Source organism: Natronorubrum marinum (genome assembly GCF_052040125.1).
GTDB lineage: Archaea > Halobacteriota > Halobacteria > Halobacteriales > Natrialbaceae > Natronorubrum.
On sequence record NZ_JBPPFV010000001.1, the window covers coordinates 109,295 to 165,027 of the forward strand.

Genomic DNA, 55,733 nt, shown 5'->3' on the forward strand with positions numbered 1-55,733 from the left:
CCGCGTCAGGATCCAGATCAAACAGACGAGTCCGACGACGCTCTCGAGGACCGACATCGCGATCCAGATCCGCCAGAGTCGATTCGCCCTGGCACGCTGTTCTGCGGTGTAGATCCGATAGCCGTTGGCGACGGCGAGCGGCCCGCCGACCAGAAAGACGACCGAGAGAACGATCGTCATCGTTTCGAACATACGGCTCTCTCGGACGGAAACATCAAAAACCCATCTATTCTTCTGGGGTGGACTACAGGCGGTCGGACAGTCGATCCGACCGACTCGAGCCCGTAGCGACCTCCAGTAGCGCTATCCGTGATACCGGCTGGCGGGTTCCAGCAACGGGCTCGAGACCATCAGGCGCGTTCGTGCTCGGATCGTTGCTCGTCGTCGGTCTCCGCGGCTCGCCGTGCGAGCGTTCCTCGTTTCGACACGTAGTAGGCGAAGACGAGAAAGCCGGCTGCTGGGAGGATAATTCCCAGGTCGTACTGTTCGGGGTTCTCGAGTCCGAGCCGTCTCGCGTCGATGTAGACGAGGATAGCCATCGGAATCTGAACGATGAAGAGGCCGGCCAGGAGAACGAGGACCAGATCGGACACAGCTGGTCGTTTGCTGTCAACCGAGGTAACTATGTCGGAGACGGTGAATATGAGACGGCGCGCGTCGTTGCGTCGTTCGACTGCTGGATGCCGAACGCGGGCGTTACTGATACGCTGGTAACCGGTCGGACGAGTCCGATCCCTCGAGGAAGGGCAACCCAGTCACGGTCGCGGGGACCTCCTCACCGCCGACCCGAACCGTCAACTCGTCGCTCTCGAGGCCGTAGTCGACGAATGCGAGGGCGATGACGGCCTCGAGCAGCGGACTCTCGCCCGCACGAGTGACCTCGCCGACGGAGGCGTCGCCGTCGAAGACGGCCGCGCCCGAATCCGGAACTGCCTCGCCCTCGAGCGTCAGCCCCACCAGCCGCCGACTCGGCTGGCCGCGGTTCTCGACGCGGGAGACGACCTCCTGGCCGACGTAACAGCCCTTCTCGAAGTCGAGGGCGTTTCGCAGGCCGAGCACGTTCGGGAGCGTGCCCTCGAGTTCGGTCTCGAACAGGGGTGAACCGGCCTCAAGCGCGAGACTCTCGAGCGTTCGGTAGCCGAAGGGCGCGGCGTTGAGCCCCTGCGTCTCGAGGGTGCTGTAGACGGCTTCGGCGTCGTCGACTCCGCAGATAACCTCGTAGCTTTCCTCGCCGGTGAGCGCGTCGGTGCGGATGACGGTCACGCCCTCGTCGCCCATCGTCCCGCGGACGAACGAGTAGCGCTCGTCGGGCGACGCCGCGCCGTTGAGGACGCTGGCGATCTTCTCGGTGGCGTGGGGTCCGTGGACGCCGAAGATCGCGTAGTCGTCGGTCGCGACGCGGATGTCGACGTCCTGGATAAACACCTTCTCGGACCAGTCCTCGGCCAGCGGTTCGGCCTCTGCGGGCGGCGTAAAGAGCAAGAGGCGCTCGCCCGCGTTGTAGACGTAGAGTTCGAGTTCGATGCCGCCCTGAGGATCGAGGACGAGCGCGTAACAGCCCTGCCCGTCCTCGGCCGGCACGCGATTCGAGACGACGTTGTCGACGTACTCGAGGCGGTCGTCGCCCTCGACGACGACGACGCCGTAGGCCAACTCGAGCAGGCCGACGCCGTTGCGGACCGCGCGGTGGGTTCGCTCGGGCCGGCCGAAGTGCTCGACGATCGTTCGGCCGTCCCGTTCGCCGAACGTCGCGCCGTGATCGGTATGAATAGACTCGATGACGCTCATGCCTACTCTCAGGAGCCTGTACCCCACAGGCGTTTCGATTCAGAAGGGGAGGCGGTCGCGAATCCAGTCGCCGATCGTCTGCGCCTCGTCTTCGTCGGCCGGCGTCTCCGGAACGACCCGGTCGGCGGGCTTGATGACGGTCTCGCTGGTCCCGGATTCGACGGTGATCAGGCCGTCCTCCTTGAGCGTCGACAGCGCGGTCTCGAGTTCGTCGATGTCGACCTCGACGGCGGCGCGGAGTTCGAAGACGGTCATGCCGTCGGCGGTACGATCGACGAGCGCGTCGAGTACCGCCACCTCCGTCGACTCCCGGTCCCGGTACTCCCGCTTTGCTCTCATCCGTCTCCGTCTTCGACGACCGGGGATTTGACGTTTGTCGTTCACCGGGCAGGCAGCGACCGATCGAGACGGCCGTCGGATAACTCGTGTCTCGAGAGGCAGTACGTTTTTTATGCCGTGACTGGGTACGGTGGGACAATGGTCCTGCGATGTTCGCTGCTCGGACACGACTACGGCGAGACCGACGTCGAACGCGAGCGCGAAGAACGGGGCAGTGAGGTCGTCGTAACCGTCCAGGAGTACGAGGAGTGTGAGCGCTGTGGCGATCGGAACGTCATTAGCGAGAACACCGAGGTAACGAGCCTCTCCGCCGAGACGGCCGCCGACGCGCTTCCCGACGAGTACGATATCGAGTCCGACACGACTGCACCGACCGACGGCCATACCGTCGAAACGCCACCCGACGCGGCCGGCGAGGCCGGCACCGAGGTCGAGTTCTCCGAAGGCGACGACGCGTCGTTCATCGACGCCGACGACGATGACGCCGATTCGGCCGCGCCAGCGGCCGGTGCACCCGAGACCGAGCCGACGGCCGACGACGAGGCGGACGAGTTCGACGTTCCGACCGACGAGAACGGCGACCCCATCACCGACGACGGCGAAATCCTCGAGGACGACGAGTCGACGGTCGACCGCGACCGCGAACACGGCGAGTGGCCCGATTCGGAGGACGTCGGGCCGCCCGTCGGCGCGGAAAACGAACCGACGGAGTGGCCTGACAGCGACGACGACGCGGAGGCGGGCGACGCCGACGCCACGCCAGCCGCCGAGGTCGACGACGACGCCGAACTCGTCGACGCGGACACCGAGGTCACCGACGACGCGATCGTCCTCGAGGACGATACCGGTGCGACCAACGGAGCCGAGTCGCCCGCGGCGGCCGACGCCCGCTCGGTGACCACGACGGGGCCGAACCCGTCGGACGGTCAGAACGCGGACGATACGACGGCGCAGGCCGACGCCGGCGGCAATTCGGGCTCCGGCATCGAGCGAGCTGCGACCGCGCCGACGCCCGGTCAGAGCGGCGGGACGGCTCGCGACGACGTCCCCTCCGAGTTCTACTGTCCGCGATGCGAGTACGTCGCGGGCAGCGACCGCAGCTCGCTTCGCGCCGGCGACATCTGTCCCGAGTGCCGGAAGGGCTACCTCAGCGAGCGCGAGCAGTAGCGCAGCCGACCCGCGCGACGAGTCGCCGAACGCTCGTTGGGACCGATCGACCGACGTTATTCGCCGCGACAGCAGAGCTGGGTCGTGACTCCCCGTTACCAGCCGCTGCACACGCCGTCTGTCGAAGCGATGAGAGATCGGCTATGAAAAGAGGTAAACAGTCCGCCGTGTATTTCCGATTCATGAAGGAGTACAAGATGCGTCGCGGTGAGTATCTCGAGGAGCGAATCCCCGATATGGAGTCGACGGTCGTGGACTACTTCGGCCCCATCACCGACACGGAAGAGTACAAAGGTAGCGACCTCTTCGTGATCGGCGAACCCGACAACCCAGTCTTCGAGAAGGTCGTCGCCGGGACGATCGAGTACTCCGGCAAGAAGGACAAACTCGGCGTCGAGTTCTACGAACGCGATCCGACCGAACTCGGTCCCGACGAACTCGAGGCCGCGGCCGACGCCGTCGACGCGAAAAACGACTTCCTGCTCGAGGCCACCGGCCGGGACGCCAAGTCCCGCCGCGACTCGATGAAGCGATCCGTCGAGGACGATCCGGACCACGACGTCGACGCCTGATCGGAGAATCGCTGTCGGGCTTTTCGGACGTAGCATCACGGATAGCTCGCCGTCCGCGCTACCGCGGACGTTGCGACGACGACCAATCGATCAGTCGCGCTGGTCCCGTCGCTCGTGGACGGAAACCAGTCCCCCGGAGCTACGAAAGACGAAATCGGCGACGTCGCCGACCTCGATCTCGTTGAAATCTTCGCGGACGACCGTCGTCCGTCGACAGTCGTCGCTCTCGTCCGTCTCGCAGGCGCGGATCCGATACTCGATGGTCTCGAACTCGCGCTCGAGTTCCGTGACGAGGGCGTCCGAAAGCTCGAGCGGATCGTCGGCCCCGATCTCGTCGGCGAGGGCGTCGTGGATCTCGCCATCGTAGGACGCCCCCTCGTCGGGATCGTATCGCCGCACGGCCGCGTCGATCGGATCGTCCGTCTCCGTCGGCTGGAGGCGGACGGATTTCCGGGTAATCTCGACGCGATCGGCGAGTCCGAGCCGCGTCAGACAGCCCGCGAGGGCGATGGATAGGACGAGGGCGACGAACGCGCGTCGGTTCACACGGCATCGTTCGTTGGCGGGCCTCGAGAACGTTTTGCTCGAGACTCCGAAACGGCTATTACCGGACCGTCAAATCACCCGAACGATGGATATCGCCGCGTTCCTATTCGCGACGCTGGTCGCTCACGTCGGCTTTGCGGTCTTTGTCGCCGGCCACGCCCACCTGACGGACACCGACGCCGGAAACTGGCCGTACATCACGCTCGCACTGGGGCTCGCGGGTCTCGCCGGCTACTTCTTCTACGACGAGTGAGCGGAATCGAACGGGCGGGCGGTCGATTCTAAAAGGGGCGACTGCGGGATCGGCCACACACCGTTGTTGATCTGTTTGACGCTATCAGCCCTCGAGGCACGATCACGAGCAGACGAATAGTAGAACACAGATCTAAATCAACACGCTATGCCAATCATTCATCTGGACAATCATCATATTCTTGGATAATTACTGAGATATCATCTTCCGAAGTGTGCCTGGCCCAAGCGCCAGCGTATACACATTCATAATCAGATAATACGGCCGATTCCCAAACGCCATCTATCCAAACCCGGATGGTTAGTTCTTCACTGATGTCTACCGGCAAATCCTCATCTATCACTAGCGTAGTTGACCTATCTGTATCGGTGCCTTCGAGCTCGTAAAAATCCCAGAACACGACCTCGCTTTCCGTCTCGAGATATACTTGAAATCGGGCTGTGCCAGAACGCTGATTTATCAATTCAATAATTCCTACGGAAGTAGGTTGTGCTGAAGTATGCCGAAACCGTTGACATCCCGCAATAATTGGTATCATTCCGGCGGATGCTGAGGCTAACACGTAGCGGCGATTCATTACAAAATCATTCAGAAATGTAACTAAATATCTTCTGACTACAGTTCTGTTGGTGAATGCTGTAGATAACTCGAACAGAACCGACCACAAGGGTTGGTGCGTCTTCTTGGTTCTCTCCCGTGACAACAGCCGAACCAATCAGGCCAGGAAGACGTGTCGCGGCCGGTCGGCGAGGATGTCGCGGCCGAACTCGACCGTCTCGCCGAACGCGTCGCTGCGGAAGAACGCCATGGCGTCCTCGCGGGAGTCCCAGCGGCTGGCGATGAACATATCGTTCTCGTCCTCGCGGTTGACCAGCAGGTCGGTCTTGCGGTGGCCGTCCATCTCCGCGAGCAGGCCGGCGACGTCACCGAAAGTGCCGACGAAGTCCTCGCGATGGTCGGGTTTGACGGTGTAGAACATCCCCATTGTCCCCCACGAATCGCTGTCGTCATCGCCGGCCTGCCGGACGATATCCGGCAGATCCGCGAGGAAACCGGCGGCCGTGTTCGCGGCGCGTTCGGTGTCCCAGAGGCTGACGATGGCGTTCTCGGCGTCGTCGCCTCGAGAACCCGCGTCGCTTGGCTCGTACACCGCCGTCTTCACGTGTGTATCGTAGTGGTCGAAGTTCGTCCGAAGCCCGTCGACCTCGTCGAACAACTCGTCGGCGTCGGCCTCGGAGTAGAGGACGACGGCGTGAACGTCCTCGCCGTGTGGCTGGCCCGCGTAGACGCCGATTTCCTCGAGTTCGCTGCGGACGTCCTCGCCGTCGGAGCCGGGTCGGCCGCCGCTCGAGTCGCCGTGCGAACCGCTGGAGTCCCCGTGGTGGCCACCCGAATCGCCGTGGTGACCTCCAGCGTCTCCATGATGACCGCCGGATTCCGACTCTCCGTCATGATGCCCGCTCGAGTCCGACTCTCCGTGATGGTGACCGCCGTGAGCGTCGCCACCCTCCTGTGGCACCCGGTCGCCCGCGAGGTACGCACCCAGGTTTTCGGGCGGGAACTGCCGGGCCGAGAGGAACCGACCGAATTCGGCGAAGCGTGAACTCGAGGGATCGAAGCGCATCTCGTAGAGCAGTTCCTTCACGTCGGTCGGATCGTCGCCGAACAGGGTGATGCCCCACTCGAAGTCGTCCAGCCCGATGCTGCCGGAGATGATCTGCGTGACCCGACCGGCGTACCCCTTGCCGATCTCGCCGTGGCTCGAGAGGTGGTCGGCCCGTTCCTCGAACGACAGGTCGTACCAGTTGTCTTCGGGGCCGCGGCGTTTGTCCATCGGGTAGAACGAACAGAACTCGGCGTCGGGAATCTCGGGTTTGAGCCGCGACTCGATGTAGCGTTCCATCCCGGTGTCGTCCATCTCCGCGTCGTCGTCGAAGTAGTCCTGGGACATGTAGCCCGAGACTTCCGTCACCGAGAGATAGGAGTCCGCTCGCTCGGTGAACTCGGCGAGCGCCGTGTGCTCGAACCGGCGCTCGAGGGCGTCGATATCGCCGAGCGTCGGTCGGAGGTGAAGCACGAGCAGGTCGGCCTTGTGGCCGAGGACGGCGAACGTCGCCGAGTCGCCCTCGTCGGCGTCGGCGACGTTCTCGGCGGCGGTGAGGTAGTCGATACCCTCATCGATCGCCCGCGAGCGACGTCGTTCCGGCGCGTCGCGCCAGGCGTCCCAGTCGATCGACCGGAAATCGTGCAGGACGTACCAGCCCTCTTCGGTCTGTGGCGGCTGCCGTCGTTCCATGGTCGCGGGTTGGGTCGGCGACGCTAAGAAGGACCGGGTTTCGCGACGAGGTCGATTCGCGCCGTTCGGCGTCGAGCCACCGAACGCCGAAACCGTCCGTCTCACCCGTCGCTCGGCAGCATTGGATGCGACCGAAACCCTTTACGTACGGCGGTTTAAATCACGGGCTACATGCGGAAAAGTGGGCCGCCGAAAGGACTCATCGCCTATCTCGTTCTCGAACTTCTCGAGGAGAAACCGCGCTACGGCTACGAGATCTTGAAGGAGATTCGCGAGATCAGCGGCGGCCACTGGGAGCCCTCCTACGGCTCCGTCTACCCGATCCTCTACAAGTTTGAGGAGAAAGGGTGGACCGAACGGATCGAGCGTGCGGACGAACCCGACCGGAAGTACTTCGAACTCACCGAGGACGGGTATGCTGAACTCGATTCCCGCCGCGAGAGCTGCACCGAGAAGGCGCGGGACTTCGCCGACGTCATCCTCGGCTTCTTCCACGTCTACGCGGCGTTCTCGACCGACGAGCGGTTCGAAATTCCCGAATCCGACGGCGAGTGGCGATTCGACGAGACGTTCAGCGAGTGGATCGTCGAACAGGTCGTCCGCCACCACGAACACTACTTCGACACCGAGTTCGAGCGGGTCGAGGCGACGCCCGAGGAGTTCTACGAGCGCCACGGCATCGACGAAGACGTCGAGGCGGCGACATCGGACGCGGACGACGACGCAGACACGGAGGATAACGACGAAGCCGACGACAACTAGCGTTCGACGAGGCTCAGTCGAACCGTCCTGCCGACAGTACAACACTGAGACGACCGATCGTCAGTTCGAATCTGCGCCGGCCCACTTTTCCCGCACCGCAATACGAGGAACGGAGTGACGAGTCTGCGGTGCAGGGAAATGCAGCCGCGGAAATTCGAAGGAGACCAGACGCGCGCAACGAAGTGAGCACGTCTGGGCGTGGTTCGGACCGAAGCAGGCCGACCGATTCTAGAGCAGGAAGGGGAGAAACAGCATCGTGAGGAAACTGACGAGCATCGTTAGCCCGACCGTCGTCGTCACCGTCCGCACGTGCCCACGAGTCGTCTCAACCGGGAGTCTCGAGACGATGGCCTCGGTGCTCGTCCGGAGAATGTGCCCGCCATCGAGGGGGAACGCCGGGATGCAGTTGAAGAAGCCGAGCTGGACGTTGATCCAGCCGGTCCAGAACAGGATGTTCGCGAGGATGAACACCGTGCTGTCGCCGAGCGCCGCGAGCGATCCCTGCACCTCATAGAAGTTCTCGACGCCGCCGGTGAAGCCGGCGAAGTTGAACGGCAGCAAGCCGACGACCCCGATGACAGGGAGCAACACCGAGAGCCCGATCTTTCCGAAGAAGGAGTCGGCCACCCCGCCGTAACTGCTGCCCTCGTCGCCGCCGAGAATCGAGAGATACTCCTCGGCGGGATAGAGCTGGACGCCGATATCGCTCACTTCGAAGCCGGACGTGCCGGGGTTGGGGCTGACGCCGAGGAATCCGGTGTCGTCGCGCGGATGCTCGCCGAGGGTCACGTCGACCGCCTCGCGCTCGCCGTCGAGGTAGCCGACGACGGTCGCCTCGTCGCCCGGTTCGGTCTCCGAGAGCAAGGCGTCGAGATCGTCGTAGGAGTGCGTTCGCTCCCCCTCAAAGGATGTGATGACGAACGTCTCGTCGGTCGGACCGAGCGCCTCCTCGAGCGGGCCGTCCTCGACGACGCCGACCGCGGCGCCGATCGGTACCTCGCGCTCGCTTCGGTCGCCGGCCTCGGTGACGATCGTCAGCGTCACGACCTCGTCGTCCCCGACGGCGTCGAGGAACTCGCGTTCGGTCACGACCGTCTCGCCGTTTACCTCGACGATCGCGTCGCCGGCGTTGACGCCGGCGGGGCCGTTCTCCATCGCGGCGGTCACGAGCAGCGACCGATCGACCGTGACGGTCCGCTCCCCGTCGAGTTCGAGTTCGACCTGCTGGCCGTCGCGTTCCTCGAGTCGGTCGGCGAGGTCGTCGTTCGTCTCGACGGGTTCGCCGTCGACAGCGGTGATCCGGTCGTTCGGTGCGACGCCGGCGTCGGCGGCGGGTGAGTTCGGTGCGACGCCGCCGACCGCGGCACCGGGAGCGACGGCGATGGCCCCGACGATCGGACCGAAGAGAAGCGCGAAGACGATGATCGTGACCGCGAAGTTGTTGGTGACGCCCGCCGCGAACATCCGCGTCTGGGCGCCTCTCGAGGCGTTCTTGCTGCTCTCCTGTTCGGGTTCGACGAACGCGCCGAAGGGGATGATCGCGAGCATGGCGACGCCCATCGACTCGATGCCGATGTCCTCGACGCGACAGAGCAGGCCGTGGCCGCCCTCGTGGACGACCAGTCCGACGAGGAGGCCGATGACGATGCCGGGGGTCGCTGAAAGCGGCAGGAAGTCGTTGACGCCGGGGAACGGCACGACGTTTCGGGGCTGTTGGACGCCGCCGGTCGGCTGGGGCGACGTGATCGCGGAGATAGCCGCGAGCAGGAGGAGGACGAACATCGCCACCATCACGACGATGGCGATGCCGACGCCGAGGTTGGCCCACGCCCGCCAGAACCGCTTCGGCTTCGACAGTCGGTCGAGGAACTCCCGACCGCGTTTGGTGTGGAACGTGAGAATCGGTCCCTGCGTCCCGACGTACTCGGGCAGCAGATCCGCTCGTCGGAGGGCGATGATCCCGAACCAGTAGACGAGCAGGCCGGCGACGACCCACGTGAGCGTCTCCGAGCCGTAGAGTTCGGGAACCGAGACGACAGCAGGGAAACCGTGATCCATTGGTCCTACTTCGGGGAGGGGTTCTCAAAGGGCTTTTGTCTGGTCTCGTCGCTTGCTCGAAACCGTCGCATACCTGTCTCGCTACCGCCCAATTCAGCAGCTAGCAAAAGATGTCGCGAAACGTGGACCGTTCATCGTGCTAGCCGACGATGAATCCACTCGCCAGTTCCAGAACCTCGGAGCGAGAGCGAGGTTGATCGAACGCCACCGGGAATCCGATCTCGCCGTTGAGTTCCCGGAGGAACGAGGCGTGTCGCGCTTCGACGCTGTGAATGCTGAGTGCCGGCGGAACGAGGTCGGCGTTCTCGATTGAGGGTGCTGCACCGGCGTACGCCGAAACGCCGACGTCCTCGAGCAACGCGCCCGTTGCGACGAACTCGTCAGGCTGCTCGACAGCCGTTCCGAAGTCGAATTCGGGGCTCGCGACCGGCTCGCCACCGAGCATTTCGACCGTCTGGCCGAGCACGTCCGCGTGCGTCACTTCGTGATCCCGAACGACTTGCAGTCGGTCGACGACTCGATCCTGAATCGGCCCTAGCTCCTCGAACTGCTGTTGCAGCGTCGCGTCGTCGATGTTCTGGAGCCCCTGCGTGTAGAACTCCGCCTCGAGCAACTCGAGCGTGCGCGCGTAATTGAGAATCTCGATATCGTTTTCGAACTCGTCGGGAACCGCCTCGGGCGGTTCGTCGCCCATCGGCGCGTCGTCTTTCGGCGCTTCGCCGTCGTTCTCGTAGTCGTCGTGATCGTGAGCCGAGACCATCGGTGCAACACCGGCTGCACCCGCACTGAGGACGGCCGACGCGGCGAGAACGCGACGCCGTGACGTGGAACGTTCACTGGTTGAATCGGTAGTCGGGTCTTGAATCGTCTTCTTATCAGTATTCTTCATTGTGATTGGTTAACTCTCTTTATAGGCACCGAAGTGGCGGATTCAGCTGGGATGTCTACTCCCTGGAATCCGACACATGTATAGACACACCGTGCGGGTTTATAGCCCTCTTACGACATGTTTTGAGTGTCTCATATCCGTGCGTGTAACTGAAATCAAAACAGCCACGTCCCATGGCCAGAACGGGGCATGAATCGAACGTGTTCGCCAACCTGCTACTATCCTGTACGATATCTGTCTGCGTTTCGTACACGTCGTCGACAGTCCCGTCGGACGACGGCTCGTCGAACGCTAGCGATTCGATAGAGATGAGAGACGACGGAGAGACCGCGATTCCGATACGCAGTTCCGTAGACCGCTCGTCGTTAGCGCTCCCGGCGCAACCGAGCGACGACGAACTCGCGGTCGACCTTCGCGAGGAACGAGCCGAGTTTCGGCCCCTGTTCGTCGTCGAAAAAGAGCCGGTAGCCCGCGGTGAAGAAGTCGCCGACGTCGACGTCGTGGCGTCGCGCCGTCTCGTAGATTTCGCCCTGGATCTCGTCGGGTTCGTGCCCCGCTTCGATGAAGTCGGCGAGTTCCTCGAGTGCCTCCTCCGTCGCCGCATCGAACTCGTGGTCCGGAATTTCGGAGCGCTTGAGTTCGTAATCGAACTCGTTTTCGGTGCGTCGCGCCCAGTTTCTGGCCTGTTCGACGCGCTCGAGTGCGCCCTCGACCGCCCACTCTGGTGCGTCGTCGGGAATGTGGCCCTCTCGGCGGGCGATTTCCTCGCGCAGGTCGGGGTCGTCCGTCATCCCGAGCACGGCGGCGAAGGTGTAGGGAAGCCGAATGCGCTCTGCTCTGGGTTCCTCAACGACGAACGGGTAGACGCGCTTCGCGAAGGCCGTCTCGTCCTCGTCCGCATCGATCTCGTCGAAGTATATCGCCTCGACGCGATCGAACTCGTCGACCAACTGGTCGAGCCGCTCGATGCTGAAATCCCGCGCCTTCGCTGGGTCCTTCGCGAAGAAGTACCGCAGCACTTCGGGCTCTAACAGTTCGAGTACGTCCGAGACGAGGATGACGTTCCCCTCCGAGGAGGAGAAGGGCTCGCCCTCGAGTGTGAACCACTCGTAGACCATCGGGACGGGCGGCTCGATCTCGAGGACGTTGCGCGCGATGTCCTGCCCGCTGGGCCAGGAGCCTTCGGCGTGGTCCTTCCCGAAGGGCTCGAAGTCGACGCCGAGGGTCTGCCACTGGGCTGGCCACTCGAAGCGCCAGGGCAGTTTGCCCTCGCGCAGCGTCGCGGTGCCCTCGTGACCGCAGCCCTCGATGGTGCGGTCGCCGGCGTCCATGTCGGTACAGGTGTAGTCGACGGTCCCCGCCTCGCCCGCGTCGAGGTCCACGCTCGTCACCGTCTCCGTAATCTTCCCGCACTCCGCACAGATCGGGTTGAACGGGACGTAGTCCGAATCGACCTTGTCTTGATACTCGGCGAGCACCTCGCGTGCGCGCTCGCGATTCTCGAGCACGAATCGGGTCACGTCCTCGAGGTCGCCGTTCTCGTACAGGTCGGTGTTCGAGAGCAGTTCGATCGGCACGTCGACGGCGTCGGCACTGTCCTGAATGATCGTCGCGAAGTGGTCGCCGTAGGAGTCACAGCAGCCGAATGGGTCAGGAATGTCCGTGTACGGCGCGCCGAGGTTGCGTCCGAGCGCGCCCGCGTCGACGTCGCCGAGGTCGACGAGGTCCCCGTCGAGATCACAGAGGGTGCGGGGGAGCTTTCGCAGCGGATCGCGGTCGTCGGCGGTAAAGACCTGCCTGACCTCGTGGCCGCGCTCGCGAAGCACTTCGGCGACGAAGTAGCCCCGCAGCAGTTCGTTGACGTTGCCGAGGTGAGGGACGCCCGACGGCGAGATGCCACCTTTGACGACGATCGGCTCCTCCGGATTCCGTTCTTCGACCCTATCTGCGACGGCATCCGCCCAGAAGGCGTGCCGTTCCGCGTCCTCGCGCTGGAGCGTGTACGGACTCTCCTCGCTCATCGTTCGTCCTGCGCCCAGTAGGTTGGTTCTTCGCCCGCACCCTCGGGGATGACGTCGGTGCCGTCGTGCTCGCCGTAGCGGACCGCACGCGAGATGCGGTCCGGGTCGGTGCCGTCGAGAACGATCGTTCGCATCCCCGAGCGCTGGATGATCTTCGCCGCCAGCAGGTCGACGGGCGCCGACGCGCCGGCGTTCATCTCGAGGCCGGCGATGACGTCGACGAGGTCCGCAGCGGAGAGGCGGTCGTACTTCGTCGCCTCGGCGTTCTCGTTGGGATCGTCGCTGTAGACGCCGGGGACGCTCGTCGCGTAGACGAGCAGGTCGGCGTCGACGTACTCCGCCAGTGCAGCGCCGACCGCGTCGGTCGTCTGGGCCGGTGCGACCCCGCCCATGACGGAGATACCGCCCCGCTGTAGCGCTTCGCCGGCGTCCTCGTAGTCTTTCGCCGGCGCCGTCACCGAGTCGCTGCCCAGCGCGGCGATGAGCAGACGTGCGTTGAGTCGGGTGACGTCGATTCCTAACTGATCGAGTTCGATCTCGTTTGCCCCCAGGTCGCGAGCGGCGCTGATGTACTCGCGTGCGACGCCGCCGCCCCCGACGACGGCACCGACGCGACAGCCGTCCGCGACGAGGTCTTCAACGACGGCGGCGTGTTCGGCCACCCGATCCGTCCCGAGTTCGGGCACGAGCACGCTTCCGCCGATAGAGACGACCACTTTCATGCTATCCCGGTGTAACCGGGTTGCTATCTTAAGGGTTGCCAACTGGGAGGCAGCGCGCGTGTCTCACACGAACACGGGAGCGAATCCCGAAGGAGACGTCCCAACGCGATCACGATCGGGTACACCTCCCAGCGACGTGAATCGGCGTCGACAGCTACAAAGTCCGAGGGCTCCTCCGTTCGACCATGTACGTACTCGGCGTTTGCGACCGCGGGGCTGGCGACGACGCGCTCGAGCGGGTCGTCGACCGGCTCGTCGATCGACTCGAGCGGGAGGGACGCGTCGGCGTCGTGAGGTACGACGCGACGATCGCCGACGGGATGCAGGCCCACGACTCGTTGACCGTCGGCGGCGACGTCAGCTACGACCTCGGCGCGGACGGGGACTGGACGGCCTCCGGAACCGGAATGACGATCGGCAGCGTCGTCGACCAGCTCGCGGTCGACTGCGACTACGCCGTCGTGGTTGGCGTCGACGGGCTCCGTCACCCCACCGTCGTCGTCGGCGCAGACGGCGAGACGGCGGGAGCCGCCGAAGTGGACGACGAAGACGACGACCGCGTGATCGCCGCCGTCGAGGCGCCCGGCGATCTCGACCCGGACGCCGTCCTGGCCGCGCTCGAGGACTGCGACCCCTACGAGACGCTCGAGTCGCTCGTCGACCGCGTCAAACGCTCGCCGAAGGCGGAGCGATCCGGCGCGATCGCCACCTTCACCGGTCGCGTCCGGGCGAAAGACGACGCGAACGACGCGCGCACCCAGTACCTCGAGTTCGAGAAGTACGAGGGGATCGCCGAGGAGCGCATGGCCGCCCTGGAGACCGATCTCGAGTCCCGCGACGGCGTTCTCGAGGTCGAACTTTACCATCGAACCGGCGTCGTCGAGGACGGCGAGGACATCGTCTTCGTCGTGGTGCTAGCCGGCCACCGCGGCGAGGCGTTTCGGACCGTCGAGGACGGAATCAACCGGCTGAAAGACGAAGTCCCGCTGTTCAAGAAGGAGGTAACGGTTGACGACGAGTTCTGGGTTCACGAGCGATCGTAAGACTATTGTTTTCGTGAGTGTTCCGTTCAAAATAGGTCACGCCTCCCGAAAAAGGATATTCTACTCTTCGTGAGTCTTTCGACGACGATAATAGATTAGCGGCGGTTTTAAAATGTCTCGAGCACTCTCGTCGTTCGAGGGAAGTTATCATTATCGAGAATAAAACGTCCATTACCCCCCAGACCGTTGAACACAAACGAAATGCCGCTAACCATCCTCTCTTTATAACATATTCCCTCCACAAGCGGTTGATGTCGATGAGCACGACAGCCCAACCCTCCACGGAAAGCAAAGAACGTCGCCTCACGAACTACCTGCGCAACCGTGCGGAAGACGGCGAGCTGTACTTCAAAGGCAAGTTCATTGCGGACGACGTCGGCATGTCCCCCAAAGAGATCGGCGCGTTGATGGTCAAACTCTCCGACTCGGTCAGCGACCTCGAGATCGAGAAGTGGTCCTACACGAGTGCGACCACCTGGCGCGTCGCCCCCGCCTGACGCAGTTCGTGTTGATCGGTCACTCCGACCCTCGACGCGACGGATCTCCCACGATCCCCGCTACACCCTCCCCACCCACACCCCGCGTGCCGACGCGGCTCCACCGCAACCGGTACGATCTCCGAAGTCCCCGCTACCAACCCTTTCGGGTCGGCTACGGTCCGTCCGGCCCGTTCTTTTCGAACCCATAGTGTACCCGACCAGTCGGCGTCGCCGACGACAGGCGATTTATACGAGGAGGCCCTGAACCATCGATGATGGACGACGTCGACTCGTCCGAGTTCGGATCGTCGCGGACGGACGGCTCGTCGCTCGACGCCGGGCCGCCGCTCGAGCGTATCGAGTCCGTGTTCACGATCTACGAGATCCGAACCGAGGGCGATCAGCTGATCTACTACGGCGATCCGCGGGTACATCCCGAGGAGGCGATGCGCGAGCTGTGGCCCGCGTTCCGGAAGGCGGGCTACGATCCGCAGCTGACCACCCGATACGGCGAGTACGTGCTCGTCGCCGAGCCGATCGACCTCGGGATCGACGGGATTCCCTGGACGAACCTGTTCTTGCTGCTGGCGACGGTCGTCTCGACGCTGTTCGTCGGCGCGCTGTGGTGGTATCCCCAGCTCGACCCGTTGTCGGATCCGACGGTAATGGTTCAGGCGTGGCCCTTCTCGCTCGCGATTCTCGGGGTACTCGGCGTGCACGAACTGGGTCACTACGTGATGAGTCGCTACCACGAGGTCGACGCCTCGCTCCCGTACTTCATCCCCATCCCGACGATCATCGGGACGATGGGAGCGGTGATCAGGCTCAAGGGGCAGATGCCCGACCGGAAGGCGCTGTTCGACATCGGCGTCGCCGGGCCGCTTGCCGGGCTGGTAGCGACGGTCGCCGTCGCGATTATCGGGTTGCACATGCCCCCCGTCACCGTTCCGGAGCCGCTCCTCGAGCAGGCCGACGGGAGCGGGTTCCGACTCGGGATCCCGCCGATGCTCGAGTTGCTCGCGTGGGCGGTCGATCAGCCGATGTACGCCGACGACCCGACGCGAAACGTCAACCCGGTTGTCATCGGCGCCTGGGTCGGCATGTTCGTCACCTTCCTCAATCTGATTCCGGTGGGCCAACTCGACGGCGGCCACATCCTCCGGGCGATGGCCGGGGAGTTCCACGCGGTCGTCAGCACAATCGTTCCGACCGCACTGCTCGCGCTCGCGGGCTACCTCTACTTCGTCGACGGCTACGGGTTCCAGTCGGTGTTCATCTGGATTCTGTGGGGGATCCTGACGGCCCTCTTCGCCTCGGCGGGGGCGGCCCGTCCGGTCACCGACGACCGACTGGACACCGGTCGATTCCTCGTGGGCGTGCTCACGTTCGGGCTCGGCGCGCTCTGTTTCATGCCCGTTCCCCTCGAGATAATCCCGTAGCGGATCGTGACTCCGCTATCAGTGCGTGTAGCCGCGATCCTCGAGCGCCTCGCCGTCCATCGTGATCCCCTCCTCACCCGCCGTCACTGAGCCGATCACCGACAGGCTCACCGCGAGCGACGACCGCACGGTCTCGAGCGCGTCCTCGGGTATCGTGACCACCAGCTCGAAGTCCTCGCCGAAGGTCGTTGCGCGCTCGAGCGCCTCGTCGTCGGTCGTGGCGACCTTGTATAGGGCGTCGTCGATCGGAACCGTCTCGGAATCGACGGCGAACCCGCAGCCGCTAGCGTCGGCGAGCTGGTGTAGCGAGCGGGCGAGTCCGTCGCTCGAGTCCATCATCGCGGTCGCGTAGGGCGCGAGCGTTCGGCCGGCCGCGACCCGCGGCTCGAACCGGAACAGCTCGTTCGCGCGCTCGAGCGCGTCCGAATCTTCGCGACGGGTCCCGCGGTCGAATAACTCGAGTGCGGCCGCACTGCGGCCCAGCGTCCCGGTCACGCAGACGACGTCGCCGGGGGTCGCACCGCTGCGAGGCACGGGATCGTCTGTTCGGCCGATCGCCGTCGTCGTCACGGTGAACTCGTCGTGGCCGTCGAGGTCGCCGCCGACGTACTCGCTCCCCACTCGTTCACAGACGTCGCTCGCGCCGCGTACGAACGCGAGCAGTTCCTCGGGGTCGAACTCGGGGGCCGCGTAGGCTGCGACGGCGGCGGTCGCCTCAGCGCCCATCGCGGCGACGTCCGAGAGCGAGGCCCCGACGGCCCGCCAGCCCGCCGTGTAGCGGGTCGTTCCGGCCGGAAAGTCCGTTCGCTCGTGGAGCATGTCCGTCGTGATCACGAGGCCGTCGACGACGGCGGCGTCGTCGCCCGCGGCCTCGAGTTCGCGTTCCAGCAGCGCCAGCGCGGCGCGTTCGTCCATACCGGGCGTTTCGAGTCCAGCACGAAAAACGGTCCGGGCTGCGGCCGCGAGAGCGAAACCGACCTCGATCCCGCGGAGCGAGTCTCGAGTCCGCCCCGGAACCCGTAAAACCCGTGTACACACTCCGCACGCACCGCGATACGCCGGCAGAATACGATGGCCTTAAATGCCGCGGACGGAAACCACACGCCAATGGCTACGATGTACGACGTTCCGGCGGACGACCTCATCGAGGCGCTCGCCGACGATCTCGAGGAACGGCTCGACGAACCCGACTGGGGTAAGTTCGTAAAGAGCGGTGTCGATCGCGAACTCCCACCGGAACAGGAACAGTTCTGGGCGACCCGCGCCGCGAGCCTCCTGCGTAAGGTCTCCGACCGCGGCCCCGTCGGCGTCGAGCGGCTCTCGACGGAGTACGGCGGCGGCAAGACCTCGAACCGCTACCAGGTCGCCCCCGACAAGCGCGCCGACGGCTCGAAGAACCTGATCCGCACCATCCTCCAGCAGTTAGAGGAAGAGGATCTCGTCGAGACCGCCGAGGGTGAGGGCCGACGCATCACGCCCGCGGGCCAGAGCCTGCTCGACGACACCGCCGGCAACGTCCTCGAAGAGCTCGACCGTCCGGAACTCGAGCGCTACGCGTAACGACGCGACGCGAGACCGGTTTTTCCCACCGAACGTCCCCTCGAGCACCGGCAGTCGCACGTCTCGTCCGTAATCATTTTCCACCGTGGAACACAACAGTACCCTATGAGTGGTTCACCCGACGAGGAGAAACTCGAGGAGCTCCGACAGAAGAAGATGGAGCAGCTACAGGAACAGGCCGAGGGCCAGCAAGGCCAAGGCGGCGCCTCGCAGGAAGCGGCCCAGCAGCAGGCCGAAGCCCAGAAGAAGGCCCTCCTGCGCCAGTACCTGACCGACGACGCCCGGAAACGGCTCAACACGGTCAAGATGAGCAAGCCCCAGTTCGGCGAGCAGGTCGAGCGACAGGTCGTCACGCTGGCCAAGAGCGGCCGCATCCAGGGCAAAATTGACGACGACAAGATGAAGAAGCTCCTCCAGGAGTTAAAGCCCGACTCGAAGAGCTTCGACATCACGCGCCGCTGATGGAGCTCGGGGTTCTCTACAGCGGCGGCAAGGACTCGACGCTCGCGGCGCTGCTCTTGGAGGAGTTCTACGACGTCACCCTCGTCACGGCCCACTTCGGCGTCAGTGACGACTGGACCCACGCCCGCGAGACGGCCGCAGCCCTCGAGTTCGAGTTCGAACGCCTCGAACTCGACCCCGACGTCGCCCGGGACGCCGCCGGGACGATCCGCGAGGACGGCTTCCCCCGCAACGGCATCCAGCAGGTCCACTTACACGCCTTAGAACGGCTGGCCGAACGGGAGTACGACGCCATCGCGGACGGCACTCGACGCGACGACCGCGTCCCCACGGTCTCCCGAGCGCAGGCCCAGAGCCTCGAGGACCGCCACGAGGTCGACTACATCGCCCCGCTGTCGGGCTTTGGCCGCACCGCCGTCGATCGGCTGGTCGAAACTGAACTCGAGGTCGTCGTCGGCCCGAGCGAGGAGATCGACCGAGCCGACTACGAGGCGGAGCTACGGGCGGTCATCGCCGACGAGGCCGGTTCCGGTGCCATCGCGGAGTGTTTCCCGGATCACACGCAGACGTACGTGACGGGCGTTCAGCGGGAGTAATGTGACGGTTCCGTGCTCCGTTCTGAGTCGCTCTTCTATCGAAATGGAGACGACCAACGACGACGCGAGAGGTGCCGAGCGCGTGGACATCTAGACCAATACGAAACTCCGAAATAATAACGTATTTAATACTACACGGCCCCTTCGAAATATGTGCACCGCGCGGGCGGAAACGAACGACAGCGAATTTCTAACCGGACGGGTCGCGACGACGGCACTCGCAGCCGGCTACCTGCTGGTTGGGATCGGGTTCTGGGTCGGTCTGGCAACGGGGTGGATTCGGCTGTTCGCCGCCGTTCTCGCCGGGACCGCTGTCCTCGTGCTCGTGTCGCTCTATATTGCCGTCAGGCGAGAGGGGCTGATAACTGCCGAGAACAAGCTTATCGGCGTCTTCGTTCTGATCGGAATGGGGCTCCTGTTCGCACTCAACGCGTTCACCGACCTCTCCGAGGGGATCATCTACCTACTCGTCCTCGGCGTCGGCGCGCTCGTTCCGTATCTCCTCTTGACGTACACCGACTACGGGACGTCGACGTAACCGACGGCGACTGCGCTACCGAATGAACTCGAACCGGGCTCCGCCCGACTCGCTCTCGGTGACCGTGATCGACCAGCCGTGGGCGTCGGCGATGGCGCGAACGATAGCCAGTCCCAGCCCCGAACCGTCCCTCGCGGTCGAGTACCCCTGCTCTAAAATCTTCTCGCGCTCGTCCTCGGGAATGCCGGGTCCGTCATCTTCGACGAAGAAGCCGCCGTCACAGGAACCGACGCGGACGTGAACGTCGTCTCGTCCGTGGTCCAGGGAATTACGAAAGCAATTCTCGAACAGCCGTTTCGCGCGCAGCGGATCGACTTGCAGCGTCCGAGAGTCGACGACCTCGTAGGTCGCTTCGTCGGTCGCGGTGGCCGACCAGGCGTCGCTGGCGAGTTCGACCAGCGGCACCTCGTACGTCTCGTCGACCTGCGTGCCGTTTTGGGCGACCGACAGCGAGGCCTCGATCAGCTCCTCCATCCGCTCTAGGGAGGCGTCGACCTCCTTCAGATGGTCGGCGCTGCCGGTCCGAAACGCCGCGTCGAGGCGCCCGCGCGCGACGCTGAGCGGATTCCGAAGGTCGTGGCTGACGACGCTCGCGAACTCCTCGAGTCGGTCGCTCTGGCGTCGCGCCTCGCGGGTGGCCGCCCGCTGTTTGATATCGAAGACGCCGGCGACGGTGCCGGCGCCGACGCCCATCGTCCCGCCCATCAGGAGCAAGTACAGCGGCGCGTGAGCGCCGGTTCCCTCGAGATAGGCGATGTAGAGGTGAAGCGCCGTTACGACGATGGCGGCGAGAAAGCCCCCGAGCGCGTAGGCGAAGACGGTGAGTCGGTCGCGTATCGGGACGTCCATCGCCACCAGAAACCGGTCGGCGAGGACGACCGCCGTCGCGGTCACGAGCGGGAAAACGCTCTCGAGGAGCGCCTGGCTTGAGGCGCTCTCGCCGGCGATTCGGACGCCGATCGTGGCCGCGAGGACGAATCCGAGGACCGACAGCGGTGAAACCGGAAGCCGGTCGCCGATCTCGGCGACCCAGTCGTCGTCCGCAGTGGGTTGCACAGGCCCACGAACCACCCAGAAAGATATCAACTTACGGGAGTGTCTCAGCGCGATCGAGCTGGAAATAACCATCGAGAACACCGTACGAAAAGGGTGGCTACCGCCATCGGCGCCCCAGCCGTTCGGGAATAACAGGATAGAAGTTCGCCGTGCCCGAACGGACGAACATGTACGACCGGATCAAGGGCTTTCGTGACTTCTATCCCGGCGAGATGGCCGCCAGAAGGGCGACTATCGACGTCATCGAGGGGACCGCTCGCGGCTACGGCTTCCGCGAGATCGGGACGCCGGCCTTAGAGCGCGCCGAGCTGTGGACCGACAAGAGCGGCGACGACATCGTCGACGAACTCTATTCGTTCGAAGACCAGGGTGGTCGCCACGTCACGCTCACGCCGGAGCTGACCCCGACCGTCGCGCGAATGGTCGTCGCGAAACAGCAGGCGCTCTCGAAGCCGATCAAGTGGTTCTCGACGCGGCCGTTCTGGCGCTACGAGCAGGTCCAGCAGGGCCGCCAGCGCGAGTTCTACCAGACCAACGTCGACATCTTCGGTTCCTCGGAGCCCGAAGCCGACGCCGAGATTCTGGCGTGGGCCGCCGACGCGCTGACCGGCCTCGGCCTGACGGGTGAGCAGTTCGAGTTCCGAATCTCGCACCGAGATATTCTGGGCGGCGTCCTCGAGAGCTACGAGACCGACGTCGACACCGAAGCCGCGATCCGCGCGGTCGACAAATCGGACAAGCTCTCGCAGGTCGAGTACCACGACCTGCTGATCGGAGCGGGCCTGACGGCCGATCAGGCCGCCGAGTTCGCCGACCTCATCGCGGGCGGCGAGCTCGAGGACGTCGAGTCGTTCGCCGACACCGAGCGCGTGACCGACGCCGTCGAGAACCTCCAAAACGTGCTCGCCGCCGCGGCGGACTTCGGGGCCCGGGAGTACTGTACGATCTCGCTCGAGACGGCTCGCGGACTCGACTACTACACCGGCGTCGTCTTCGAGTGTTTCGACTCGACCGGCGAGGTCTCGCGGTCGATCTTCGGCGGCGGCCGCTACGACGACCTGATCGAGAGCTTCGGCGGCCAGCCAACGCCCGCGGTCGGCGTCGCGCCGGGCCACGCCACGCTGGCGCTGTTGTGCCAGCGCGCGGGCGTCTGGCCCGAGGAGGAAGTGACCACGGACTACTACGTCCTTCAGATCGGCGATACGCGATCCGAGGCGGCTCGGATCTCCCGCGACCTGCGCGAGAAGGGCCACGTCGTCGAGACCGACGTCGCCGGCAGATCCTTCGGCGCGCAGTTGAACTACGCCGATTCGATCAACGCCGAGACGGTCGTCATCGTCGGCGAACAGGATCTCGAAAACGACGAGGTCACGATCAAAGATATGGAGTCGGGCGACCAGATGCAGGTTCCAGTGGATGGGTTCCCCGGCGACCTCGAGCGACCGACGTTCGACGGTCTCGAGTAGACCACCCTCGGCTGCCGGTCGACGATTTCGAGCCGGCTGGTCGGCTTGGGGGTCACGAGGTCGGAGCCGTCCGCGGCCGCTCCCTGTCTTTCAGCAGCGGTTACTCGCGTTCGTGACGGTCCCAGGAGTCGTGACGCGCCGATAGCGTCGAGAGCGAGTCCGCGAGGTCGAGCCGTTCGATCGGGCCGTGGCCGGTCTCGACGTAGTGGTCGATCATCGCCCGGTTGAGATCGGTGCTCGAGTCCCCGTCCGTTCGTCGCTCTCACTCACACGCCGCGCAGTACGCGATCGGCACTGTTCGGTACTTCGACGCCGATCGACTCAACGATCAGCCTTGACATAGACGGACGTTATCTGCGTGATTGAGTCGTGCGTGGGTGGCTGTCGACTCGAGTACAAGCCGCCACGGTCGCCGTGTTCGACTCGAAAACCGCCGACCGCATCCGCCGCAGCCCCCAGCGTTAACTACGATGTCGGCGTAGCACGCCCGATGGTCGACAGCCGACCGAACGTCCTCTTCGTCCTCACCGATCAGGAGCGATACGACTGTAGCGCGCCCGACGGGCCGCCGGTCGAGACGCCGACGATGGACCGGCTCTCGAGCGAAGGCATGCGCTTCTCGCGGGCGTTCACGCCGATCAGCATCTGTACGAGCGCCCGAGCCTCGCTCATGACAGGGCGGTTCCCCCACGGTCACGGGATGCTCAACAACAGCCACGAGGCCGACGCGATTCGGCCGAATCTGCCGTCCGAGGTGGAGACGTTCTCCGAACTACTGGCAGAGAGCGGCTACGACCTGAGTTACACGGGCAAGTGGCACGTCGGCCGCGATCAGACGCCCGAGGACTTCGGCTTCTCGTACCTCGGCGGCAGCGACACACACCACGACGACATCGACGACGCGTTCCGCGAGCACCGCGAGGAGCGCGGCGTGCCGGTCGACGAGGTCGATCTCGAGGAGGAACTCTACACCGGTAGTGATCCGCGGGACACCAGCGAGGGGACGTTCGTGGCCGCAAAAACCCCGGTCGACGTCGAGGAGACCCGCGCATACTTCCTCGCGGAGCGGACGATCGATGCGATCGAGGCCCACGCCGCGGGGGGTCGATCGGACGGCGAGGCCGACAGCGAGGGCGACGACGCCCCGTTCTTCCATCGCGCGGACTTCTACGGCCCGCACCACCCCTACGTCGTCCCCGAGCCCTACGCCTCGATGTACGATCCCGAGGCGATCGAACCGCCCGCGAGCTACGCCGAAACCTTCGAGGGCAAACCGCGGGTCCACGAGAACTACCTCCACTACCGCGGCGCCGACGGCTTCGACTGGGCGCACTGGGCCGAAGCCACTGCGAAGTACTGGGGGTTCGTGACGCTGATCGACGACCAACTCGAGCGGATTCTCGAGGCGCTCGAGGCAAACGGACTCGCCGACGAGACGGCCGTCGTCCACGCCTCGGATCACGGCGATTTCGTCGGCGCTCACCGCCAGTTCAACAAGGGACCGCTGATGTACGATGACACCTATCGGATCCCGTTACAGGTGCGCTGGCCCGGCGTCGTCGAGCCGGGATCGGTCTGTAACGCGCCCGTGCATTTGCACGATCTGGCGGCGACATTCCTCGAGATAGGCGACCTCTCGGTTCCGGAGTCGTTCGATTCGCGGAGTCTCGTGCCGTTGCTCGAGTCCGGCGGCGATCCCGAAGCCGCAACCGGATGGCCCGACTCCACGTTCGCGCAGTACCACGGCGACGAGTTCGGCCTCTACACCCAGCGGATGGTCCGGACGCGGCGGTTCAAGTACGTCTACAACGGACCGGATATTGACGAGTTGTACGACCTCGAGGGCGATCCGGCCGAGCTACAGAACCTGATCGACCACCCCGAGTACGACGAGGTGCGCCGCGAGATGCGAGAGCGGCTAATCGAGTGGATGGCGGAGACGGACGACCCGAATCAGGGCTGGGTGCCGGACGTGCTCAGAAACGCGTCGTGACGACACCCGGCCAACCGACCGTCCACGTCGATCACCGACTATCCACGTGCGGTGGCGCGCGCTGTCGACGGACCCGAACGCGGTGAGGGTCCGTCGACGACAGTGCGCGAGGGACGAGTGAGTGAACGAAGTGAACGAGCGAGTCGGTTGGGGAGGACGTGGAAATTCCCCGTTGCCACGGTAGCAGGACGCTTGTCGCGGTCGCCGGCGTTCACTCGAGAACCAGCCGCTCCTGTTCGAACCGACCTGCACCCTCGTCCTCCCGCCAGCGCCACGACCTGACCTCGAGGGGCTCGAGCGAGACGATCAGATACGACCGGTCGGGCCACGTCGCCTGCGCTTCGTCGGTCGCACTCGGCCGTGGCGGGCCGCGGGGATGGGAGTGATAGAAGCCGACAATCTCTTCGCCGCCGCTCTCAAGGCGTTCGAAAATCTCGAGTTGGGCCTCGGGATCGATCCGATACCGGGTGCGCGGCGTCTCGGCGACGTTTTCGGCGGGGTACTGCGACCGAACGCGGCTCCGGCCGTCGGGGGTGGGAACGTACTCGCCGCCGAAGATCCCGCAAATTTCCGCGGGAGATTCTTCACGAGCGCGCTCGAGGATCCGATCCCGAATCTCGGCGGGGACGACGAGTTCGGGTGATGAACTGGTCACGGTTTCGGCTCTGCATTCGCTCCGCGTCGGTCCGTCAGCGTCTCGAAGGGGACGGCAACCTCCTCGAGCGGGACTGGCGGTGTTCCCTCGTCGAACAACTCGGGCTTGACGATCGGGGCCAGCGACTCGAGGGTGTCCACCAGCCGCGGCCCCGGTCGATTCAGATAGTGGTGGCCGTCCATCGCCCAGACGCGGCCCTCCCGAACCGCTGTAAGGTCCTCCCAGCCCTCGCGCTCGGTCAGGTCCCTCGCGTTCTCGGCGGTCTGTGCGAGGCCGAAGCCACAGGGTGAGACAACGATCAGTTCGGGGTCGTACTCGCGGATTTGGTTCCACTCGCGGGGCCTCGAGCGTGCGCCGGAGTCGGCTAACCCATACTCGCCGCCGGCCCACTGCACGAGGTCGGCCGTCCAGTGGCCCGCGATCATCACGGGATCGGTCCAGTCGAAGATGGCAACTCGAGGTCGGGTGTCGGCCTCGAGGTCCGCGGTTCGGTTTCGAACGGCGTCGATCCGGGACTCGAGGTCGGCTCGGACCTCGCGGGCGCGGTCCTCGCGACCCGTCGCGCGGCCGATCCGCTCGAGATCCTCGAGGACGTCCGCGACGCTGTGAGGGTCGGTGGTGATAATTTCGGGGTCGGCGTCGATTTTGTTAACGGCGTTCGCGATGACGACTTCGTCGACCGCACAGACGTCGCACATTCCCTGGGTGACGATCAGGTCGGGCTCGAGGGCCTCGAGCAGTTCGGTGTCGACGCTGTAGACGCCCGCCTCGGAATTGTCGAGTACTTGCTGGTCGATCTCGCCGCTCGAGGCCTCGGCGTCGATCCTCGAGGCGGTGACCGACGGCAGGTCCTCGACGCCGGGCGGGTAGTCGCACTCGTGGGAGGTAGCGACCGGCTCTATGCCCAGGGCGGCCACGGTTTCGGTCGCCGAAGGGAGCGTCGTGACGATTCGCATTACGCGTCATTGGTCGTGTAGCACCAAAAACGACCGGCTCGAGGTCGATAGCGAATCGATTCGGTCGGATACACAACACTGGTAACGACTCACAGAAACTGCTTTCGCTGCCGACTAGGGTTGCCACACCCTCCCCAGCCGATTCGTTCAGTCACTGCGTTCCTTCACTCATCCCTCGCACGGGTTCTGCCCACGGCGAGTGAATCACTCGCCGTGGGACAGCGCGCGCCACCGCCCGTGGTCTGATCGGCTGCTGTAGAAACGAGGGGAATTCCCCTAGTGAAATTTGACGCCGACGTCGTGCAACTCCTCGTTGTACTTCGCGATGTTGATCACGAGGGGGGTGACGCTCTCGACTTCGGCGGCGTTGGCGAGCGGCCCGACGTCGAGCGCGCGCAGGCCTTCGATCTCGTTCGAGAGGTTGCGGACGGTTTCCTTCGCGTCGTCGTCGTTCGCGACGAGCAGCGTGTCCAGATCGAGGTCGTTGTCGAGATCCGAGAGCGCGTCGGCCGCGAGGTTGTGGAACGCGCCGACGACGGGCACCTCGTCGGGGGCGCGCTCGGCGACCAGTTCGGTGACGCTGCCGGTTCCCGGCGGGTGGTAGTGCAGGCCGTCCTCGTCGCCCTGCATACCGACCGCGGGGGTGACCAGAATCGTCTCCGAGTTGAGGACGTCTGCGACCGCCTCGACGGTGTCGCCGGCGTAGTACGGCGGCACGCTGAGGATAACGACGTCAGCGCGGTCGGCCGCCATCTCGTTTCCGAACCCCTTGACGTTCGATTCGACGCCGCGGTCCTCGAGTTCGTCCGCGTAGCTCTCGACCGCCTCACGGGCCTTTTCGGGATCGCGCGAGCCGATGAGGACCTCGTGGTCCGTATCGTGTGCAAAGCGCAGGGCCAGCCCCTGCCCGATGTCGCCGGTTCCGCCGAGTAGTGCGATTCGCATACGCGACTCTCAGGACGGCACGCGAATAAAAGGGTGGGAGGTCGGCCGATCTCGCCGGGTTCTCGGACGGCCTCGAGAAGCCGACTGCGGCGAGCGAGAGTCCGCACGCCGCGAAGGAAAGTCCACAGGCCGCGAGCGCGAGCCGTCCGGGCCCCTACGGCGCTTCGTCCTCGTCGGGATTCATCGACGCGCCCAGCCCGCTATCGTAGGCGTCGCGCTCTTGGACCTGTCGGATGCGCTGGTCGAGGCGATCCTCGAGCTCCCGCCGTCGCTCCTCGTCGACGTCCGCGGCGGTGTCGAGATCCGCGAGGTCCTGACGCGTCGTTCGCAGGACGGAGAGGGCCTCCTCTTCCTCGAGATCGGTCGCGCGGTCGAGGTTTCGTTCGACGTCCTCGAGCGTGGTGTCGGTCATGCCTGTGGGTTCGACGGGAAGCGTCGTGAAGGCTGGGCCGTCAGTCGTCGGGGATGGCCGGCAACGAGTCGAGATCGCGACGGTCAGCAACGAATTCCGAATGCGTAGACACTTCCGACGCTGCGCCCACCCTCCGATATGGATCTCTCGATCGTCGATCTCGCACCGATACCGGAAGACGGCAGCGCGACGGAGGCGTTCGACGGGACGGTCGAGCGCGCCCAGCAGGCCGAACGGCTCGGCTACTCGCGGTTCTGGGTCGCCGAGCACCACGACTTCGCGCAGTCGATCGCGAGCACGACCCCGGAGGCGCTCATTCCGCACGTCGCCGCGAAGACCGACGAGATCCGGGTCGGCTCCGGGACGGTGCTGCTCAACCACTACAGCCCGTACAAGGTCGCGGAGACGTTCAGCGTCCTCGACGCGCTCGCCCCGGGTCGCATCGATCTCGGGCTCGGTCGAGCGACGGGGAATCCGACGCGGGACTACGCTCTGCAGGTCGACCGCAGCGAGCAACGCCGCGGCGGGAGCGACCATCGGGAGAAAATCGACGAAGTCGCGAAACACCTGTTCGATGGCTTCGAACCCGACCATCCGTTCAGCGGGCTGGACCTTCCCCGCGCTCGAGACACCGTCCCGGAGGCGTGGGTGCTGGGCTCGAGCCCCTCCAGCGCGAAGGTCGCCGGCGAACTGGGGCTGCCGTACTGCTTCGCCGCGTTCATCAGGCCCGAACCCGCCGTGCGGGCGTTCGAGGTGTACCGGGAACACTTCCACCCGTCTCCCTACGGTGCCGGGCCGGACGACCCTCACGGGATGCTCGCCGTAAACGCCACCTGCGCCGAGACCGACGCGGAGGCTGCACGACTCCGCGCGACGACGGAAGCCTCCTCGCGGCTGCTTCGAAGCGGTCGGATGGACCGGCTACCGATCCGCTCTGTAGAGGAGGCGATCGATGTCCTCGGCGACGTTCCCGAGCCGACGCGGCTCCCGATCGAGCCAGGCGAGTGGCCGCGGGCGATCTCCGGGAGCCCGGAGACGATGCACGCGGTACTCGAGGAACTGACGGCACAGGTCGGCGTCGACGAGGTTATCGTCCAGAACCAGATCGCCGATCCCGAGGACACGCTGCGGTCGCACGAACTGCTCGCCGACGCGGTCGGGCTTTCCGCGCGGTGACGGCGAGACGGCGAGTTCGCGGTTCCGCTGCCGGGCCGACGTCGATTCGTACACGACAAGTGATCCGAGGAAGCGACAGTCGCATGAAAAAATTTATTCTCTCCTACAGGTTAGCGTCGGTATGGAACGACGTTCGTATCTGGCAGCCGTCAGCGCGGTAGCCGCGGCCGGATTTGCTGGCTGTGTCAGCGAGCTAGGTGCCGACGATGACGGAAACGGCGACGACGACGGGAACGGAGACGATACCGGAAACGGCACCGACGGAAACGGAGCGCAAGACGACGAACACGGCGCAGTGGAGGCGGTCGAGGTGTACATGGCGGCCGGAGCGGACGAGGACCTCGAGGCGATGGCCGACGCGATGCACACGCACCATCCGTTCGATCCGGCGGCAATGGCGGCGGAGGCGGAGGAAGACGAAGACGTGACGTTCGAGATGGACGCCGTCGGCGACTACGCGGTCGAACTCGCCGACGAGTCGTACGAGACCGACGAGATTCGCGATCTCCCGTACGCGGAGTTCTGGTTCCAGGACGTCGATCTCGACGACGTGCTGGCAGGCGAAGACGCCGCACTGGTGACGGTCGAGACCGAAACGACCATCGCCGGCGAGACGGTCACGGAGTCGGAGACGCTCATCGCGCTGACCGAGGACGGCGAGTGGCGCGTGTTCCTCCCGTACGAAGAATCGACCGAGCTTCCCGACGGCGACCCCGTCGACGACGAGACGTATCGTGTCGTCGACGACCTCGAGTTCGACACTGACGACGAAAGGGTGCGGGTGAACCTCGTCGACTCGATCGACAGCAGTATCGAGGAGATCGTCGCGTACTCGGAGAGTGAGGGGCGGGGGAGCTCCGTCTACGAGCCCGAAGACAGCGACGACGACTACACGATTCCGATGACCTGGTTCTCCTCGCAGTTCGATCCCGACGGCGACGAGATCGTCGTGACGGTGATCGTCGACGGCGAAGAACTGCTCGTCCACCGGGAGACCTACGAGCCCTGATCGGCCGCCACAGCGCGTTCGCGTTGGCCACCGTTCTCGAGCGAACACAGCACCCAATAGCCTCGCCGCCGTCGTCCGACCATGACCACGCCAGCCGTCATCGCTCACCGCGGCTTCGCCGGCGTCGCACCGGAGAACACCGTCGGCGCCGCAGTGGCCGCGGCGGAACGCGACGAGACCGCCATGCTCGAGATCGACGTTCAGCCGGCGGCCTGTGGAACGCCAGTCGTCATCCACGACGAGCGATTGGGCGGCACTCGAGACGGTCGCCCGCTCACCGACTCGGCGGGGTTGGTCTGGGAGACGGATCTCGAAACCCTCCAGACGACTCGCGTGCTCGGCACCGATGCGACAGTTCCGACGCTCGCCGGGTTCCTCGAGGCGATCCCCGAAACGGTCGGCGTCAACGTCGAGTTAAAGAATCCCGGGACGACGGAGTTGCGGTTCGCCGAGTCGCTCGCCCCGGACGAGCGCGACGACCGACGCGGGATCTGGGAGCCGTTCGTCGAGCGCGTCGTCGAGGAGTGTCGCGCGTTCGACGGCGAGATCCTCTACTCCTCGTTCTGCGAGGGCGCGCTGGCTGCCGTCCGCGAGGTTGGCCCTACTTACCCGGCCGCGGCGCTCGTCTGGGACGACCTCGAGGCGGGCCTCGAGATCGCACGCCGGTACGACTGCGAGGCGATCCACCCGCCGCGAAACGCGATCGCCGGAACCGCACTGGCGACGACGCCGTACGACGGCTTGCCGGAGGCCGAACCGGAGATCGATATCGTCGCCGAAGCCCACGCGGACGGACGAGCGGTCAACGTCTGGACGGTGACGAACTGGCAGCAGTTCGCGCAACTGGCCGACGCGGGGGTCGACGGGATCATCGTCGACTATCCGGGGCTGGGAACGGTCTCGCGGACGTCGTAGTTCGCGGGCCGAATTCCACCTCGCAGACGTCGCGACGAGTGCGCTCGTTCAGGGAACGGCCGTCCGAAAGCCGAACCAGCAGGCCGCGCCCTGCACGCCCGCGGCGACGGTCGCGGCGGCGAGGTCGGTCGTCAGCCACTCGATATCGGCGAAGAGGACCGCCGCAACGGGAATCGATCCGAGCGCAACGGCGAAGACGGCGACCCGGAGGAAGTCGTCCGGCGCGAGGGCCAGTCGCTCGAGCCCGCCGTAAAACGCGAGCCAGCCCGCGACCAGCGTGGTCGCGAGCACGAACAGGGCGTCGAGCACGCCGGATTCGCCGACAAGGAATCCGAGCGCGAGCCGCGCCGGGAAAAAGGCGAGCGGGACGAACAGGACCGCCAGCCACGCGAACGTCGCGCCCCCGCTCGGATCGGCCCCGAGTCGCTCGTAGCCGCCGTCGACGAGCCAACTCGTGCCGACGAAGGCGACGGCGAGTACCCCGAACGCAACCAGTTCGGCCGGGACGGGGACGGCCGCCAGCGACGTCTCGGTGGCTCGAGCGAGGACGATCCCCACGACGAAACACAGCCACGCGAGCCCGAAGAACGTCCCGACAGCGCGGCCGAGATCGACGATCAGTCCGCCGACGCCAGCACGTCGCGTATTCGACATCGACCGAATTTCGTACGAGATGCTACATAATTGTTCGGTTTATTGACTGGTTAGAACGGATGTGAGAGGCGAAACTGTCGGGCCGAGTTCGGATTCGGTTCGGACTCACTCTCTATTCAGGTCCGAATCCGAGGACGCTCGCCGCGTCGGCAACGGCTCGTTCGCCGGCCCCTCGAGCACCTCGCCATCGGGTGAAAACCGCGATCCGTGGCAGGGACAGTCCCAGCTAGCCTCGCCGTCGTTCCACTCGACGAGACAGTACAGGTGGGTACAGATCGCCGACGTTGCGTGGAGGTCGCCATCGTCGTCGCGCGAGCAGGCGATGGGCTTCCCGCCCCGACGGACGATCCGCCCCTCTCCCGGCTCGATCGACTCGAGGTCGGGCGAGAGTAACGTCCGCGCCCAGTCGGTGACGAACTGGCTCGCCGCGTCGGCGTTCTCGGTGAGGGCCTTCCCGGCCGACGTCTTCGGCGTGAACCGCAGCGGCGAGAAGAGGTCGCGCTCGGGCGGCTCCTCGCCGGCGACGGTCGCGGCGAGCAGATTTCCGGCGGCGACGCCGTTGGTCATCCCCCAGCCGCGAAAGCCGGTCGCGACGAGGACGTTCTCGGCGGCCCCGATTCGACCGACGAGCGGCACCTTGTCGACGGGCTTGTAGTCCTGCGTCGACCACCGGTAGGCGACTTCGTCGACCGGGAACCGCTCGCGCGCCCAGCGCTCGAGTCGTCGGTATCGGTCCGCGGTCGAACCGCCCTGTCCCGTCTTGTGGTTCTCGCCGCCGACGAGCAGGAGGTCCCCGTCGGAATCGCGGTGCGTTCGCACGGAGCGATAGCTGCCGCTTGAGCGGTAGTACATCCCCTCGGGCGGCTCGCCGTCGAGGCGAATCCCGAGCACGTAGGAGCGTTTCGGGTGCATCCGCGCGAAGTAGCCCGTTCGATCGAGGATGGGGAATCCGGTCGCGATAACGACGCGCCGGGCCGTCACCGATCCCTCGGACGTTCGGACCCGACACGGTGATCCCGGCTCGACGTCCGTCACGCGGGTGTGTTCGTAGACGGTCCCCCCGTCGTCCGCTCGGAGCTCGTCCGTGATGCCGAGGAGGTACTTTCTGGGGTGGAACCAGGCCTGGTCGTCGAACCGGACACCCGCTTCGGCGCGTTCGAACGGCGGGACGGAGGTCACGTAGGTCGCCCCGAGCCCTGCGGCCTGCGCGGCGTCGGCTTCGCGCCGCATCGCGTCGGGTTCGTTGCTGTAGAGATAGGCCGGCTGGCGTTCGAACCCGCAGTCGATCCCCAACTCGTCGATCCGGCGTTCGACCTCGTCGATGGCCTCCTCCTGGACCCGCGCGTACTGGCTCGCCTGCCTGCGGCCGAACTCCCGGCGCAGGTGGTCGTAGATCTCCCCGTGCTGGCTGGTCAGTTTCGCAGTCGACTTGCCCGTGATTCCGGTCCCCACTCGATCGCGCTCGAGGACGGCAACCGTCCGGCCGCGCTCGCGGAGCTCGATCGCCGTCGAGAGCCCGGCGATACCGCCGCCGACGACGGCGACGTCGACCGAGCGATCGCCCGCGAGCGAGTCGGTCTCGCGCTCGTCGGCCGTCGATTCGTCACGCGCCGGATCGGTTCCGGCCGGGTCTCCGTCGCCCTCGGACTCGAGCGTACTCGCGAGCCAGGGTGAGGTCGGAACACCGGGAAGATCGTCGCGGGTGAACTCGGGCATTGGTGCGGCGGGCTACACCGACGGGAGGCAAAAAAGGGGCGGGCGGAGGTGCAAGTCGGCCGGTCGGCCGGGAACCGTCTTCATTCTCGTGCTCCCGTGGTCGATCCCGAAAACCGCGCCATTCATCGTGTCGGCGTTCCTATACGAGTCATGACACCGCCGCCCGAGGACGTCATTTCGATACTACTCGTGGAACCGGACCCCGAGGATGCAGGTCTGTACGTCGATTCGTTCGCGGACGTCCCCACTCCAACGGAGGTCCACACCGTTCCCGACGGCGCGACCGCACTCGAGTTCGTTCACCGGCGCGGCGAGTACGCCGACAGTCCTCGACCGGACCTCGTGTTGCTCCCGTCCCAGTTGCCGGAAACCGACGGCGATGCCGTCCTCTCGAGGCTCAACGGAGACCCGGAGCTGAAATCGATCCCCGTGATCGTGCTGACGACGACGGACGACGACGAGGTCCGTCGGGCGTACGATCTCCACGCAAACGCCGCTATCGAGGAGCCAAGCGGGACCGAGGAAGTCGACGTGCTCGTCCGTTCCATCGAGCAGTTCTGGTTCGACTGCGTCCGGTACCCCAAGGCAAACGCGTGAGCCGTCGTCCGCCGACCGGAACCATCGGTTCTCCTCGAGTCGGTCTCGCCTCTCATGTCTCCGACCTCACCTCGCCCCACTGATCCCATCGACCTCATTTCGACCCCCACCTCACTCCACGACCTCACTCCTTGAGCAGCGCCGGGAGGTCGTCGATCGACTCGAGAACCGCCGCCGCGTCCTCGGCAGCGTACTTCTCCCGGCCCGCCTCGCCAGTGAGTCCGCCGGTGAGAACGCCGATTCCGTGATACTCCCGTTCCGGGTCTGCCTCGGCCGCGTTGGTAGCCGTCCGAACGTCGTCTAACGTATCGCCGACAAAGACCACGGTGTCCGCGTCGAACCGGTCGGCGAGCGTCGTGAGGGCGTGGGGGTGCGGTTTCCCTTCCTCCCAGTCGTCCATCGTAAACCGGTGTTCGAGCGGAATCTCGCGCTCGAGCCCGACGCGTTCGAGGGCGATTTCGGCCTCGGCTTCCGGCCGGCCGGTCACGACGCCGACATCGTAGTTCTCGAGGAGGTGCTCGCGCGTCTCGTCCCCGAGCAGGATCGGTTCGTCGTGGATGAAGCCGCGGCTCTCGATATCGGGGTCGCCGCCCTCGAGACCGCGATACAGGTCGGCCCCGAGGTACAGCTGCTGGAAGACGTCCCGGAGCTGCTCGCGGTCCCAGCGGTTCATCACACGCTGAGTCGCCCGCGCGCCGAGTTCGTCCCGAATCGCGTCTTCGGCCGCCTCGAGACCCCCGCCTCGAGTCGCGATTGCGTCGGTAAAGTCGTCGATCGACTCGCCGTAGTTCTCGCTCGTCGCGAGCACGTACAGCGCGGCGGCATAGGTCAATTCCCAGTCATTGTTGAACCCGCCGGCATCCTTGAACTGCTGGATGTCGGCCTTGCGGATCGTCCGGTCGTAGACGCGCTCGATGGACTCGAGGATCGCGCGCCGGTAGGAGTCTTCGACGTCGACGAGCACGCCGTCGATATCGAGGACGACAGCATCTGCGTTCATGCGTGTTCAGACGAGGTCCCACGGATAAAGGCGGTCGGATTCGCTTCTCGATAAAATTTCTCAAGTGGGTTCCAACGGTTATCGATTAACTCGAGCGTTCTGCTCACGCTGGCAGCAGTGATTTCCACACCCTCCCCAACCGATTCACTCACTCCCTCCGATCGCTCGTTCATCCAAAGGAAGACGTTTTGCGTCTTCCACGCAGTCGCTCGGTTCACTCGCGACGATCTCGCACGATTTTGAGGCACGGTTCGTCAGTGACTCACCGTGCCAAAGCGCGCGCCACCGCACGTGGGTCGACGCGCCGTCAGAATCCCAGCGAGCCGACCACGTAGAACGCGGCGACGCCAAGCGCCAGCGCGTAGAGCACGTCGGCCCAGAGCCACGAGAGCAGGTTCGCGAGGTAGATCACGGCAACGACGGGAACCCCGAGCAACACGACCGGAGACCGTCGCCACTCGGCTCTCGAGCGCGCCCAGAGCGTGTTCGCGTCGCCGGTGCTCGGAAACGCCTGCATCCCGACGGACAGGCCCCACCAGCCCCAGAGGCCGGCGAGCGCGAGCGTCTCGCGCGAGGCGGTCGAGAGGGTATCGAGAACGGCGGCCGGCGAGCCGGCGTCGCCCGTCGTGCTCACGAGCCACGCGAGGGCGAGGAAGGCGACGAACGCGACGATCGTGTTCACCAGAAACGGGGCGACGCTGATGACGAACGACGTGCGATAGCGTTCGGGCTGGTGGTGTCGAACGTAGCCCGGCGGATTGCCGAACCTGAAGTAGACGACTTCGACGACGGGGACGCCCACGAGGTCGCAGGCCTGCTTGTGGGCGAACTCGTGGACGACGACCCCGGGCGCGGTGAAGCAGACGAGCGCGAGCGAGAGCAGGTAGCTGACGCCGACGATGGCGGCCGTCAGCACCACGAGCGCGGCGACGACCGCGGCCGCGATCAGCGCGTACTCGACGGGCATCGGTTTTCGGAAGGGTTCGCATCCCGATAACTCGTTCGGACCGATCTGTCAAGGGATCGATCGCGTATCGATCACTCGTCCGCTCCCATCGAGCGAGCCACGTACAGCGTCCCGGCGTCGACGGTCCGGCGCTCGACCGGCACCGCGGGCTGATCGCCGCCGAGCGTCGTAAACAGGAAGTCGGCACCGACCTCGCGGGCGACCTCGAGCGTCGGGCGGTGGAGCTCCGGCGGGAGGTTCAGCGCGTATATCGCGTCGGCGTCGGCATAGCGTTCGAGGTCAGGATCGACGATATCGTCGCGGACGAATCGTACGGTCTCCGGACTCTCGCGGCCGTGAATGTCGGTCGCGGTAACGTCGACGCCGCGGTTGGCGAGCGCAGCCGCGACGTCGGTTCGGCGGCCGATTCCGACCTCGACGACCCGCTCGTACTCCGAAAGCGTCTCGAGTAGGTCCGAGTTCCGGCGAGAGTGGGCCACGGCGGGACGTTTATGCCATCCGCGGTCATAGCAGTTTTCATGCTCGTCGATATCGTGCCGGTCGGCAACGTCCCCGCCAACGTCAAGCGGGCGGCTTCCTCCGCGTTGCGATCGGTATACGACTGCGACGTCACGATCAACGACGCCCAGTCGGTTCCCAACGGCGCGTACGACGCCGACCGGAATCAGTACGCCGCCGAAACGTTCATTCAGCTTGCCGAACGAATCGGTCGCGGAGAGAAAAACATCGCCGTCACACCCCACGACCTCTTCTACCGGCGGCGCAACTACGTCTTCGGTCTCGCCTACCTCGACGGCAGCGGGAGCGTCGTCTCGACCTACCGGCTCCAGACCTCGAGCGACGGCGGCTTCTCCAACCAGAGCGCGAGCGATATCTTTCAGGACCGCGTCCGCAAGGAGATCGTCCACGAGATCGGCCACACCTACGGCCTCGAGCACTGCGACAACAACCGCTGCGTAATGAACTTCTCGCCGACCGTCCGCGAGGTGGACATCAAAGAGGAGAACCTCTGTGGAAGCTGTCAGCGACTGGTGCGGTAACGCGAAACTCTATTTTCGAGCCGGCCGGCCAGCAAAACGAGAGCCAGCCCGATATTACGACAGCAGTTGCCGAACCCGCGCGACGAGTGCGGTCGGACTGAACGGCTTCGTCACGTAGTCGTCGGCTCCGAGATCGAACCCCCTGCGAACGTCCGCCTGCCGGCCGCGGGATGACAGCACGATGATCGGGACGCCCTCGAGTCGGTCGTCGTTTCGAATCCGACCGAGCACGCGAAAGCCGTCAAGTCCGGGGACCATGACGTCCAGCAGCGCCAGATCCGGCGGTTCCCCGGTCGACAGAAACGACCAACACTCTCGCCCGTCGGCCAGTGCCGTCGTCTCGTAGCCGCTCGACTCGAGTTTGTGCACCAAGAGTTCGCGAAGCGAGTCGTCGTCCTCGAGGAGCAGGACGTGTGGCGTGTCGGCCGGTCGGGCGGCGGCGGTGCCGGCTGAACGGTCGGCGACGGTGTCGGTCGGTTTGCTAGCGTCGTCACTCGAACGGTCGGTACCGGCACGCGACTCGTCGGCGTCGTCACTCGGTCCGCTGTCGGTCGGCGTTTCGCTCGCGTCACCCTCGAACGCGTTCGGACGGTTCTCTCGTGCCGTCATGGACCGCTCGGAGATGTCTCGCGTCGTCCGCCTGCGGATGGACGTGACTCGCGACGGAACCCGTTCCCGTCGACGAACTCGGCAGCGAATCGACCCGCACCGACGGCGACGAGCCGCCGGCGAGGCCGGTGGCGGTCGCTGTCGTCGTCGAGACCGCCCGCGCCCGGACGACCGGTAGTCAGCAGCCCCCAATCCATTCCATCGAAAATTCCGGCCGAATCACTATAGATGTTGCCCAGCGAGCCGCGCGTGAAAACAACCAGCCCGCGTCAGGGAGAACGGTCGGCCGGCCTCAGGGAGCGTAGTAGTACTCGCCTTCGCGCTTTTGTTCGCGGTCGAGTTGGGAGTCGGGTTTGTTGATCCGCGGTCGCGACGTGCGCTCGTCCCGGCGGAAGGTGACCTCGAGGTTCGCGAGGAACTCGTTCATCCCGTCGCGCATCGGCTGTGGGGTGCCGGCGCGACCGTGGACAGCGGGCTCGCCGTCGAAGACCATCAATCGGTCCGCGAGGAGGTCGATCATGTAGATGTCGTGGTCGATGACCAGGACGGTGGCGTCCTGCTGTTCGGCGTACCGGCGAATCGCGCTCGTCGCCTGCACGCGCTGTTCGACGTCGAGGTGTGCGGAGGGCTCGTCGAGCAAGTAGAGATCCGCGGAGTCGGAGAGACAGGCCGCGATGGCCACCCGCTGGCGTTCACCGCCGGAGAGATCCGAGAGGTTCTGCTCCATGATTCGCTCGAGCTGGAGCGGCTGGGAGATCTCCGTGTTCCAGTACGAGGAGCCGAACTGGTCCGTGATCGAGGAGAGGAAGGCGTCGACCCGCATGTGCTGGTCGATGGTGACGTACTGCGGTTTGTAGGAAATCTCGAGGTCCAGATCGGCGTCGCCCTCGTCTGGCTCGAGGTTGCCCGTGAGGAGGTTTGCGAACGTCGACTTCCCGATCCCGTTGGGACCGACGATGCCGAGCACCTCGTTTTGTCGGATCTCGCCGCCCTCGACGTCCAGACTGAACTCGCCGTCGCCGTAGCTCTTGGTGAGGTCGGGGTACTCGACGAGCGTCTCACCGCGAACCGAGCTGCGTGGCGCGTGTTCCTCGAACTCGATCGGGTTCGGCCGAATCCGCATGTTCTCGTTGTCGAGGTAGCCCGAGAGATACTCGTTGATGCCGTTGCGGACGGATTTCGGCGACGTGATAACACCGTACGCCCCGGGCTCACCGTAGGCGACGTGGAGCGTATCCGCGAGCAGGTCGAGGATCGCGAGGTCGTGTTCGACCACGAGCATCGAGCGGTTCTCCTCCTCGGCGAGTTCGCGGATGAGTCGCGCGACCGTCACGCGCTGGCCGATGTCGAGGTACGGCGTGATCTCGTCGAGGAAGTAGAAGTCCGTATCGCGGGCCAGCGTCGCGGCGATGGCGACCCGCTGGAGTTCGCCGCCGGAGAGGTCGTCGATCGCCTGCTCCATGACGGGCCCGATCGAGAGCCGTTCGACCAGGTAGTCGAGTTCGCCCCGCTCGTCCGTCCGCTCGAGCAGTTCGCGGGTGTTGCCGTCGAAGCTGTTCGGAATCTGATCGACGTACTGAGGCTTTCGCGAGATGGTCATCTCGCCGTCGCGGACGTCCGCGATGTAGTCCTGCAGTTCCGTTCCGCGGTAGGCCTCGAGGACGTCGTCCCAATCGACGTCCTCGTCGTGACGGCCGAGGTTGGGCTCGAGCTCGCCCGCGAGGATGCGCACGGCGGTCGTCTTCCCGATCCCGTTCGGACCGAGGATCCCGGTTACCTGTCCCTCCTGCGGTGCGGGCAGCCCGTACAGCGAAAAGGCGTTCTCGCCGTAGCGGTGAGCCGGATCGTCCTGCAGTTCCTTGGGCAGGTTGATGATCTCGATCGCGTCGAACGGACACTTCTCGACGCAGATCCCGCAGGTCTCGCCGAGACAGATCTCTTCGGAGATGTGGATCTGTTCGGGCTGGCCTTCGTCGGCGTCCTCGCCCCGAAGCGTGATACACTCCTTGCCCGTCCGGTTCGGCGGACAGTAGTTCTTACACTCGTAGCTACAGCGGTCGGGCTGGCACCGATCCAAGTCTACGACGGCGATGCTGTCGTCCGCCATGGTTACAGCGTGGCCCCCGTAGTCAGCAGGATGCCCCACGTTACGAACCAGAACGAGAACGTCATGAACACGATGAACAGGTAGTGTTTCGCTCCGAACTCGTCCTCGCCGTAGATACTCGTGAAGTCGAAGAGGATGAACTGAGCGAGGATCGCCCCCGCGACGAGCATGAGCGCGCGGAGATCGCTCGCCGCTGCGTCTAACGTGGCGGCGTCGCCCGTGATGGACATCGAAGCGAGTGCCGCGGCGACGCCGAGCAGCGCTGCCAGCGACGTTACGCTGATCGAGCGGATGTGCTCGCGTCGGTCACTGATCGATTCGGTCGACATGGGAGGAAGTCCGAGTGCGGGGCTAAAAAGGCGTTCGCATTACGACTTTCGCCGTAGTGAATTTAGCTGCCAGCTCGGCACGCAACCCGTCGAAATCGATCTAATCTTCATCTGTTACGTAATCTCGAAGAACGTCCCGTCTTCTCGCCCGGTACTATCCGAATACGTGACAGCGTACGATTCGCCGGACTCACCGACGACCTCGATTGTAGCAATTTCGACAGTCAGTTGGCCGTTCTCGTTACCCTGAGGGCTGTACGTGAGCAAGGACGATTCCGAATCGAACGTGGCATCACCACTGTGCCCCTGACTCCGGATTGTCAAGTCTTCATCAGTGACTGCCGAATAGTCGACGCCACCTTCCTGCTGCGGAGATGAAAGGTCAATCACCGCCTCGTCATTGTTTTTCAGAGCACCGACATCGAACGATACGATCTGAGTCGTCTCCTCAGTTCCGACATCGCTCACGGAGAGATTAGTCGTCCCGCTGAACTGGCCCTTGCCACACTGAATATCAACCGTCGCAGAGAATGTCGGGTTCGCGATGCTAATCGTCGGACCCGAGACGCTATTGATCCGAACGACTACCTCTTGTTCGCCGAGGTTCACGTCGTTTGCACATTCGATGGTAGCAGCCGCCGAACCGTTCGATCCGATTACGTCACCAGGTCGCGGATCGACGACAGCGACAGTGTCGTTGTCAACGTTACTGTCGCCGATCGAATGGACGACGATGTCCCGGATCTCGAGATTCTCGCCAGCGTTGTTGTACAGCGTCCCAACCTGTAACGGATCGCTGTCGCCTCGCAGTTCAGTATCGGTAACGTCTCCTTCGCTCTCGATCCCCAGCAGGGCCTCGGAGTCATCGGCAGTCGTCGCGACAACCGCCCGGTCAGCAGCCAGCGAACCGAAGCTAACCGAGGGACTCACCAGTAACAGTGTCCCCACGAGTAGCATCACTACTGCGACTTTGCTGATCGGTTGCTGAAGCATACGTTCTGACTGTTGTCCCACTGGACCAGACCGGTGTACTGTTCTACACCTTCGGTATCGGTCGATTCAATAAAGCACCTCTAACAGTTCAGAACGTTCATTCTTTCCAGAACTGTTTATTACCAGTTGCCGACTGGTTTGTAAACACCTGAAGTCGGATACTCGGACGGCCGGAAGCGGGTTGTCGGGTCATCCATCGATCGAACTGGTCAATCTCGACGGTTGCCGTATCACCGCTTTCGATCGTCCTTCCACCACCGCGGACATCGACTCGCGTTCCGTCGGTTGGCCAACTGGGATTCTCGCTACTGGATGTCGTAGAGCCGCCGATCGTGAGCGTCATGGCACCATCAATCACGTTCGAGTCGCATGATCGACCGAGACGGAACGAACGCGGAAATCATCACCAGTGTTGTTCATCCCGAACTCTACGATACCGACATCGGCAGGCTCGACAGTGACCACGTTCAACTCGGGTGTCCCCCCCAGGACCGCCGCCACCACCGCCAGGACCGCCGCTACCGCCACAGTTGACGTCGACCTGTCTGCTGGTTTTCACGCTGTACCGACTTGTGCCGTCCCGGAAGCTCAGATGTCGAAGACCATCGCTCTCGTACCACCATCGGAGCCGGCACATTCGACGGCAATCGGATACTCGCCACCTTCTTCTTCGATAGTAACGTCGAACCCGTCATCGGGTTTTCCGGCAAATTCGACCACGGAGACGCTTAGCTCAGCAGCGGATTCGACTCCAACCCCATTGTCCGAGCGCCGAACCGGCTCCCCCGCGGTATTCGGTCTAATTTTGACATCGGCAGTCTCCGTCCGGTCGGTAATTCCGAGCAAGGCATTCGATTGATCGGATGCGGTGGTCGCAGCTACTCCCCGATCCGAACTTACGGTGGTAAATCCGAACACAGGACCAGCAAGTAGCAATGCACCCGCTACGATGAACACAACTGCGAGTGTGTTGATCCCGTTCGTGCGCTACGGCGGCCGCTCCATCTCACCCAATCGCATCCGCCGGCTCTCTGCCACGTGCACGACCGCAGATACCGCAAACAACGCAAAGACCAGCGTCGCCCAGCCGAGTTCGGGAACCGTCTCCGTCGGCACGACTTCGAGCCACAACCCCCCCATCACGATCGCACCGACGGCGGTCAGTCCCAGATAGTACATTCCCCACGGGATCGAATCCGCCGGAACGACGTCGAGGTAGACGTCTAACTCCGTCGCATCGTCGGTGAGTTCGATCGTTCGATCGTCGAACTCGATCATGTCGGCTCGCTCGAGCGTCGGTAGATGCGTCTGCTGTAGAGAGGTGTAGACTCGCTTTCGCTCCGCGGAGGTGAGTTCCTGGACCTCTTTGTCGAGTTCCCAGGCGGCGACGTGTTCGGCGAGGTCGCCCAGCGTTACTGGTTCGTCCTCGCGTTTGCAGTAGTGGATGGCGTACCGGCGACGGTGGTTACTCAGCAGGTTGAAAATTTCACCTCTGTTCGAATCTTCCCCCATCTTCGTCGCCATGAAATACTTTCTAGCACGAAAATACGCCTTTCTGATACATAACCCTTCTCGCCGAAATGTGCTACAGTCTCTCTCACCTGCCTCAGGCGGATAATCGTCGTTTTCACAGACTATCTGTTGCACGCTGAAAGACGATGACGATTAGCCAGAGTGCCCGCATCAAGATAACGGCAATTCGGTTATCACGACGCGCCCGGATTAGAACGGGTATCTCCGTTCCCGCTTTTGGTCGACCGTATTCGAATCGTCGAAAACGAATCAGTTAATTTCGACGACATCTACGTTGATGTCGATATCGGAATCGATACCCGGGACGTCGCTTTCCGAGCTGTTCGACCCGCCAGGACCTAAGTCGTATTCACTGCCGTCCCCGACGTTGCCGTGTCCGGGTGCTGGACCGAGACCGGGACCGTCCGAGGCTCCGGGTCCGTGCTCGGCCGGTTCGATATCGATGGTCGCGGAATCTTCTCCGTCTTCGCTCCGGACGCTAATCTCAGCGGTCCCATTGTCCTCCGCATCGGTCTGCCAGACGAGTTCGATCGTTTCAGCGTCGTTCTCGCCGAGCGTACTCGATAGCGTTACCGTCTCCGTGTCTACCGTCTGTCCGTCAGGGTTCTCGAGAGCGATCGTCTGTTCGACGTCAGATTCCTCCCTGTTTTCGTACCGACTCGTAACGGTCACCTCCACCGTCGCAGCTTCCCCTGCAGTTACGTTCTCGACATCATCGATGGTCACGTCGAACGCTCCCTCAGCGGCAAGTTCCCAGGCGAATCGTGGATAATTGTCGGGGATCGCAACCCAGGGCCCGCCGTCCTCCTCGTAATCGAGGTTGGCGAGATTTCCGCTTTCGGTCACCTCGAGTCCCTGCATTTCATCGGTGGTTCGCTCGTTCACGGAGATCTCGTCGCCGATGACGTGTTCGCCGAACGCGAACTCGTGGGAGTCTCGGTTGTAGTAGACACTATCTTTGAACTCGTCGCCCTGGTCGTCGCCACGGCCGAAGATCGCCCCGCCGGTGTCGTCGTCGTGCGGGCTCCGGCCCATTTCATTCAGATAGCTATCGATTTCGTTTTGATTCGCTGTGACCGTAATGCTCCCTTCGGCCCAGTACATCTGCTCGTTCTCGCTGGCGAAGTCGGACGTCCAGCCGACGATTCCGCCGACGCCGAAGGGCCCCTCGACGTCAGCCAGCGAGTACGCGGTCGATATTTCGGTGTTGTATCCGGTCGAACCGACGATACCGCCGATCCCCATATTATTGGATCCCCAGGGATGGTCCACCTCGTCGGTCGCTGCGGCCGGGACACCACCACGAACCGTAGCTTCCGAGACGAGCCGGTTGTCCAAATCAGCGTTGTGAGAAGAGCCGGCGATTCCACCGACTTCCTGATACTCGGCTTCGACAGTCCCGCTCACACGGACGTCCTCAATGACACCGCCGGCTGCGCCAATCAGGCCGCCGGTGACTTGCTGGCCGTGGATCGAGACGTTTTCGAGTCGAAGATTATGGATCTTGGAACCGTCACCGACACCGTACTCATTTCCGCTATGGAAGTGCGAGTTAGCAGCGAACAGGCCGACAAAGTCCTCGTTTGGTCGATCGATGTGGAGCCCTTCGATCGCGTGTCCGTTGCCGTCAAAGTCGCCTGAGAACTCCTCGCCCCAACTCCGCTGTTCTCCGATCGGCTCGAAGCCAGCACCGCCGTTCCAGTACTCGGTCCCCTGGGCATCAATATCGTCGACGAGTTCGTAATCCGCGTCGAGGTCGTGTTCGTCGATACACTGGAGTTGGTCGACGGTACTGACTTCGTAGGGATCCTCGCTGGTCCCGCTCCCTGCGTAACTCACCTCACTACAGATGGGGCCGTCCCGATCGATCACGGCAACCTCGTCTATCTCGTCGTCGTCCGTCCGGACGGTAACGCGATCCGTAATCGCCGTCCAGTCTGTTCGGTACTCAAGAGAGACGGTCTCGGTCTCACCGTCCGAGACGGTAACCTCTTGCGAATCGACCTGATCGCCGTCAAACCCTTCTAGAACGACGTTCTGACTGGCGTCACCGGCGACGCTCTCGACGTCGGCTTCGATTGCTATCGACCGACCGGGCTCAGTCGGACCATCGAGAACCGTGACGTCGTTCAACAAGAGGAGTGGGTCGACATCGACGTCTGCCGTTCTCTCGTCGCTACTCGTCCGGACCGCGACGGTCGTCTCGTCGACTGGGTCCGGCACTGCGACGTTGCCCCACTCAAGCGTTGTCGTCGTCGACTCACCACTGTCAAGTTCGATTTCTTTGACGTCGACGATGTCTCCGTTGAATCCCTCGATCCAGAGGTACTGCGTGCCGTCTGCACCCCGGTTCAGAACATCTGCCTCGAGCGTCAGTGTGCTCCCCGGTTTGACTGAACCGCCGGCAACCGAAATTGACTCGACAGATAACTCGGCAGGCTCGTCGACGACAAGGAACGAACCTCGTTCGTCGAGATCATCATTCTCTGTGGAGATATTGTACTCGTAGATTTCTCCGGGCTCGAGCGAGCCCGCCGTCAGCTCGACCTGCTCTGTTTCGCTTCCCTCGATTGTGAGGAGTTTTTCGGCACTGTCAACCGTCTGTCCGTCTCCGTCCAGCACGTCGAGTGTAATATTCTGCGTCTGTTCGGTAGCGAACGTGTTGCTGATATTCGCTTCGATGATGACATTGCTCTCCGCCGTAATAACCTGCCCGTCCGTCCCATTAAGCTGATTCTCTTCGGGAATCCCGAGATCCTCGCTGATCTCAAACGCACCGCCATTCTCGATCTCGAACGAACCATCGTGTTCGTCATCGGAAGTTCTGACGACGAACTCGTAGTCACCTTTCGGCCACTCCGATTCGTTGATCGACCACGAGGCGGTCGCGGCCTCGATGCTGTCGAGTTCGACTTCCGCGGTCGAATTAACAGTCTCGCTACCACCGTCCGGCTTGATCTCGAGCGTGACAGGTTCTGCTGTCCCGTTCTCGATTCCCAGGTTTCGGATGTCCGCTGAGACGTTGATCACCCCATCCGAGGAAGTAGTGGAGGTGTCGATAACGGTGTAGTGTACGCCTTCAGCCAAGTAGTAGAACGATCCCAGCTCGTCGAGCGTGTCCCCACCGGGATCGGTTTTGATGTCATACTCATAGTTAGTCCCTGGTGTGAGATCGACTGAATTAGCTCCTTCCGACCCTGTGTCGAAAAATTCATTTCCGCCATCCCACTCGTTTTGTTCGCTCGTTAATACTTGGTCTCCCTTGGCGAATTTGTCTTCTGACTCGATCGTTCGCTCCGCAACGACTTCTGCTCCGTCGAAAATAGATAATGTAGCGGTGACGTTACTCTCCATCTCTCCGTAGTTCGACAGCGTAGCATCGATAAAGAACTTGTCACCTTGCTCAACCAAACTATCGTCGATAGGATTTCCGCTCTGCTCAATTAATCCTCGGTCTTCATCAATCAGGAAATGTCCAGTAGCAGATACATCACCTATTCCTTCTACTTCTACCACGACAATATCCTCATCCGGACGAGTTACAGTGACGTCCCACTCGGTAATATCTTCAGCTTCTCGTACGAAATGTTGTTCCCATCCCTCGGCATACTTGCTTTCGATTTTGATTGCGAAATTATCGCCGTCTGGAGAGTCTGTAACCTCGGTGAACCGTTCTGCCATATTGGTAGCAGCCTCGTGGTTATTGTAGGCTCTCGAGAGCGATCCGTCGTTGTCCACCGGATCGAGTTGCATAAAGTCTAGTTGAAAGGTTCCATCGGAATTGAATCCAACATTTGGCGATTTATCTATTCTGACGTTATCGCCGGAACGTTCCCAGATACCGCCGCCTTGATGGGCAATCGTCCGATCTTCGAGTTCAAACTCATATGTACCGAGTTCCTCAGAGACAGTTCGACTCTCGTTATCCCAGTTTGGATCCTCAGTCGAATTATCGTACCAGGTAATTTGTATCGTCCCTTCCCCATCGATTTTGGGTTGGCAAATTGAATCATCGAACGCCATCGATTGCTCGGTGCCCGTCCCCACGACAGTATTGAGTCGGTGATCGGACTCGTCCATGCACATGTAGACTTTCTCGCGTTCGCTCTCCGATTCGAACGCGTCGAGCATCGGTGACCCAATAAGCAATAACAGTGCCGTCGCTGCAATCACCATCCCGATGAGGAGTATCAAACCGACGATTGGGCTTACGCCCCGTTTCTCTCGAAAACAAGATCCCTGATTTTTCCCACCAGTACCAGTCATTGTATCCCACTAGAAAGCCATCACTATAAATATATTCAGGAAGGTTTACCGGTTGGCGATACCGACGCTATACGCCTCGAGAGTGGTGATTTCGAGGTACAACGATAGGGGACGGGTGCAGATATCGGTAGTCGTTGACCAGCGGAGCGAGAGACAGAATTACCACTTATCCGGGTCCGGTGACCGTTCCACCCTCACACTCGATTTCGACTGTCCGCCTGAGGTCAACGGAAATGTTCTCGCCGTTCACTTCCAGTTCGATTGTGGCTGTATTATCAGCAGCAGTCTGGGCAGCTTCCCAAGACCCTAACGGGCTTTGACACGCGTTATCGACAGTTGAACCGCCAATGCATTCCGCAGCGCACTGAATCTCCGCTTGAAGCATATATTCGTCGTTTGTAGTCTCGAACGTAGCAGACTCGGTCGACGGATTATCAGAAGAGTCTGAAATTTCACTCAAGATCGCTTCTTCAAATTCGCTCGACGGGGTCTGATCGCTCAACGTCAATATCAACTCATTATGGATAAACTGGCCAGCAGAACAATATTCAATTTCAGTCCAGAAAAACGGTACAGTGCTGGTTCCTGTACAATCAAACTCTCCATCACTTGCAGAGAGGCTGACATCGGGCTGGCTGATCCCGACATAAGCTGTGTCATCATCTACAGTCTCGACGCCAATATTACGGTCGGCCACCGTCGAATCGAACGCACCGCTCGAGGCGACGAAGACGAGCGCCCCACAGACGAGCAGTCCCAATCCGAGATATGTTATCGTACGCATGCGACACTCGCTCGAGCAACCGGTAGGAGGCACCGTCGCAGAGATCAGTCCGACCTGGACTTGAGCAGCGATGGACCAGTATTAACTCACCAACTCCACTCAGTTGCTGTCTGGATACATTCTGGATGGTTAACACATGAATGTTCTGGCCTGATGGATTCCGCCGAGACCCGAATTACGGCCGAACGGTCTCGAGAACCGTGTTCTATCCAAATTTGATCGTATTGACTACGAGCGGCCAGACGCCGATTCAGAGCCGTTCAGGACAGTCTTGAACGTGTGTATTGGTCGGCTTTCAGTACTTCTGGCAACCTAATACAAAGTGGGTGGACTGTCTGGGAGGGAGTAAGGACCGCGTTCGGAATCCCCGCCCTCGGGTGACGGATTCTAGCGCGGTTGTACGGAGATCATAACCATGAGAATGAATCGACGCAACGTGTTAGTTGGATTGGGTACGATTGTCGCGGGTGGCGGAGCCGCGCTCGGGACGGGCGCGTTTAGTAGTGTGGAGGCCGATCGAACTGTTGACCTCGGTGTTAATGATGACTCAAGTGCGCTCTTGAAGATTGCTGAACATTCAGAGGGAAGTGCAATCGTTGGCACTGAAGATGGAGGTGATGCCACAGTTCTTACATTGGACGAGCAGAGTCTCAATGAGAATGCTACTACTCGCTTTAATCAGGCGATTACAATTACTAACGACGGCACTCAAGATGTTGGGTTCTTTGTTGCGGACAGTGGTGCTGCTAGCAGCGTCGAACTTGATATCGAAGAGTCTGGTGGCAGTTCTATTGTCGGTTCTGGAAGTGCAGTTGATTTAAGCGCTAACGGTGGAAATATCGATTTGAACGTAGTCATTGACTTAACCGGCGGAAACAGCGTTGGTAATATTACTGGAGATATAACGTTCGAAGCCGACGAGAGCGAACACAGCACACCATAAGCTTCTTCGCCCAATAAGTAGAGGAGAAAGTGTCTACGATTGTTGGGAACGGAGATAAATCTCGCAATAATTGTCAATTCCTATACCGTACCTAGTAATAATACCGTGAGTCGTCGAAATGCCATCAACTAAGATCCTACTCATCGCGGCGACAGCCTGCTTTCTCGTCGCGCTCGCATTCCCAACAGTAGCGATTACGGTGGGTGAAAACACGGCATCTGACGACATCGTCCTCGAGCCAACCTCCCAATACGCCTCCCTCAACGAGAACGGCGAACTCCAACTCGACCTCGAGAAACTCAACAATCACGCACACACCACGTTCGACGACGTCTTCGCCGTCACCGTCAACGACGATGCCGTCGAGCGCGTCTGGATCGAGAACGACGACCTGAGCCTCGAGTTCTACCAGAATGGCGATCGATCGGCCGAAATCTCGGCGTCGACCCCGCTCGAACCGTCGGCTGGAGACACTACGAACGTCGGCGTCTCGGTTGATACGACCGAGAACTATGAGGATGTAGAAACGTTCACGATCCACGTCCAGTACCAAGATGAAGACAAAGAAGAAGAGGAAGACGAAGACCACCCCAAGGGCGTCGAACTCACGAGCTTCGAAGTCGACCCAACCAGGGTCGAAACCGGCAACAACGTAACCGCGAACGCGACCTACGAGAACGTGGGTCGAACCACGAAAGAGACGACGGCGCGGCTCACCGTCGACGGCACCGTCGTCGACACCAAACCGCTCGAGATTCCACCCGGCGAGACGAAATCGGCCGTCTTCGAACGTCAGATGCAGTGGCCCGGAACGTACGAGATCGGCGTCGATGGGGTCGCGAGCGAGTCGGTCACCGTCGAGGGGCCGCCGATCCACGTCCTCGAGGCATCCGTCACCACTACCGAGATTACGGCCGGCGAGAGCGCGACGATCGAAGCCACGGTGTCGAACCCGACCGGGCAGCGAGTGCAGCGCACGCTCGAGCTCGCGGTCGACGGCATCGTCGTCGACACGAGGACGGTGATGATCGAACCGGACGGCGAGACGACGGTGACGTTCGAGCGGCAGTTCGACGACGCCGGGACGTACGAAATAGCGGTCAGCGGTGTAGAAGCGGGGACGATCACCGTCGCGGATCGAGCCACGATCACGGTTCAGAACCGCGAACTGTCGGCGGCGGCGACGGCCGCCCTCGCGCCGCCGATGGCGATGGGGTTTCTGTTCCTGGGTATCGCCGCGAACCGCCGGTGGGCGTTCGTTCCGATGCGGTAGCGAATCGCCGGACGGCGATCCTGTAGGGTCAAACGCCGACTCTCGGGGAGTTTAAGGTGTTTGCTTCCCAAGTGAATCAGTAATTGAATAGTCGTTACAGAATGATATTCTGCGCCACCACACGATGACGTCGGCCACACTCCTCAAACGAGGATTGGGGCTGGTCGTCGCCGTCTGCATCGTCCTCCTGCTGGTCGGACAGCTACTGGGACAGCCGATCCTGCTCGGCTACGTCGCGACCGGGAGCATGGAGCCGACGATGAACGCCGGCGACGGTTTCGTCGCGATCCCGAGCGTCGTGACCGACGACGTTGAGGCGGGAGATATCGTCGTTTTCGAGGCCCGAGAGTTACACGACGGCGGACTGACGACCCACCGCGTGGTCGGCGAGACTGACGAGGGGTACGTCACCAAAGGGGACGCGAACCCCTTTACTGACCAGGACGGCGGCGAACCCCACGTCACGGACGGCCAGATCGTCGCCGAAGCCTGGCAAGTGAACGGCGAGGCCGTGACGATACCGTACCTCGGCACGGCGATCATGGGCGTCCAGGGCCTCGCGGAGTCGGCCTACGGGACGGTCGCGTCGGTCCTCGGGTTGACGGCGACGGCCGACTCGGAGGGGATCGGCGCGATGCTGGTCGCCGTCGGCGTCGCCCTGCTCGGCTTCGGAACGCTCCTCGAGCGATTCGGACCCGGTCGACGCGAGACGCACCGCTCGCGCTCCCGCGAGAACGTCATCGCGTTCTGGACGGCGTTGGGGCTGATTTTGCTCGTTTTCGTCACGTTCGCGACCGCGTCGATGGTCGTTCCCGCCGGCACCGCCGAGTACGAACTCGTGAGCACGGACTCGCCGACCGACGATCCACAGGTGCTCGCCCCCGGAGAGACGGCGGAACTCACGCGGACCGTCGACAACGCGGGCTATCTCCCGATCGTGGCCGTTCACGACGCCGCGAGTCGAAATATCGCGGCGGATCCCGGCTCGCAGACGATCGGGATACGCTCGAGCGGAGAGACGACGGTCTCGCTCACCGCTCCCCATGAGACCGGCGAGTACACGCGACATCTCGGTGAGTATCGGTATCTCGCGGTACTCCCGCCGTCCGTAATCGTCTGGCTCCACGGGCTGCACCCGCTCGCAGCGATCGCCGCGGTAAACGGCGTCATCGTCGGCGTCACCGTCGCGATCGTACTCGTGGTCTTCGGCTACAACGACCTGCGCGTTCGATCCGCAGGATCGCACGTCTCGCTGTCGACTCGGTTCCAGCGAAAACTTCGGGAGTGGCTGTGAGAGACACTCACACTGGCAGCGGGCCGGTAGCTTCAAATAGCCGTTGTCGTCAGCCAGTATCGTTATAATGGTTGCCTCGGATGAATGTACGCATACGTGTCTTTCGAACGGTCCGGTAACGGCTCGAACCGGACACTGCGGGGAACGGACGCCAGCCGAACTGACTCCGGGGGAATCTGAACTGTGATCGATAATCCGCGTCTCGACCTGCTGCTCGCCGAATACGGTCGTCCGATCACGATCGCGCTGATAGTGATCGGTGCGCTCGCGCTCGCCGGGACCGGTTGGGCCGTCGCGAACCCGTCGACGACGACCGAGACGCAGTTCGGCGAAGAGCGCATCTCGAGTGACCTGCAGACGAGCGCCGTCGTCGTTCAGGACGGGCCGCTCTGGAACGAGGGCGATCGGCTCGAGAACAGTGAGGTCTACATGCTGAACGCTTCGCCCGAGCTGACGCTCGAGGCCGAGACCGAACTCCGAAACGAGAGCGACGGGACGCCGATCGACGGCGGCGAAGTGAGCCACGAACTCGAGGTGCGGTACGAGGCGACTCGAAACGACCAGTCGTTCTGGAACGAGAGCCACACCGTAATCGACGCCTCACCGGCGCTCGAGGACGGCGTCGCAACGTCCGAAACGACGGTCGACGTCGAATCCTACCGAGAGCGACAGCAGGAACTCGAGAGCGAACTGAGCGGCGTCGGTGACGTCGACGTGGCGTTCGTCCTCCGCGTCGAGTACGACACTGGAACCAATCAGGGGATCCAAAGCGAGTCGACCACGTTTCGCGTGACGGACACCGCCTACTGGCTCGAGGAACCGGTGTCCGCGTCCGAAACGCACACCCACCGGACTGGAACGATAGAGACGAGCGAGTCACGGAGTCTTGCGGCCATTGCCGGACTCTCACTGCTCGGCACGCTCTCGCTCGCGGCCGGTGCGTTCGTCGCCCGACGATCGCCGATCGATGCGGAAGCCGCCCGACGCACGGTCCACGAACGGCGGTACGCCGAGTGGATTTCGCGCGGCTCGATTCCGATGTGGATCGGCGACTATCACGTCTCGCTCGACACCTTGGAGGACGTCGTCGACGTCGCGATCGACACGAACGAGCGCGTCGTCCACGACACGCAACGCGGCCTGTTCGCCGTCGTTAACGACGGCGTCGTCTACTACTACAGCGACCGCGGGCTCTGGGAGGAGACCGCTTGGCCGGAGATGAACTTAGAGGAGCAGCCGGCGGTCGTCGACGGTGAGCCGGCACTCTCGCCCGACGAGATGGATCTCGAGGGCAACGAGGAGTTCGCCGATCCCGACGACGGGTTCGACGACGACGAGGACGTCTGGCAGAAGCTGTGACTTCCTCCCCACCCTACTCGCTCACGGCTGACGCCGTTTGCTCCTTGAGGGTGGGGCTTCCTGTTTCGATGACGCGCTTTGCAGGAACCGAATCGGTTCCCGTAGGGAGCGCAGTCTCCGCAGGCGTTGATTTGGGACAGTCCATCCCTACTTGATTCAGACCGCGTACCAAGATGTTGTAGGCCGCGTTCCAGTCCCTGTCTGCCGTGAAGCCGCACGACGGACACGAGTGTTCGCGGACCCATAGCGGCGTGTTCGACTCGGCACCGCAGGCTGCACACTCTTTGGTCGTTCCGGTCGGATCGACAGCAACGAAGTGCGTACCTTCGCGTTCGCACTTGTATCCGAGCATTCGCAGGAACGTTCCCCACGCCGCTCCGGCGCGGTTGCGGCTGTTCGACGGGAGTTCCATCAATCCCTTGGCGTCGAGGTCTTCGACCGCCACAAGGTCGTACTCTCGAGCGTAGTGGTTCGAAAGCTTGTGCAAGAAGTCCCGACGCTTTCGCATCAGGTCGGCGTGACGTTTGGCGACTACTCGCTGTTGCTTGCGGTAGTTCGCCGATCCGTGCTCTTTCCGAGAGAGTTTCCGTTGCTCTCGTTCCAGCCGTTCGCGTTCGTCGGAAAGGTCCGGTGACTCGACGGCTGTTCCGTCGCTGTCGTGGGCGTACTTCAGGAGACCCACGTCGATTCCGACACAGTTCTTGAGTGTCTTGGGCTTCGGCGGCGCGTCGTCTTTGGTTTCGATCCCGAGAACAGCGAACCACTCGCCGGTCGGTTCCTGCTTGACGACGACCTCTTTGATCGTGGCGTCGTCGGGAACGTTGCGGTGGTAGACCATCGGAATATCGCCAATTTTGGAAAGAGAAAGTACAGTGCAGCCACTCGTGTTGTTGAGTTCGAAGCCGGTTTGACTGTACTTGACCGAACGATATTCCTGTGGGCCTTTCCACTTGAGTTCGCCGACGCGGTGGCCGTTGTCCTTCCGACCTTTCAGCGTCGAGAGGTTGTCGTACAGTCGTTGTACGACCTTCTGCAACACCTTCGAGTGGACTTGTTTCAGGTCGGTCTACTCGCGTTTGAGGTCAGGAAGGACCGACTGTTCGGAGTACGCCGATGTGTCGTCCTCTCGGTTGAGCCGGTGCAGGAAGTGGTTGTAGACCTGTCGGCAGGTATCGACAGTCCACGCTAACCGGTCGAGGAGTTCGTCGGTTGGGTTGAGCCGATACCTGTAGTTGTAGCGCATGATCTACCCGCCAGAATCGGCGTCGGGTTCGGAAACGCGGACGACCTTCACGTCCGCTCCAGTCCACCGTTTCGGGACGAGAACGTGTGCGCCGTTTCCGACCGGGCGAACGTCTCGGTCGAGGACTTCGTAGCCCTCGATTTCGTGCCGATCGATTAACTTGTATATACTCTGTTACAACATCACGCTATCGATAGCGTGGGCTTGCGGGCCTGCAACAGTACAGTGCAAGAAACACGAGCAGCGCTGTATCCCCTCCCTGATCGCGCCTCCCCTTCGGTCGGCGCTCCCTGAGGAAGGAGCATTAGCGCCTCGATTTAGGTAAGCGGTCGGCGCCGAATCAGGTTGCACACGTTTGGGACGTGGAGACAATTGCAACACGGCCACTGACGATTCACGGTCCCCGAGTTGCGCGGAGTGAGATCACGACCACCGAGTGATTGACAATATGACACACAGTCACTCGCAACTCCCGCAAGTTCCGCCAGAACCTGACTATCCGGTCAAATCGCTATTTCGGCAGTTACGAACCACCACCACCTACTTTACTGGACATACTCTATCGTAATCTTTCACGATAGTCACGACTCGTAAGGCTCAACTTTTATGCTGCTGGGTGCTTTCGATTCGTAGTATGGCAGAGACCGACGGGGAGGACATCGAAGATTTGCCACCGAGTGCCAAACTCGTTTTCAAGGTACTCGAGTACGACGGGCCGTTGACCCAGAAACAGATCGTCGAGGAGTCGATGCTGTCGGCCCGAACGGTCCGATACGCACTCGAGCGACTCGAAGAGATCGGGATCGTCGACGAGGATATCTACTTTGCTGACGCACGTCAGAGTCTTTATCGGATCGAAGAGCCTGTCGCAGCCGACGGCAACGGCGTCGAGGAGTCACCGAAAAAGGACGCCTGCTGTGCCGAATAGCGGGCGACAAACGGGAGGATTCTTTTAACGGCGTAACCGTCCCTCTCCATGGACAAGGAGAGGCTCCCGCGGTGGGGATGGTTGCTGATCGGTCTGTTCGCGATGGCGATCGTCGCCAACACGCTCAACATTGCCGTTCTCGGACCGGCGGGACTACCCGAACAGTATCACGTGATCACGATCATCACCTCGATGGCGCCGGTGTTGATCTACATCGGAATCTGGTACGACGAGGAGCGACAGGAGTACTGGGAGCAGCCGCGAGAACACATCGCTGGCGATCTGGTGTTTATCGTCACGGGGGCCGCAATCGGGTCGGCGATCGTCCTCGTCCCGATCGTCGATCTCGGTCTCCCGCGTATCGTCCAGGACATCATCGCGATGGCAGCCGGGTTCATGCTCTCGTGGGGGCTGTTCTGGTGGCGCAACACGGAGGTTTACAGCGGTCTCTAATGGGCTGGCGGTCGCGCGTGACACCGACGGGGCTGGTGAACGGGCAATAGCCACCTCGAGCGGTGTATCTGGGAGTGAGTGCAGACTGTCAGTCAGACACCATCGGTTCGGCCGGCGATTCCCGGCGTCGGTGGGGTGGTCCGTTTGTGCTTCGTTTCGGCACACAGCCACGCGATCGAGCGAGCCGTCTCGCGGTCGATGCCGAGCGCGTCCGCGGCGTCGCCGATCGGTTCGTCCAGTTCGACGAGCCGCTTGAGGAGCGGGTCGATGACGTCGTAGGGCGCGCCGAGTTCGTCGGCGTCGGTCTGGTCCGCCCAGAATCCCGCCGTCGGCTCCTTGCTGACGATTCGTTTCGGAACCCCGATCCGTTTGGCGAGCGCGCGCACCTCCGTCTTGTAGAGGTCGCCGATCGGATACGTGTCGGCCGCACCGTCGCCGTACTTGGTGAAGTAGCCGAGCAACCACTCGGAGCGGTTCGCCGTCCCGAGGACGAGCCGACGCTGGCGGTTCGCCGCGTAGTACGCACAAATCATCCGCAGGCGCGCGATGACGTTGCCGGTCGCGTGGGTGCGCTCGTGTGGGCGATCCTCGGCATCGGTAGTGGCGGGCTCGAGCGACTCCACAACCGTTCCCTCGAACGCCTCGAGGATGGGACGCAACTGAACTTCCTCGAACTCGATCCCCAGTCCCTCCGCGATCGTCCGGGCCTCGCTGACGCCCGTCTGTTCGGATTTGTGGCATGGGAGGCCGAGTCCGAGGACGCGGTCGCTGCCGAGCGCTTCGACGGCCAGCGCCGCCGTGACGGTCGAGTCGATCCCGCCGCTCATCGCGACGACGGCACCCTCGGCGCTCGCGTCCTCGACGGTCGACCGAATGTCGCTCACGATTCGCGAGCGGACGGTCTCGAGCCCCGGTCGGTCCGTAATGAACGATCTGTCTGCCTGTCCAACGCCTGAGTAGACGACTGTCTTCCTATCTGCTCCCATAGAGGTCAAACACCATGTTGTGTTACGTTCTATTCAACATTCGTCTCGTATAAATGCTTACTCCTTAAACAGCTAGTAGTGGTGAGCCAGATTGGACGACACTCGGCCAGCACACGAGGTGTTTCGTGCTAATATCTACCATTAACAACTGCGAACGAGTATCACAGTGTCTGGATCGTCGATACTGACCCCACTTAGCGCCTTCAGCAGTCGTTTTCTGCACATTCTACGGCGTGCTGACCGCCGTTCACTATCGGATAGATATAATTATATTCGAACAGTTTGATTCCGAAGACGGTTACAACTTCCCGCTGACATGAGATCCACCCTCGCAGATCGATCCCTCCGATTCCGAATGCTCGTCGCGCTCGGCCTGATCGTCTGCCTGCCGTTCGCGTTCGTCTACACGTTCGTCTTTCTCGCGAACACGGTCGGCATCGCGCTCCTCGAGTGGGCCAACGAGCGGCCGTACCACGGCGAGTTCTACGTCGATCCGCTGGTCCTGACGGTCGTCGTTCTCGGCGGCCTCGTCGTCCAGTACCGATT

Annotated in this window: 57 protein-coding genes and 2 pseudogenes (2 of these 59 running past the window's edge); 25 read left to right on the plus strand and 34 right to left on the minus strand. The window is 63.0% G+C overall.

All coding sequences use genetic code 11. The features are described 5' to 3' along the window. From ACSFC5_RS00620 to ACSFC5_RS00635, 4 genes are all read right to left on the minus strand, one after another. A protein-coding gene (locus ACSFC5_RS00620) for a hypothetical protein (RefSeq protein WP_440763343.1) crosses the window boundary here: on the minus strand, positions 1-192 show its 5' portion. It extends 144 nt beyond the left edge of the window; only the first 192 of its 336 coding nucleotides appear in the window; it begins with the start codon at positions 190-192; its stop codon lies off the left edge, out of view. Between the two features lie 158 nt (positions 193-350). Continuing rightward, a complete protein-coding gene (locus ACSFC5_RS00625; protein WP_440763344.1) occupies positions 351-593 on the minus strand; it encodes a hypothetical protein in 243 nt (80 codons plus the stop codon). Between the two features lie 103 nt (positions 594-696). Then, entirely contained in the window at positions 697-1,788 is a 1,092-nt protein-coding gene (gene ygfZ / locus ACSFC5_RS00630; RefSeq protein ID WP_440763345.1) for a CAF17-like 4Fe-4S cluster assembly/insertion protein YgfZ, read from the minus strand. A 39-nt stretch (positions 1,789-1,827) separates the two neighbouring features. Further along, entirely contained in the window at positions 1,828-2,127 is a 300-nt protein-coding gene (locus ACSFC5_RS00635; RefSeq protein ID WP_440763346.1) for a DUF6432 family protein, read from the minus strand. Between the two features lie 138 nt (positions 2,128-2,265). Here ACSFC5_RS00635 and ACSFC5_RS00640 point away from each other — a divergent pair, with 138 nt between their 5' ends. Continuing rightward, on the plus strand, positions 2,266-3,294 hold the full coding sequence (locus ACSFC5_RS00640) for a DUF7093 family protein (protein ID WP_440763347.1): 1,029 nt from the start codon (positions 2,266-2,268) through the stop codon (positions 3,292-3,294). A gap of 182 nt (positions 3,295-3,476) precedes the next feature. After that, positions 3,477-3,866: a DUF5611 family protein gene (locus ACSFC5_RS00645; RefSeq protein WP_006089541.1), complete on the plus strand. Its 390-nt coding sequence runs from the start codon at positions 3,477-3,479 to the stop codon at positions 3,864-3,866. A 90-nt stretch (positions 3,867-3,956) separates the two neighbouring features. On the opposite strand, the gene ACSFC5_RS00650 is transcribed toward ACSFC5_RS00645, so the two are convergent. After that, the gene (locus ACSFC5_RS00650; protein ID WP_440763348.1) at positions 3,957-4,412 is read right to left on the minus strand and encodes a hypothetical protein; all 456 of its coding nucleotides are present in this window, start codon (positions 4,410-4,412) and stop codon (positions 3,957-3,959) included. A gap of 85 nt (positions 4,413-4,497) precedes the next feature. Between ACSFC5_RS00650 and ACSFC5_RS00655 the strand changes: the two genes are divergently transcribed. Further along, positions 4,498-4,665, plus strand: a complete 168-nt coding sequence (locus tag ACSFC5_RS00655) for a hypothetical protein (RefSeq protein WP_440763349.1) — start codon at positions 4,498-4,500, stop codon at positions 4,663-4,665. Positions 4,666-4,819: 154 nt separating this feature from the next. Here the strand turns inward: ACSFC5_RS00655 and ACSFC5_RS00660 are convergent, their stop codons facing one another. Both ACSFC5_RS00660 and ACSFC5_RS00665 read right to left on the minus strand, forming a co-directional pair. Continuing rightward, positions 4,820-5,242 (minus strand): hypothetical protein, encoded by a 423-nt coding sequence (locus ACSFC5_RS00660; RefSeq protein WP_440763350.1) that lies wholly within the window; start codon positions 5,240-5,242, stop codon positions 4,820-4,822. 138 nt (positions 5,243-5,380) lie between these two features. Next, entirely contained in the window at positions 5,381-6,961 is a 1,581-nt protein-coding gene (locus ACSFC5_RS00665; protein WP_440763351.1) for a heme-binding protein, read from the minus strand. 171 nt (positions 6,962-7,132) lie between these two features. Between ACSFC5_RS00665 and ACSFC5_RS00670 the strand changes: the two genes are divergently transcribed. Next, complete coding sequence (locus ACSFC5_RS00670) at positions 7,133-7,723, plus strand: PadR family transcriptional regulator (RefSeq protein ID WP_440763352.1); 591 nt, start codon at positions 7,133-7,135, stop codon at positions 7,721-7,723. Between the two features lie 228 nt (positions 7,724-7,951). Here the strand turns inward: ACSFC5_RS00670 and ACSFC5_RS00675 are convergent, their stop codons facing one another. From ACSFC5_RS00675 to pyrH, 4 genes are all read right to left on the minus strand, one after another. Further along, positions 7,952-9,781, minus strand: a complete 1,830-nt coding sequence (locus tag ACSFC5_RS00675; RefSeq protein WP_440763353.1) for a site-2 protease family protein — start codon at positions 9,779-9,781, stop codon at positions 7,952-7,954. 139 nt (positions 9,782-9,920) lie between these two features. Further along, the gene (locus tag ACSFC5_RS00680; RefSeq protein WP_440763354.1) at positions 9,921-10,670 is read right to left on the minus strand and encodes a ferritin-like domain-containing protein; all 750 of its coding nucleotides are present in this window, start codon (positions 10,668-10,670) and stop codon (positions 9,921-9,923) included. A gap of 365 nt (positions 10,671-11,035) precedes the next feature. Continuing rightward, positions 11,036-12,691, minus strand: coding sequence for a lysine--tRNA ligase (gene lysS, locus ACSFC5_RS00685; RefSeq protein ID WP_440763355.1), 1,656 nt, complete (start codon positions 12,689-12,691; stop codon positions 11,036-11,038). After that, positions 12,688-13,413, minus strand: coding sequence for a UMP kinase (gene pyrH / locus ACSFC5_RS00690; RefSeq protein WP_440763356.1), 726 nt, complete (start codon positions 13,411-13,413; stop codon positions 12,688-12,690). Before pyrH ends, lysS begins: the two co-directional genes overlap by 4 nt. 185 nt (positions 13,414-13,598) lie before the next feature. Between pyrH and ACSFC5_RS00695 the strand changes: the two genes are divergently transcribed. The 3 genes from ACSFC5_RS00695 to ACSFC5_RS00705 all read left to right on the plus strand — a co-directional run bounded on the left by ACSFC5_RS00695 (position 13,599) and on the right by ACSFC5_RS00705 (position 16,374). Next, positions 13,599-14,456, plus strand: a complete 858-nt coding sequence (locus tag ACSFC5_RS00695) for a molybdopterin synthase (protein ID WP_440763357.1) — start codon at positions 13,599-13,601, stop codon at positions 14,454-14,456. A 251-nt stretch (positions 14,457-14,707) separates the two neighbouring features. Next, the gene (locus ACSFC5_RS00700) at positions 14,708-14,953 is read left to right on the plus strand and encodes a DUF7123 family protein (protein ID WP_006089550.1); all 246 of its coding nucleotides are present in this window, start codon (positions 14,708-14,710) and stop codon (positions 14,951-14,953) included. Positions 14,954-15,210: 257 nt separating this feature from the next. Continuing rightward, positions 15,211-16,374, plus strand: coding sequence for a site-2 protease family protein (locus tag ACSFC5_RS00705; RefSeq protein ID WP_440763358.1), 1,164 nt, complete (start codon positions 15,211-15,213; stop codon positions 16,372-16,374). Between the two features lie 18 nt (positions 16,375-16,392). Here ACSFC5_RS00705 and thiL read toward each other — a convergent pair whose 3' ends face one another. After that, positions 16,393-17,289: a thiamine-phosphate kinase gene (gene thiL / locus ACSFC5_RS00710; RefSeq protein WP_440763359.1), complete on the minus strand. Its 897-nt coding sequence runs from the start codon at positions 17,287-17,289 to the stop codon at positions 16,393-16,395. A 192-nt stretch (positions 17,290-17,481) separates the two neighbouring features. Here thiL and ACSFC5_RS00715 point away from each other — a divergent pair, with 192 nt between their 5' ends. The 4 genes from ACSFC5_RS00715 to ACSFC5_RS00730 all read left to right on the plus strand — a co-directional run bounded on the left by ACSFC5_RS00715 (position 17,482) and on the right by ACSFC5_RS00730 (position 19,530). Continuing rightward, positions 17,482-17,934 carry a 30S ribosomal protein S19e gene (locus tag ACSFC5_RS00715; RefSeq protein ID WP_006089553.1) on the plus strand — a complete coding sequence of 151 codons (453 nt, stop codon included), beginning with the start codon at positions 17,482-17,484 and terminating at the stop codon, positions 17,932-17,934. A gap of 105 nt (positions 17,935-18,039) precedes the next feature. Continuing rightward, positions 18,040-18,396, plus strand: a complete 357-nt coding sequence (locus ACSFC5_RS00720) for a DNA-binding protein (protein ID WP_090311093.1) — start codon at positions 18,040-18,042, stop codon at positions 18,394-18,396. Then, on the plus strand, positions 18,396-18,992 hold the full coding sequence (locus ACSFC5_RS00725; protein WP_440763360.1) for a DUF7411 family protein: 597 nt from the start codon (positions 18,396-18,398) through the stop codon (positions 18,990-18,992). Before ACSFC5_RS00720 ends, ACSFC5_RS00725 begins: the two co-directional genes overlap by 1 nt. 151 nt (positions 18,993-19,143) lie before the next feature. Continuing rightward, entirely contained in the window at positions 19,144-19,530 is a 387-nt protein-coding gene (locus tag ACSFC5_RS00730) for a DUF7987 family protein (RefSeq protein ID WP_440763361.1), read from the plus strand. Positions 19,531-19,545: 15 nt separating this feature from the next. On the opposite strand, the gene ACSFC5_RS00735 is transcribed toward ACSFC5_RS00730, so the two are convergent. Beyond that, entirely contained in the window at positions 19,546-20,586 is a 1,041-nt protein-coding gene (locus tag ACSFC5_RS00735) for a sensor histidine kinase (protein ID WP_440763362.1), read from the minus strand. Positions 20,587-20,753: 167 nt separating this feature from the next. On the opposite strand from ACSFC5_RS00735, the gene hisS reads away from it, so the two are divergent. Continuing rightward, positions 20,754-22,052: a histidine--tRNA ligase gene (gene hisS / locus ACSFC5_RS00740; RefSeq protein ID WP_440765001.1), complete on the plus strand. Its 1,299-nt coding sequence runs from the start codon at positions 20,754-20,756 to the stop codon at positions 22,050-22,052. Positions 22,053-22,542: 490 nt separating this feature from the next. Then, the gene (locus ACSFC5_RS00745; RefSeq protein ID WP_440763363.1) at positions 22,543-24,045 is read left to right on the plus strand and encodes a sulfatase family protein; all 1,503 of its coding nucleotides are present in this window, start codon (positions 22,543-22,545) and stop codon (positions 24,043-24,045) included. Positions 24,046-24,256: 211 nt separating this feature from the next. Here ACSFC5_RS00745 and ACSFC5_RS00750 read toward each other — a convergent pair whose 3' ends face one another. The 4 genes from ACSFC5_RS00750 to ACSFC5_RS00765 all read right to left on the minus strand — a co-directional run bounded on the left by ACSFC5_RS00750 (position 24,257) and on the right by ACSFC5_RS00765 (position 27,013). Next, entirely contained in the window at positions 24,257-24,700 is a 444-nt protein-coding gene (locus ACSFC5_RS00750) for a desampylase (RefSeq protein ID WP_440763364.1), read from the minus strand. Continuing rightward, positions 24,697-25,656, minus strand: coding sequence for a cobalamin-binding protein (locus tag ACSFC5_RS00755; RefSeq protein WP_440763365.1), 960 nt, complete (start codon positions 25,654-25,656; stop codon positions 24,697-24,699). The genes ACSFC5_RS00750 and ACSFC5_RS00755 overlap by 4 nt, the downstream gene beginning before the upstream one ends. A gap of 276 nt (positions 25,657-25,932) precedes the next feature. Next, on the minus strand, positions 25,933-26,601 hold the full coding sequence (npdG, locus tag ACSFC5_RS00760; protein ID WP_440763366.1) for an NADPH-dependent F420 reductase: 669 nt from the start codon (positions 26,599-26,601) through the stop codon (positions 25,933-25,935). 154 nt (positions 26,602-26,755) lie between these two features. Next, a complete protein-coding gene (locus tag ACSFC5_RS00765; protein WP_440763367.1) occupies positions 26,756-27,013 on the minus strand; it encodes a hypothetical protein in 258 nt (85 codons plus the stop codon). 138 nt (positions 27,014-27,151) lie between these two features. Here ACSFC5_RS00765 and ACSFC5_RS00770 point away from each other — a divergent pair, with 138 nt between their 5' ends. From ACSFC5_RS00770 to ACSFC5_RS00780, 3 genes are all read left to right on the plus strand, one after another. Then, complete coding sequence (locus tag ACSFC5_RS00770) at positions 27,152-28,189, plus strand: LLM class flavin-dependent oxidoreductase (protein WP_440763368.1); 1,038 nt, start codon at positions 27,152-27,154, stop codon at positions 28,187-28,189. 121 nt (positions 28,190-28,310) lie between these two features. Further along, on the plus strand, positions 28,311-29,198 hold the full coding sequence (locus ACSFC5_RS00775; protein ID WP_440763369.1) for a hypothetical protein: 888 nt from the start codon (positions 28,311-28,313) through the stop codon (positions 29,196-29,198). An 81-nt stretch (positions 29,199-29,279) separates the two neighbouring features. Then, on the plus strand, positions 29,280-30,113 hold the full coding sequence (locus ACSFC5_RS00780) for a glycerophosphodiester phosphodiesterase (protein ID WP_440763370.1): 834 nt from the start codon (positions 29,280-29,282) through the stop codon (positions 30,111-30,113). A 48-nt stretch (positions 30,114-30,161) separates the two neighbouring features. Here ACSFC5_RS00780 and ACSFC5_RS00785 read toward each other — a convergent pair whose 3' ends face one another. Both ACSFC5_RS00785 and ACSFC5_RS00790 read right to left on the minus strand, forming a co-directional pair. Beyond that, the gene (locus ACSFC5_RS00785) at positions 30,162-30,767 is read right to left on the minus strand and encodes a hypothetical protein (RefSeq protein ID WP_440763371.1); all 606 of its coding nucleotides are present in this window, start codon (positions 30,765-30,767) and stop codon (positions 30,162-30,164) included. A 105-nt stretch (positions 30,768-30,872) separates the two neighbouring features. Then, complete coding sequence (locus tag ACSFC5_RS00790) at positions 30,873-32,483, minus strand: FAD-dependent oxidoreductase (protein ID WP_440763372.1); 1,611 nt, start codon at positions 32,481-32,483, stop codon at positions 30,873-30,875. Between the two features lie 150 nt (positions 32,484-32,633). On the opposite strand from ACSFC5_RS00790, the gene ACSFC5_RS00795 reads away from it, so the two are divergent. Beyond that, on the plus strand, positions 32,634-33,080 hold the full coding sequence (locus ACSFC5_RS00795; protein WP_440763373.1) for a response regulator: 447 nt from the start codon (positions 32,634-32,636) through the stop codon (positions 33,078-33,080). 124 nt (positions 33,081-33,204) lie between these two features. On the opposite strand, the gene ACSFC5_RS00800 is transcribed toward ACSFC5_RS00795, so the two are convergent. The 3 genes from ACSFC5_RS00800 to ACSFC5_RS00810 all read right to left on the minus strand — a co-directional run bounded on the left by ACSFC5_RS00800 (position 33,205) and on the right by ACSFC5_RS00810 (position 35,526). Next, positions 33,205-34,080, minus strand: a complete 876-nt coding sequence (locus ACSFC5_RS00800; RefSeq protein WP_440763374.1) for a TIGR01548 family HAD-type hydrolase — start codon at positions 34,078-34,080, stop codon at positions 33,205-33,207. A gap of 307 nt (positions 34,081-34,387) precedes the next feature. Beyond that, positions 34,388-35,047, minus strand: coding sequence for a DUF3267 domain-containing protein (locus ACSFC5_RS00805; RefSeq protein ID WP_440763375.1), 660 nt, complete (start codon positions 35,045-35,047; stop codon positions 34,388-34,390). A gap of 71 nt (positions 35,048-35,118) precedes the next feature. After that, the gene (locus ACSFC5_RS00810) at positions 35,119-35,526 is read right to left on the minus strand and encodes a UPF0146 family protein (RefSeq protein WP_440763376.1); all 408 of its coding nucleotides are present in this window, start codon (positions 35,524-35,526) and stop codon (positions 35,119-35,121) included. A 39-nt stretch (positions 35,527-35,565) separates the two neighbouring features. On the opposite strand from ACSFC5_RS00810, the gene ACSFC5_RS00815 reads away from it, so the two are divergent. Further along, positions 35,566-36,087: an archaemetzincin family Zn-dependent metalloprotease gene (locus tag ACSFC5_RS00815; RefSeq protein WP_440763377.1), complete on the plus strand. Its 522-nt coding sequence runs from the start codon at positions 35,566-35,568 to the stop codon at positions 36,085-36,087. Between the two features lie 54 nt (positions 36,088-36,141). On the opposite strand, the gene ACSFC5_RS00820 is transcribed toward ACSFC5_RS00815, so the two are convergent. From ACSFC5_RS00820 to ACSFC5_RS00860, 9 genes and pseudogenes are all read right to left on the minus strand, one after another. Then, entirely contained in the window at positions 36,142-36,696 is a 555-nt protein-coding gene (locus ACSFC5_RS00820; protein WP_440763378.1) for a response regulator transcription factor, read from the minus strand. Between the two features lie 292 nt (positions 36,697-36,988). Further along, positions 36,989-38,803, minus strand: coding sequence for a ribosome biogenesis/translation initiation ATPase RLI (locus tag ACSFC5_RS00825; protein ID WP_440763379.1), 1,815 nt, complete (start codon positions 38,801-38,803; stop codon positions 36,989-36,991). 2 nt (positions 38,804-38,805) lie between these two features. Then, a complete protein-coding gene (locus tag ACSFC5_RS00830; protein ID WP_440763380.1) occupies positions 38,806-39,132 on the minus strand; it encodes an EMC6-like membrane protein in 327 nt (108 codons plus the stop codon). Positions 39,133-39,246: 114 nt separating this feature from the next. Beyond that, positions 39,247-39,741 (minus strand): hypothetical protein, encoded by a 495-nt coding sequence (locus ACSFC5_RS00835; protein WP_440763381.1) that lies wholly within the window; start codon positions 39,739-39,741, stop codon positions 39,247-39,249. A gap of 972 nt (positions 39,742-40,713) precedes the next feature. Continuing rightward, positions 40,714-40,971: a hypothetical protein gene (locus ACSFC5_RS00840; RefSeq protein ID WP_440763382.1), complete on the minus strand. Its 258-nt coding sequence runs from the start codon at positions 40,969-40,971 to the stop codon at positions 40,714-40,716. Between the two features lie 141 nt (positions 40,972-41,112). Further along, positions 41,113-41,637 carry a DUF7344 domain-containing protein gene (locus tag ACSFC5_RS00845; RefSeq protein ID WP_440763383.1) on the minus strand — a complete coding sequence of 175 codons (525 nt, stop codon included), beginning with the start codon at positions 41,635-41,637 and terminating at the stop codon, positions 41,113-41,115. Between the two features lie 270 nt (positions 41,638-41,907). Continuing rightward, entirely contained in the window at positions 41,908-44,688 is a 2,781-nt protein-coding gene (locus ACSFC5_RS00850) for a hypothetical protein (RefSeq protein WP_440765040.1), read from the minus strand. A gap of 477 nt (positions 44,689-45,165) precedes the next feature. Further along, a pseudogene (locus ACSFC5_RS00855) lies at positions 45,166-45,924 on the minus strand (DUF7289 family protein); the annotation flags it as partial. A 166-nt stretch (positions 45,925-46,090) separates the two neighbouring features. Then, positions 46,091-46,708 (minus strand): hypothetical protein, encoded by a 618-nt coding sequence (locus ACSFC5_RS00860; RefSeq protein ID WP_440763384.1) that lies wholly within the window; start codon positions 46,706-46,708, stop codon positions 46,091-46,093. A gap of 415 nt (positions 46,709-47,123) precedes the next feature. Between ACSFC5_RS00860 and tafE the strand changes: the two genes are divergently transcribed. The 4 genes from tafE to ACSFC5_RS00880 all read left to right on the plus strand — a co-directional run bounded on the left by tafE (position 47,124) and on the right by ACSFC5_RS00880 (position 51,577). Continuing rightward, on the plus strand, positions 47,124-47,651 hold the full coding sequence (gene tafE, locus ACSFC5_RS00865) for a TafE family fimbrial adapter protein (RefSeq protein ID WP_440763385.1): 528 nt from the start codon (positions 47,124-47,126) through the stop codon (positions 47,649-47,651). Positions 47,652-47,769: 118 nt separating this feature from the next. Further along, positions 47,770-48,924 (plus strand): CARDB domain-containing protein, encoded by a 1,155-nt coding sequence (locus tag ACSFC5_RS00870; protein WP_440763386.1) that lies wholly within the window; start codon positions 47,770-47,772, stop codon positions 48,922-48,924. A 124-nt stretch (positions 48,925-49,048) separates the two neighbouring features. Then, positions 49,049-50,218, plus strand: a complete 1,170-nt coding sequence (locus tag ACSFC5_RS00875) for a signal peptidase I (RefSeq protein ID WP_440763387.1) — start codon at positions 49,049-49,051, stop codon at positions 50,216-50,218. A 183-nt stretch (positions 50,219-50,401) separates the two neighbouring features. Then, positions 50,402-51,577: a DUF5305 domain-containing protein gene (locus ACSFC5_RS00880; protein ID WP_440763388.1), complete on the plus strand. Its 1,176-nt coding sequence runs from the start codon at positions 50,402-50,404 to the stop codon at positions 51,575-51,577. Between the two features lie 13 nt (positions 51,578-51,590). Here ACSFC5_RS00880 and ACSFC5_RS00885 read toward each other — a convergent pair. Together ACSFC5_RS00885 and ACSFC5_RS00890 are read right to left on the minus strand one after the other, a co-directional pair. Continuing rightward, a pseudogene (locus tag ACSFC5_RS00885) lies at positions 51,591-52,820 on the minus strand (RNA-guided endonuclease InsQ/TnpB family protein). Between the two features lie 3 nt (positions 52,821-52,823). Beyond that, complete coding sequence (locus ACSFC5_RS00890; RefSeq protein WP_440765002.1) at positions 52,824-52,976, minus strand: DUF2080 family transposase-associated protein; 153 nt, start codon at positions 52,974-52,976, stop codon at positions 52,824-52,826. A gap of 478 nt (positions 52,977-53,454) precedes the next feature. Between ACSFC5_RS00890 and ACSFC5_RS00895 the strand changes: the two genes are divergently transcribed. Beyond that, the gene (locus ACSFC5_RS00895; protein WP_436346025.1) at positions 53,455-53,748 is read left to right on the plus strand and encodes a winged helix-turn-helix transcriptional regulator; all 294 of its coding nucleotides are present in this window, start codon (positions 53,455-53,457) and stop codon (positions 53,746-53,748) included. Positions 53,749-53,796: 48 nt separating this feature from the next. Further along, positions 53,797-54,201 carry a hypothetical protein gene (locus tag ACSFC5_RS00900; RefSeq protein WP_440763389.1) on the plus strand — a complete coding sequence of 135 codons (405 nt, stop codon included), beginning with the start codon at positions 53,797-53,799 and terminating at the stop codon, positions 54,199-54,201. 92 nt (positions 54,202-54,293) lie between these two features. On the opposite strand, the gene ACSFC5_RS00905 is transcribed toward ACSFC5_RS00900, so the two are convergent. Beyond that, positions 54,294-55,187, minus strand: a complete 894-nt coding sequence (locus tag ACSFC5_RS00905) for an NAD+ synthase (RefSeq protein ID WP_440763390.1) — start codon at positions 55,185-55,187, stop codon at positions 54,294-54,296. Positions 55,188-55,503: 316 nt separating this feature from the next. Between ACSFC5_RS00905 and ACSFC5_RS00910 the strand changes: the two genes are divergently transcribed. Then, positions 55,504-55,733, plus strand: the start of a protein-coding gene (locus tag ACSFC5_RS00910) for a M48 family metalloprotease (RefSeq protein WP_440763391.1). Its footprint extends 811 nt past the window's final position; the window shows 230 of its 1,041 coding nt (coding positions 1-230); it begins with the start codon at positions 55,504-55,506; its stop codon lies off the right edge, out of view.

Excerpts from the sequence above, each read along its gene's own strand:
- ACSFC5_RS00825 (WP_440763379.1), bottom strand. The coding sequence starts at position 38,803 with ATGGCGGACGACAGCATCGCCGTCGTAGACTTGGATCGGTGCCAGCCC.
- ACSFC5_RS00645 (WP_006089541.1), top strand. The coding sequence starts at position 3,477 with ATGAAGGAGTACAAGATGCGTCGCGGTGAGTATCTCGAGGAGCGAATC.
- ACSFC5_RS00780 (WP_440763370.1), top strand. The coding sequence starts at position 29,280 with ATGACCACGCCAGCCGTCATCGCTCACCGCGGCTTCGCCGGCGTCGCA.
- ACSFC5_RS00675 (WP_440763353.1), bottom strand. The coding sequence starts at position 9,781 with ATGGATCACGGTTTCCCTGCTGTCGTCTCGGTTCCCGAACTCTACGGC.
- ACSFC5_RS00745 (WP_440763363.1), top strand. The coding sequence starts at position 22,543 with ATGGTCGACAGCCGACCGAACGTCCTCTTCGTCCTCACCGATCAGGAG.
- ACSFC5_RS00720 (WP_090311093.1), top strand. The coding sequence starts at position 18,040 with ATGAGTGGTTCACCCGACGAGGAGAAACTCGAGGAGCTCCGACAGAAG.
- ACSFC5_RS00665 (WP_440763351.1), bottom strand. The coding sequence starts at position 6,961 with ATGGAACGACGGCAGCCGCCACAGACCGAAGAGGGCTGGTACGTCCTG.
- pyrH (WP_440763356.1), bottom strand. The coding sequence starts at position 13,413 with ATGAAAGTGGTCGTCTCTATCGGCGGAAGCGTGCTCGTGCCCGAACTC.
- thiL (WP_440763359.1), bottom strand. The coding sequence starts at position 17,289 with ATGGACGAACGCGCCGCGCTGGCGCTGCTGGAACGCGAACTCGAGGCC.
- ACSFC5_RS00785 (WP_440763371.1), bottom strand. The coding sequence starts at position 30,767 with ATGTCGAATACGCGACGTGCTGGCGTCGGCGGACTGATCGTCGATCTC.
- ACSFC5_RS00815 (WP_440763377.1), top strand. The coding sequence starts at position 35,566 with ATGCTCGTCGATATCGTGCCGGTCGGCAACGTCCCCGCCAACGTCAAG.
- ACSFC5_RS00845 (WP_440763383.1), bottom strand. The coding sequence starts at position 41,637 with ATGGGGGAAGATTCGAACAGAGGTGAAATTTTCAACCTGCTGAGTAAC.
- ACSFC5_RS00895 (WP_436346025.1), top strand. The coding sequence starts at position 53,455 with ATGGCAGAGACCGACGGGGAGGACATCGAAGATTTGCCACCGAGTGCC.
- ACSFC5_RS00805 (WP_440763375.1), bottom strand. The coding sequence starts at position 35,047 with ATGCCCGTCGAGTACGCGCTGATCGCGGCCGCGGTCGTCGCCGCGCTC.
- ACSFC5_RS00860 (WP_440763384.1), bottom strand. The coding sequence starts at position 46,708 with ATGCGTACGATAACATATCTCGGATTGGGACTGCTCGTCTGTGGGGCG.
- ACSFC5_RS00700 (WP_006089550.1), top strand. The coding sequence starts at position 14,708 with ATGTCGATGAGCACGACAGCCCAACCCTCCACGGAAAGCAAAGAACGT.
- ACSFC5_RS00655 (WP_440763349.1), top strand. The coding sequence starts at position 4,498 with ATGGATATCGCCGCGTTCCTATTCGCGACGCTGGTCGCTCACGTCGGC.
- ACSFC5_RS00875 (WP_440763387.1), top strand. The coding sequence starts at position 49,049 with ATGACGTCGGCCACACTCCTCAAACGAGGATTGGGGCTGGTCGTCGCC.
- ACSFC5_RS00755 (WP_440763365.1), bottom strand. The coding sequence starts at position 25,656 with ATGCGAATCGTCACGACGCTCCCTTCGGCGACCGAAACCGTGGCCGCC.
- ACSFC5_RS00870 (WP_440763386.1), top strand. The coding sequence starts at position 47,770 with ATGCCATCAACTAAGATCCTACTCATCGCGGCGACAGCCTGCTTTCTC.
- ACSFC5_RS00695 (WP_440763357.1), top strand. The coding sequence starts at position 13,599 with ATGTACGTACTCGGCGTTTGCGACCGCGGGGCTGGCGACGACGCGCTC.
- ACSFC5_RS00765 (WP_440763367.1), bottom strand. The coding sequence starts at position 27,013 with ATGACCGACACCACGCTCGAGGACGTCGAACGAAACCTCGACCGCGCG.
- lysS (WP_440763355.1), bottom strand. The coding sequence starts at position 12,691 with ATGAGCGAGGAGAGTCCGTACACGCTCCAGCGCGAGGACGCGGAACGG.
- ACSFC5_RS00660 (WP_440763350.1), bottom strand. The coding sequence starts at position 5,242 with ATGAATCGCCGCTACGTGTTAGCCTCAGCATCCGCCGGAATGATACCA.
- ACSFC5_RS00670 (WP_440763352.1), top strand. The coding sequence starts at position 7,133 with ATGCGGAAAAGTGGGCCGCCGAAAGGACTCATCGCCTATCTCGTTCTC.
- ACSFC5_RS00730 (WP_440763361.1), top strand. The coding sequence starts at position 19,144 with ATGTGCACCGCGCGGGCGGAAACGAACGACAGCGAATTTCTAACCGGA.
- ACSFC5_RS00820 (WP_440763378.1), bottom strand. The coding sequence starts at position 36,696 with ATGACGGCACGAGAGAACCGTCCGAACGCGTTCGAGGGTGACGCGAGC.
- ACSFC5_RS00715 (WP_006089553.1), top strand. The coding sequence starts at position 17,482 with ATGGCTACGATGTACGACGTTCCGGCGGACGACCTCATCGAGGCGCTC.
- ACSFC5_RS00905 (WP_440763390.1), bottom strand. The coding sequence starts at position 55,187 with ATGGGAGCAGATAGGAAGACAGTCGTCTACTCAGGCGTTGGACAGGCA.
- ACSFC5_RS00790 (WP_440763372.1), bottom strand. The coding sequence starts at position 32,483 with ATGCCCGAGTTCACCCGCGACGATCTTCCCGGTGTTCCGACCTCACCC.
- ACSFC5_RS00830 (WP_440763380.1), bottom strand. The coding sequence starts at position 39,132 with ATGTCGACCGAATCGATCAGTGACCGACGCGAGCACATCCGCTCGATC.
- ygfZ (WP_440763345.1), bottom strand. The coding sequence starts at position 1,788 with ATGAGCGTCATCGAGTCTATTCATACCGATCACGGCGCGACGTTCGGC.
- ACSFC5_RS00770 (WP_440763368.1), top strand. The coding sequence starts at position 27,152 with ATGGATCTCTCGATCGTCGATCTCGCACCGATACCGGAAGACGGCAGC.
- ACSFC5_RS00725 (WP_440763360.1), top strand. The coding sequence starts at position 18,396 with ATGGAGCTCGGGGTTCTCTACAGCGGCGGCAAGGACTCGACGCTCGCG.
- ACSFC5_RS00640 (WP_440763347.1), top strand. The coding sequence starts at position 2,266 with ATGGTCCTGCGATGTTCGCTGCTCGGACACGACTACGGCGAGACCGAC.
- ACSFC5_RS00795 (WP_440763373.1), top strand. The coding sequence starts at position 32,634 with ATGACACCGCCGCCCGAGGACGTCATTTCGATACTACTCGTGGAACCG.
- npdG (WP_440763366.1), bottom strand. The coding sequence starts at position 26,601 with ATGCGAATCGCACTACTCGGCGGAACCGGCGACATCGGGCAGGGGCTG.
- ACSFC5_RS00900 (WP_440763389.1), top strand. The coding sequence starts at position 53,797 with ATGGACAAGGAGAGGCTCCCGCGGTGGGGATGGTTGCTGATCGGTCTG.
- hisS (WP_440765001.1), top strand. The coding sequence starts at position 20,754 with ATGTACGACCGGATCAAGGGCTTTCGTGACTTCTATCCCGGCGAGATG.
- ACSFC5_RS00635 (WP_440763346.1), bottom strand. The coding sequence starts at position 2,127 with ATGAGAGCAAAGCGGGAGTACCGGGACCGGGAGTCGACGGAGGTGGCG.
- ACSFC5_RS00800 (WP_440763374.1), bottom strand. The coding sequence starts at position 34,080 with ATGAACGCAGATGCTGTCGTCCTCGATATCGACGGCGTGCTCGTCGAC.
- ACSFC5_RS00775 (WP_440763369.1), top strand. The coding sequence starts at position 28,311 with ATGGAACGACGTTCGTATCTGGCAGCCGTCAGCGCGGTAGCCGCGGCC.
- tafE (WP_440763385.1), top strand. The coding sequence starts at position 47,124 with ATGAGAATGAATCGACGCAACGTGTTAGTTGGATTGGGTACGATTGTC.
- ACSFC5_RS00705 (WP_440763358.1), top strand. The coding sequence starts at position 15,211 with ATGGACGACGTCGACTCGTCCGAGTTCGGATCGTCGCGGACGGACGGC.
- ACSFC5_RS00680 (WP_440763354.1), bottom strand. The coding sequence starts at position 10,670 with ATGAAGAATACTGATAAGAAGACGATTCAAGACCCGACTACCGATTCA.